General features: G+C 70.0%; 48 protein-coding genes and 6 pseudogenes (2 of these 54 only partly in view). 22 read left to right on the top strand and 32 right to left on the bottom strand.

Annotation, left to right across the window (positions count from 1 at the left end; all coding sequences use genetic code 11):
• From ACFC0Z_RS06155 to ACFC0Z_RS06140, 4 genes are all read left to right on the top strand, one after another.
• Positions 1-779 carry the 3' portion of a discoidin domain-containing protein gene (locus ACFC0Z_RS06155; RefSeq protein WP_376433493.1) on the top strand. 166 nt of this gene lie to the left of the window's left edge, so only the last 779 of its 945 coding nucleotides appear in the window; its start codon lies off the left edge, out of view; it ends in the stop codon at positions 777-779.
• 165 nt (positions 780-944) lie between these two features.
• Positions 945-1,718: a glycosyltransferase family 2 protein gene (locus tag ACFC0Z_RS06150; protein ID WP_376433204.1), complete on the top strand. Its 774-nt coding sequence runs from the start codon at positions 945-947 to the stop codon at positions 1,716-1,718.
• 195 nt (positions 1,719-1,913) lie between these two features.
• Positions 1,914-2,312 (top strand): hypothetical protein, encoded by a 399-nt coding sequence (locus ACFC0Z_RS06145; RefSeq protein ID WP_376433202.1) that lies wholly within the window; start codon positions 1,914-1,916, stop codon positions 2,310-2,312.
• Between the two features lie 69 nt (positions 2,313-2,381).
• Positions 2,382-2,786 (top strand): hypothetical protein, encoded by a 405-nt coding sequence (locus tag ACFC0Z_RS06140; protein ID WP_376433200.1) that lies wholly within the window; start codon positions 2,382-2,384, stop codon positions 2,784-2,786.
• On the opposite strand, the pseudogene ACFC0Z_RS06135 reads toward ACFC0Z_RS06140, so the two are convergent.
• Positions 2,751-2,978: pseudogene (locus ACFC0Z_RS06135) on the bottom strand (IS5/IS1182 family transposase); the annotation flags it as partial. The gene ACFC0Z_RS06140 and the pseudogene ACFC0Z_RS06135 sit on opposite strands and share 36 nt — an antisense overlap.
• Positions 2,979-4,336: 1,358 nt before the next feature.
• Between ACFC0Z_RS06135 and ACFC0Z_RS06130 the strand changes: the two are divergent.
• Together ACFC0Z_RS06130 and ACFC0Z_RS06125 are read left to right on the top strand one after the other, a co-directional pair.
• Positions 4,337-5,512 (top strand): NADH:flavin oxidoreductase, encoded by a 1,176-nt coding sequence (locus ACFC0Z_RS06130; RefSeq protein WP_376433198.1) that lies wholly within the window; start codon positions 4,337-4,339, stop codon positions 5,510-5,512.
• A 292-nt stretch (positions 5,513-5,804) separates the two neighbouring features.
• Positions 5,805-6,296: a nucleotidyltransferase domain-containing protein gene (locus ACFC0Z_RS06125; protein WP_376433491.1), complete on the top strand. Its 492-nt coding sequence runs from the start codon at positions 5,805-5,807 to the stop codon at positions 6,294-6,296.
• 28 nt (positions 6,297-6,324) lie between these two features.
• Here the strand turns inward: ACFC0Z_RS06125 and ACFC0Z_RS06120 are convergent.
• The 3 genes and pseudogenes from ACFC0Z_RS06120 to ACFC0Z_RS06110 form a co-directional block, all read right to left on the bottom strand.
• Positions 6,325-6,653, bottom strand: a pseudogene (locus ACFC0Z_RS06120) (transposase); the annotation flags it as partial.
• Positions 6,654-7,170: 517 nt separating this feature from the next.
• Positions 7,171-7,833 carry a hypothetical protein gene (locus ACFC0Z_RS06115; RefSeq protein ID WP_376433196.1) on the bottom strand — a complete coding sequence of 221 codons (663 nt, stop codon included), beginning with the start codon at positions 7,831-7,833 and terminating at the stop codon, positions 7,171-7,173.
• A 14-nt stretch (positions 7,834-7,847) separates the two neighbouring features.
• Positions 7,848-9,041: a 2-isopropylmalate synthase gene (locus ACFC0Z_RS06110; RefSeq protein ID WP_376433195.1), complete on the bottom strand. Its 1,194-nt coding sequence runs from the start codon at positions 9,039-9,041 to the stop codon at positions 7,848-7,850.
• Positions 9,042-9,384: 343 nt separating this feature from the next.
• Here ACFC0Z_RS06110 and ACFC0Z_RS06105 point away from each other — a divergent pair.
• From ACFC0Z_RS06105 to ACFC0Z_RS06095, 3 genes and pseudogenes are all read left to right on the top strand, one after another.
• Positions 9,385-9,844: pseudogene (locus ACFC0Z_RS06105) on the top strand (IS5 family transposase); the annotation flags it as partial.
• Positions 9,845-9,967: 123 nt separating this feature from the next.
• Positions 9,968-10,813 (top strand): hypothetical protein, encoded by an 846-nt coding sequence (locus tag ACFC0Z_RS06100; protein WP_376433193.1) that lies wholly within the window; start codon positions 9,968-9,970, stop codon positions 10,811-10,813.
• A 369-nt stretch (positions 10,814-11,182) separates the two neighbouring features.
• The gene (locus ACFC0Z_RS06095) at positions 11,183-11,689 is read left to right on the top strand and encodes a hypothetical protein (protein WP_376433191.1); all 507 of its coding nucleotides are present in this window, start codon (positions 11,183-11,185) and stop codon (positions 11,687-11,689) included.
• Between the two features lie 292 nt (positions 11,690-11,981).
• Here ACFC0Z_RS06095 and ACFC0Z_RS06090 read toward each other — a convergent pair whose 3' ends face one another.
• The 3 genes from ACFC0Z_RS06090 to ACFC0Z_RS06080 are packed head-to-tail and all read right to left on the bottom strand — an operon-like array spanning position 11,982 to position 13,732.
• The gene (locus ACFC0Z_RS06090; protein ID WP_376433189.1) at positions 11,982-12,614 is read right to left on the bottom strand and encodes a DUF6000 family protein; all 633 of its coding nucleotides are present in this window, start codon (positions 12,612-12,614) and stop codon (positions 11,982-11,984) included.
• A gap of 3 nt (positions 12,615-12,617) precedes the next feature.
• Positions 12,618-13,349: a HEAT repeat domain-containing protein gene (locus ACFC0Z_RS06085; RefSeq protein ID WP_376433187.1), complete on the bottom strand. Its 732-nt coding sequence runs from the start codon at positions 13,347-13,349 to the stop codon at positions 12,618-12,620.
• The gene (locus ACFC0Z_RS06080) at positions 13,346-13,732 is read right to left on the bottom strand and encodes a CPCC family cysteine-rich protein (RefSeq protein ID WP_376433185.1); all 387 of its coding nucleotides are present in this window, start codon (positions 13,730-13,732) and stop codon (positions 13,346-13,348) included. The genes ACFC0Z_RS06085 and ACFC0Z_RS06080 overlap by 4 nt, the downstream gene beginning before the upstream one ends.
• Before the next feature lie 188 nt (positions 13,733-13,920).
• Between ACFC0Z_RS06080 and ACFC0Z_RS06075 the strand changes: the two genes are divergently transcribed.
• Both ACFC0Z_RS06075 and ACFC0Z_RS06070 read left to right on the top strand, forming a co-directional pair.
• The gene (locus ACFC0Z_RS06075; RefSeq protein WP_376433183.1) at positions 13,921-15,768 is read left to right on the top strand and encodes a TerD family protein; all 1,848 of its coding nucleotides are present in this window, start codon (positions 13,921-13,923) and stop codon (positions 15,766-15,768) included.
• A gap of 150 nt (positions 15,769-15,918) precedes the next feature.
• Entirely contained in the window at positions 15,919-17,097 is a 1,179-nt protein-coding gene (locus ACFC0Z_RS06070; RefSeq protein WP_376433181.1) for a P1 family peptidase, read from the top strand.
• Between the two features lie 65 nt (positions 17,098-17,162).
• Here ACFC0Z_RS06070 and ACFC0Z_RS06065 read toward each other — a convergent pair whose 3' ends face one another.
• The 6 genes and pseudogenes from ACFC0Z_RS06065 to ACFC0Z_RS06040 form a co-directional block, all read right to left on the bottom strand.
• Positions 17,163-18,011 carry a hypothetical protein gene (locus ACFC0Z_RS06065; RefSeq protein ID WP_376433179.1) on the bottom strand — a complete coding sequence of 283 codons (849 nt, stop codon included), beginning with the start codon at positions 18,009-18,011 and terminating at the stop codon, positions 17,163-17,165.
• A gap of 18 nt (positions 18,012-18,029) precedes the next feature.
• Complete coding sequence (locus ACFC0Z_RS06060; protein WP_376433177.1) at positions 18,030-19,814, bottom strand: substrate-binding domain-containing protein; 1,785 nt, start codon at positions 19,812-19,814, stop codon at positions 18,030-18,032.
• Between the two features lie 40 nt (positions 19,815-19,854).
• Positions 19,855-20,373, bottom strand: a pseudogene (locus ACFC0Z_RS06055) (transposase); the annotation flags it as partial.
• 392 nt (positions 20,374-20,765) lie between these two features.
• A complete protein-coding gene (locus ACFC0Z_RS06050) occupies positions 20,766-23,813 on the bottom strand; it encodes a hypothetical protein (RefSeq protein ID WP_376433175.1) in 3,048 nt (1,015 codons plus the stop codon).
• Positions 23,814-25,694 carry an HSP90 family protein gene (locus ACFC0Z_RS06045; RefSeq protein ID WP_376433173.1) on the bottom strand — a complete coding sequence of 627 codons (1,881 nt, stop codon included), beginning with the start codon at positions 25,692-25,694 and terminating at the stop codon, positions 23,814-23,816. It abuts the gene before it with no gap.
• Between the two features lie 158 nt (positions 25,695-25,852).
• Positions 25,853-26,830 carry a hypothetical protein gene (locus tag ACFC0Z_RS06040; protein ID WP_376433171.1) on the bottom strand — a complete coding sequence of 326 codons (978 nt, stop codon included), beginning with the start codon at positions 26,828-26,830 and terminating at the stop codon, positions 25,853-25,855.
• A 282-nt stretch (positions 26,831-27,112) separates the two neighbouring features.
• On the opposite strand from ACFC0Z_RS06040, the gene ACFC0Z_RS06035 reads away from it, so the two are divergent.
• Positions 27,113-28,225, top strand: a complete 1,113-nt coding sequence (locus ACFC0Z_RS06035; RefSeq protein WP_376433169.1) for a hypothetical protein — start codon at positions 27,113-27,115, stop codon at positions 28,223-28,225.
• A gap of 143 nt (positions 28,226-28,368) precedes the next feature.
• Here ACFC0Z_RS06035 and ACFC0Z_RS06030 read toward each other — a convergent pair whose 3' ends face one another.
• Together ACFC0Z_RS06030 and ACFC0Z_RS06025 are read right to left on the bottom strand one after the other, a co-directional pair.
• Positions 28,369-28,680: a hypothetical protein gene (locus tag ACFC0Z_RS06030; RefSeq protein WP_376433167.1), complete on the bottom strand. Its 312-nt coding sequence runs from the start codon at positions 28,678-28,680 to the stop codon at positions 28,369-28,371.
• Positions 28,681-28,772: 92 nt separating this feature from the next.
• A complete protein-coding gene (locus ACFC0Z_RS06025; protein WP_376433165.1) occupies positions 28,773-29,066 on the bottom strand; it encodes a DUF5713 family protein in 294 nt (97 codons plus the stop codon).
• Between the two features lie 203 nt (positions 29,067-29,269).
• Between ACFC0Z_RS06025 and ACFC0Z_RS06020 the strand changes: the two genes are divergently transcribed.
• Positions 29,270-30,370, top strand: a complete 1,101-nt coding sequence (locus ACFC0Z_RS06020; RefSeq protein ID WP_376433163.1) for an AI-2E family transporter — start codon at positions 29,270-29,272, stop codon at positions 30,368-30,370.
• Between the two features lie 83 nt (positions 30,371-30,453).
• Here the strand turns inward: ACFC0Z_RS06020 and ACFC0Z_RS06015 are convergent, their stop codons facing one another.
• The 8 genes and pseudogenes from ACFC0Z_RS06015 to ACFC0Z_RS05980 form a co-directional block, all read right to left on the bottom strand.
• Positions 30,454-34,266, bottom strand: coding sequence for an NACHT domain-containing protein (locus ACFC0Z_RS06015; RefSeq protein ID WP_376433161.1), 3,813 nt, complete (start codon positions 34,264-34,266; stop codon positions 30,454-30,456).
• Positions 34,267-34,281: 15 nt separating this feature from the next.
• Positions 34,282-34,995 (bottom strand): formylglycine-generating enzyme family protein, encoded by a 714-nt coding sequence (locus tag ACFC0Z_RS06010; protein ID WP_376433159.1) that lies wholly within the window; start codon positions 34,993-34,995, stop codon positions 34,282-34,284.
• Positions 34,996-35,031: 36 nt separating this feature from the next.
• On the bottom strand, positions 35,032-35,499 hold the full coding sequence (locus tag ACFC0Z_RS06005) for a CU044_2847 family protein (RefSeq protein ID WP_376433157.1): 468 nt from the start codon (positions 35,497-35,499) through the stop codon (positions 35,032-35,034).
• A 34-nt stretch (positions 35,500-35,533) separates the two neighbouring features.
• Positions 35,534-35,965 (bottom strand): DUF2000 domain-containing protein, encoded by a 432-nt coding sequence (locus ACFC0Z_RS06000; protein WP_376433155.1) that lies wholly within the window; start codon positions 35,963-35,965, stop codon positions 35,534-35,536.
• A gap of 72 nt (positions 35,966-36,037) precedes the next feature.
• Positions 36,038-37,306 carry a hypothetical protein gene (locus tag ACFC0Z_RS05995; protein WP_376433153.1) on the bottom strand — a complete coding sequence of 423 codons (1,269 nt, stop codon included), beginning with the start codon at positions 37,304-37,306 and terminating at the stop codon, positions 36,038-36,040.
• Positions 37,303-38,352, bottom strand: coding sequence for a DMT family transporter (locus ACFC0Z_RS05990; RefSeq protein WP_376433151.1), 1,050 nt, complete (start codon positions 38,350-38,352; stop codon positions 37,303-37,305). Before ACFC0Z_RS05990 ends, ACFC0Z_RS05995 begins: the two co-directional genes overlap by 4 nt.
• Positions 38,353-38,365: 13 nt before the next feature.
• Positions 38,366-39,094: an iron-containing redox enzyme family protein gene (locus ACFC0Z_RS05985; RefSeq protein ID WP_376433149.1), complete on the bottom strand. Its 729-nt coding sequence runs from the start codon at positions 39,092-39,094 to the stop codon at positions 38,366-38,368.
• Positions 39,095-39,354: 260 nt separating this feature from the next.
• A pseudogene (locus ACFC0Z_RS05980) lies at positions 39,355-39,453 on the bottom strand (transposase); the annotation flags it as partial.
• Between the two features lie 61 nt (positions 39,454-39,514).
• On the opposite strand from ACFC0Z_RS05980, the gene ACFC0Z_RS05975 reads away from it, so the two are divergent.
• From ACFC0Z_RS05975 to ACFC0Z_RS05960, 4 genes are all read left to right on the top strand, one after another.
• On the top strand, positions 39,515-39,853 hold the full coding sequence (locus ACFC0Z_RS05975; RefSeq protein WP_376433147.1) for a hypothetical protein: 339 nt from the start codon (positions 39,515-39,517) through the stop codon (positions 39,851-39,853).
• Positions 39,854-40,178: 325 nt separating this feature from the next.
• Entirely contained in the window at positions 40,179-40,985 is an 807-nt protein-coding gene (locus ACFC0Z_RS05970) for a hypothetical protein (protein WP_376433145.1), read from the top strand.
• A gap of 364 nt (positions 40,986-41,349) precedes the next feature.
• On the top strand, positions 41,350-41,754 hold the full coding sequence (locus ACFC0Z_RS05965) for a RidA family protein (protein ID WP_376433143.1): 405 nt from the start codon (positions 41,350-41,352) through the stop codon (positions 41,752-41,754).
• A gap of 396 nt (positions 41,755-42,150) precedes the next feature.
• Entirely contained in the window at positions 42,151-42,747 is a 597-nt protein-coding gene (locus tag ACFC0Z_RS05960; protein WP_376433141.1) for a hypothetical protein, read from the top strand.
• A 74-nt stretch (positions 42,748-42,821) separates the two neighbouring features.
• Here ACFC0Z_RS05960 and ACFC0Z_RS05955 read toward each other — a convergent pair whose 3' ends face one another.
• Positions 42,822-43,235, bottom strand: a complete 414-nt coding sequence (locus tag ACFC0Z_RS05955; RefSeq protein WP_376433139.1) for a hypothetical protein — start codon at positions 43,233-43,235, stop codon at positions 42,822-42,824.
• A gap of 22 nt (positions 43,236-43,257) precedes the next feature.
• Positions 43,258-43,830 (bottom strand): MarR family winged helix-turn-helix transcriptional regulator, encoded by a 573-nt coding sequence (locus ACFC0Z_RS05950; RefSeq protein WP_376433137.1) that lies wholly within the window; start codon positions 43,828-43,830, stop codon positions 43,258-43,260.
• A gap of 122 nt (positions 43,831-43,952) precedes the next feature.
• Between ACFC0Z_RS05950 and ACFC0Z_RS05945 the strand changes: the two are divergent.
• A pseudogene (locus tag ACFC0Z_RS05945) lies at positions 43,953-44,521 on the top strand (IS5 family transposase); the annotation flags it as partial.
• 211 nt (positions 44,522-44,732) lie between these two features.
• Here ACFC0Z_RS05945 and ACFC0Z_RS05940 read toward each other — a convergent pair.
• Together ACFC0Z_RS05940 and ACFC0Z_RS05935 are read right to left on the bottom strand one after the other, a co-directional pair.
• Entirely contained in the window at positions 44,733-45,107 is a 375-nt protein-coding gene (locus tag ACFC0Z_RS05940) for a hypothetical protein (RefSeq protein WP_376433135.1), read from the bottom strand.
• A gap of 209 nt (positions 45,108-45,316) precedes the next feature.
• Positions 45,317-45,499, bottom strand: a complete 183-nt coding sequence (locus tag ACFC0Z_RS05935; RefSeq protein WP_376433133.1) for a peroxidase family protein — start codon at positions 45,497-45,499, stop codon at positions 45,317-45,319.
• A gap of 69 nt (positions 45,500-45,568) precedes the next feature.
• Between ACFC0Z_RS05935 and ACFC0Z_RS05930 the strand changes: the two genes are divergently transcribed.
• The 3 genes from ACFC0Z_RS05930 to ACFC0Z_RS05920 all read left to right on the top strand — a co-directional run bounded on the left by ACFC0Z_RS05930 (position 45,569) and on the right by ACFC0Z_RS05920 (position 47,905).
• Entirely contained in the window at positions 45,569-45,703 is a 135-nt protein-coding gene (locus tag ACFC0Z_RS05930; RefSeq protein ID WP_376433506.1) for a hypothetical protein, read from the top strand.
• Between the two features lie 122 nt (positions 45,704-45,825).
• Complete coding sequence (locus ACFC0Z_RS05925) at positions 45,826-46,896, top strand: type III polyketide synthase (protein ID WP_376433131.1); 1,071 nt, start codon at positions 45,826-45,828, stop codon at positions 46,894-46,896.
• Between the two features lie 10 nt (positions 46,897-46,906).
• Positions 46,907-47,905, top strand: coding sequence for a class I SAM-dependent methyltransferase (locus tag ACFC0Z_RS05920; protein ID WP_376433129.1), 999 nt, complete (start codon positions 46,907-46,909; stop codon positions 47,903-47,905).
• A gap of 77 nt (positions 47,906-47,982) precedes the next feature.
• Here ACFC0Z_RS05920 and ACFC0Z_RS05915 read toward each other — a convergent pair whose 3' ends face one another.
• Together ACFC0Z_RS05915 and ACFC0Z_RS05910 are read right to left on the bottom strand one after the other, a co-directional pair.
• Positions 47,983-49,278 carry a phytase gene (locus ACFC0Z_RS05915; protein ID WP_376433489.1) on the bottom strand — a complete coding sequence of 432 codons (1,296 nt, stop codon included), beginning with the start codon at positions 49,276-49,278 and terminating at the stop codon, positions 47,983-47,985.
• 213 nt (positions 49,279-49,491) lie between these two features.
• Entirely contained in the window at positions 49,492-51,669 is a 2,178-nt protein-coding gene (locus ACFC0Z_RS05910) for a M4 family metallopeptidase (RefSeq protein WP_376433127.1), read from the bottom strand.
• Positions 51,670-51,847: 178 nt separating this feature from the next.
• Here ACFC0Z_RS05910 and ACFC0Z_RS05905 point away from each other — a divergent pair, with 178 nt between their 5' ends.
• Positions 51,848-54,628, top strand: a complete 2,781-nt coding sequence (locus ACFC0Z_RS05905) for an AAA family ATPase (RefSeq protein ID WP_376433125.1) — start codon at positions 51,848-51,850, stop codon at positions 54,626-54,628.
• A 1-nt stretch (position 54,629) separates the two neighbouring features.
• On the opposite strand, the gene ACFC0Z_RS05900 is transcribed toward ACFC0Z_RS05905, so the two are convergent.
• The 3 genes from ACFC0Z_RS05900 to ACFC0Z_RS05890 form a co-directional block, all read right to left on the bottom strand.
• The gene (locus ACFC0Z_RS05900; protein ID WP_376433123.1) at positions 54,630-55,058 is read right to left on the bottom strand and encodes an Lrp/AsnC family transcriptional regulator; all 429 of its coding nucleotides are present in this window, start codon (positions 55,056-55,058) and stop codon (positions 54,630-54,632) included.
• A 293-nt stretch (positions 55,059-55,351) separates the two neighbouring features.
• Positions 55,352-55,924 (bottom strand): GNAT family N-acetyltransferase, encoded by a 573-nt coding sequence (locus ACFC0Z_RS05895; protein ID WP_376433121.1) that lies wholly within the window; start codon positions 55,922-55,924, stop codon positions 55,352-55,354.
• 71 nt (positions 55,925-55,995) lie between these two features.
• A protein-coding gene (locus ACFC0Z_RS05890; protein ID WP_376433119.1) for a MerR family transcriptional regulator crosses the window boundary here: on the bottom strand, positions 55,996-56,657 show its 3' portion. The gene runs 277 nt beyond the window's last position; only the last 662 of its 939 coding nucleotides appear in the window; its start codon lies off the right edge, out of view; its stop codon occupies positions 55,996-55,998.

The raw sequence follows: 56,657 nt of genomic DNA, 5'->3' as shown, positions 1-56,657 counted from the left end.
CCCTCGTCGGCACCGCCACCGGCACCACGTACACCGACACCGGTCTGACCGCCGCCACCCCGTACGCCTACACCGTCCGGGCCAAGGACGCCGCCGGCAACCGTTCCGCCGCCTCCGCGTCCCTCACCGTCACGACCGCGTCCGCGCCCGGCACCGAGACCCTGCTCTCCCAGGGCAAGCCGGTCACGGCCTCCTCCACGGAGGCCGCGGGCTTCGAGCCGGGCAAGGCGGTCGACGGCCAGAGCACCACTCGCTGGGCCTCCGTCGAGGGCGTCGACCCCCAGTGGCTCCGCGTCGACCTCGGCGCCACCGCGACGCTCTCCCGCGTACGGCTCGACTGGGAGGCGGCCCACGCCTCGGCGTACCGTATCCAGTCCTCGGCCGACGGGACGACCTGGACTGACCTGGCCACCGTCACGGGCGGCGACGGCGGCACCGACGACGTGACGGTGAACGGCACCGGGCGCTACGTACGGGTGTACGGGACGCAGCGGGCGACGCCGTACGGCTACTCGCTCTACGAGTTCAAGGTCTACGGCACGTCGACGTCGCCGTCCCCGACGCCGACGCCGACGTCCTCCCCCACCCCCACCCCCACCCAGAGCCCCGCCCCGACATCGAGCCCCACTCCGTCGGGCAGCTGGCAGACGGGCGTGGCGTACGTCGTGGGAGACCAGGTCACCTACGACGGGGCGGGTTACCACTGCCTGCAGAACCACACCTCGCAGGCGGGCTGGGAACCCTCCACGACTCCCGCGCTCTGGGAGCGCTCGGCGTGACGTGACGAGGACGAAGGCCGCCGGTCCGGGCTTCCGGGATGGCGGCCTTCGCTGTGGTCAGCCCGGCGCCAGCCGCGCGGGAACGTGCGGGAACGCGCGGGAGCGTACCCTTGCCCGGCGACAGCTCTCTGCACAATCTTCCCGACCTCAGTAAGGACCGACGCCGTGCCCTTGGTCTCCGTGGTGATGCCGGTCCACAACGCGGCAGCCACTCTCGGCCCTTCCGTCCGGTCCGTGCTGGCGCAGACCCACGCCGACGTGGAACTGCTCATCACGGATGACGGATCCACGGACGGTTCGGCCGACCTCCTCCGGGAGTTCGCCCGCCAGGACGAGCGGGTCCTGGCCGAGTCGGCGAAGGAGCAGGGAGGTGCCGCTCGTGCGCGAAACCGCGCGATCGCGCGGGCCCGCGGCGACTACGTCGCGTTCCTCGACTCCGACGACCTGTGGCTGCCGGCCAAGCTGGAGAAGCAGCTCGCCTTCGCGGCGACGGCCTCGACGCCACTGACGTTCACTTCGTACTACAAGATGGACGCCGACCACCAAGGGGAGGCCGTCGACTTCGTCGGCGGCGAGCGGGTGGTGTGGGCACCGCCCCGGGTCGACTACCGCGCGATGCTGGTCCACGACCACATCGGGGCCCTGACCGCCATGTACGACCGCACCATCCTGGGCACGAGGCTGATGCCGGACATGCCCAAGCGACAGGACTACGCCCTCTGGCTGTCGATCATGCGCGACGGCGTGGACGCCGCCGCCCTGCGGGAACCCCTCGCGGTCTACCGGGCCGGCCGGCCCGGCTCCCTGTCGTCGAACAAGATGGCCTTGATCCCGCACAACTGGTCCCTGTACCGCGAGCACGAGCACCTCTCGGTCCCCCGCTCCGCGCGTGCGCTGGCGGGAGCGGCGTGGCACTCACTGCGGAAGTCCCGCATCTAGCCTCGCGCTTTCACGAAGCGCGGATGGAGATCGCAGAGGTTCTGGTCCCGTACGAGGCGGCGACACGTTCCAGGTGAAGCGGTGCATCGCCCCGGCAGCTGCTCGCCATCCTCGACGCCGAAGCCACGTCTCTGTGCAGGGCGGGCTGGAACAACGCCCTGGCCGAACTCCACTCATCACTCGTACGATCCCGGCATGACGAATACGGCGTGGCGCGTCGTTCTCGGCGTGGTGGCGTCCAGCGCGTTCTTCTGGGCAGTCGCCGGGGCCGTTGACCTGGGACTGGAGCGAAACCATAAGGGCTACGCCCTCCCTGACGGCGGAGGATGGTACACACTCGCCCCGTTTGCCGGATTCATCGTCGCCTACTTCAGCGTGGCCTCCCTCACCGATACGACCGCCGGTCGGCACGCGGCCCTGGTCCCGGCGGCGGGTGCCTGCTTCGGTGTCGTCTCGTGCCTGCTCATGGGCCAGCAGACGCGGCACTGGGTCGGCGCCGTCGTCATGGCACTGATCGGATCTGCCCTGCCGCTCATCACTCACCGACGGAATCGCACACGGCGCGCCCGGCTTGGTGCAGACGCACCGGCCTAAGAACTCCTAAGGGAATGCCACTTTGAGGTCGGCTCCTCGTCGTGGGGCGCCGTCCGGCAGCATGGGACGATGGACTTCGATCAACTGCTGCCTCGCGAGCTGAAAGCCATCGATTCGGCCTCGTTGCTCGGGCTGGAGGAGCGGGCGTGTGACCTCGGCCTGAGTCAGCGGTTGGACCCGGCTTGGGTACGAGCGAATGCGGCGCCTGATGGGACTCACTACTTGTGGCCGGCCTTGTGGCACAGCCTGTCCCACCGCCCGGACGCTCCGCGTCAGCTGCGCTGCGAGCTGTTGATCACCCTGCATGCGGGAGACCGCGTGAGGAGTCTGCTGGACGTGCTTCCGGACGACTTCACCCCGCTGCCGAGGGTGACCTCACGCGAAGAAGGTATGCAGGCCAGCCAGCTCTTCGACCATGCTCCTTCGGTCCGGGAGTGGCTACTGCGGGAGGGCGAGAGCTCGGACCGACTGTGACAGACGACGCCAGCAGATGAGCGCGCATCCCAGGGTGAGGAAGGCTTCGTGGATATCGTCGCGGATCTCCCAGCGGATCCGCAGGCGGCGGAACCAGTACCGGTGGGCGAAGGCGCGCTCGACGACCCAGCGTTGGATGCCAAGTCCGGATCCGTGTTCGATGCCGCGTCGCGCGATCAGTGGCTTCACGCCGAGCGCGCACCACCTGCGCGCTGAGCTGGGTGCGCAGATCCGGTTCGGTGTCGATCTCCCTGACCAGAACCGTCTCGGCCTCCGTGCGCGCGCCCGTGTCGCCGGGGTCGGCCTCCAGTGCTGTCAGCGCTGTCGACCCCCGTGGAGCTTCTGGCCAGCCCGCCGCGGACCAGCGCGGCCAGCGCCGTACTCCCACCATTGACGACTGCCGCCGTCGACGCACCGGCCAAGGCTGTCACCAGACTCGTGTCGGCCGCGGCCGCCAGCTCCGAACTGTCCATCCATCTCGCCCTGATGTCTGTCTGCGGAGCCATCATCACCACACCATCAGCATTTCTGAACCCGCATCACACCGGCTGGCGCGATGCGGGTCCCAGGTCGTCTCTCTCGGAGCTTGTCTGCCGAGTCCCCGACACCCGGCAAGATCCAAACGAAACGCCCTAGCCCCGGGCTGCAGCCACCCGTACCGCCGCCCCCTCTCGCGCCACGCGTGAGCGCCGCGCGCTCACCCGCCGCCGGACTCGACGATCCAGCTGCCACGGACCGCCCACGTCCTGCCGTCCGCCGTCGCCCCGCGCATCCCGTCCAGGACGTCCGCACGGCGGCCGGGAGCCGCGCGTCTCCCAGGGCCGCGAAACCGAAAGTACGGCGCGGATCCCAGGCGGTGCTGTGCCGCAGCCGACGGCTCATCTGGGCCCAGCCGACCGGCCCCGCGGCCACCACCCAGAGGTCCGGCTCGGGTTCCGTCAGTCGACGGGCCTGGCGCAGCCAGGAGGCGGCGTCCTCCGGCCAGTCGACCACGGCGGCCAGACTCCCGCCGGCCCCCTGCCAGGCGGCGGCGAAGGCGGCGGCGTTGTCCTGCGAGGCAGGATCCCGGCCGTGCCCCAGCGCTACGCTGCCGCCGCGGTACCCGTCTTCCTCCAACAGGGCGAGCAGGCAGAAGAGTTCGCATTCTGTGTGCGGGCGGGGCGCAGGCCAGGGGGCGGCGTCGGCGAAGTCGGAGGGAAACAGCCGGGGAGAGGGTTCGTTCATGACGGCGCCCCATCACCGATCAGCGCGCGTCCGCGCGGCGCCGTCGCGGAGCTCGTACCGTCCATCCGTTCTCTGTCCACCTGGCCATCGTCCCTCGTCCGGGGCGGTCGAACCGGCGCTATCCGGACATCGACGTCGCTCCCGCCCGGAGGTACGGACTCAGATGTCCGAGGCGGATGCCTTCCGCCCTCCGGCGCCCTTGGGTACCTTCGGCGCTCCGAAAGGCCTCACGTCCCGGATCCGGTCCACCGGCTACTCCGCCCGACGACGCACCTCACCCGGACACACAGGACTCCACCGGCACCGCCGAACAGGAGACGCACCCCATGACCGCCGTTCCCGCCGTCTTCCAGCCCGCCAGGCTCGGCCCGCTGACGCTGCGCAACCGTGTCATCAAGGCCGCGACCTTCGAGGGCATGACCAGGGGCGCCCTGGCAGGCGACGACCTCGTCGCCTTCCACCGCGCCCACGCCGCCGGCGGTGTCGGCATGACCACCCTCGCCTACTGCGCCGTCGCGCCCGAGGGCCGCACCGAGCGGAACCAGATCTGGATGCGCCCCGAGGCGGTGCCCGGTCTGCGCCGGCTGACCGACGCCGTGCATGCCGAGGGTGCCGCCGCCTGCGCGCAGATCGGGCATGCCGGTCCGGTGGCCAACAGCCGGTCCAACCGGGTTCCCGCCCTCGCCCCGTGCCGCGCCTTCAACGCGCAGGCCGGAGGGATGACCCGGGCCGCCACCCGCGAGGACATCGCCCGCATCACCACGGCCCACGCGGACGCCGCCCGGTACGCGAGGGAGGCGGGGTTCGACGCGGTGGAGATCCACCTCGGCCACAACTACTTCTCCAGCTCGTTCCTGAGCCCGAGGATCAACCAGCGCAAGGACGAGTACGGCGGCTCCCTCGCCCACCGCGCCAGGGTCGCCCGGGACGTCTGCCGGGCGGTCAGGGACGAGGTCGGCGACCGGATCGCGGTGACGGCGAAGTTCAACATGGACGACGGCGTCCGGGGCGGCTTCCGGCTCGACGAGAGCCTTCAGGTCGCCTCCTGGCTGCAGGAGGACGGCACCGTAGACGCGCTGGAGCTCACCGCCGGCAGCTCGCTCCTCAACCCCATGTACCTCTTCCGCGGTGACGCGCCCCTGCGGGAGTTCGCCGCCGCGATGCCCCGACACCTCCGCCTGGGAATCCGACTGGCCGGCGGCCGCTTCCTGCGCAGCTACCCCTACGAAGAGGCCTACCTCCTCGACAGCGCCAGGCAGTTCCGCGCCGCACTCACCCTTCCGCTGATCCTGCTCGGCGGGATCAGCACCCGCCCCACGATGGACCTGGCCATGGCGGAGGGCTTCGAGTTCGTGGCGATGGCCCGCGCGCTGCTCCGCGAACCCGACCTCCCGAACCGCCTCCGTAAGGACCCCGCCACCCCGTCCCTGTGCACCCACTGCAACAAATGCATGCCGACGATCTTCAGCGGCACCCACTGCGTCCTGGCCCCCCGCGCCTGACTGTCTTCGCCGTGGCGCCCGGTCATCCTTCCGAGGACGAAACGAGGAGCGATCGCGACCATCGCCCCCGAGCCTCGCGACCCACACCCCAGCGGATCGAAGTCCGTGACCATCTCAGGGCTGTCCGGTAAATGATCTTCGAATCGCCCGGGCGTGGATGATCACGGTGAATCCCGTTGACCTATCCGGTGAAGGCGAGGCTGTCCTGTGCTGCCGGGCAGCCCGCTACCGGTGAGCCTGGTCAGGAAACCGTTCGCGGCCATGAGCGGACGCTTCTAGCCTCCGTCAGATGATGACAGCTGAAGATGTGTTGTTCGTCCTGGTGCTGCTACGACGAGAGAAGGCGGACGTCTGGATCGGTGGGGGATGGGGGATCGACGCGCTGGTCGGCGAACAGACGCGAGACCACCGGGACCTGGACCTCATGTACCGGCAGGAACAGGAAGACGTCGTGATGGCGGCCCTCCGCGCGGACGGTTTTATGGAGACCTTGGACTGGAGGCCGATCCGATTTGTCATGGCGGCGCCGGATGGCCGAGAGATCGACCTTCACCCGCTGGTCTTCGCCGATGACGGCTCAGCAATCCAGGCGTCACCCCAACCCGAGCAGCCCTTCTCCTACCCGTCCTCATGCTTCGTGACGGGCACCATCCATGGGACGCCTGTCCCGTGCTTGTCCGCCGAACAGCAGGTCTACTTCCACCAGGGCTACGAGCCCCGGGAACGCGATCGCCACGATATGGAACAACTCCGCCGCACCTTCGGCATCGCAACGCACTTTTGATCAACGTTGGCGGGCGAGACTGTCTGGTGAGGATGTGGAGTCGGGCGATGCCGAGCATGGGGTGATGAACACCCTCGCCCTTGAGGCGGCAGTCGCGGAGGATCTTCCACGCCTTCATGCGCGCGAAGGCGTGCTCGACGCGGGCGCGGACCTTGCGGTGGGAGCGTTGCGCTCCTCTTTCCAGGCCGGCAGTTCGAGCTGGCCGCGTTCACGGCGGTGCGGAATGATCAGGCTTGTGCCGCGGTAGGCGCCGTCAGCGATCACCGTCGTCCTGCCGACGGCGGCCTTCGCGCCGGACAGCTCCCATCCCTTGCAGTCGTTGCGGTTACCGGTGAGCGGTCGGCCAACCACGACGACGAAGTTCAACTCCTTGATCTCCGCCACGAGGATGTCCCAGGCGACGGGGGAGGTCCAGAAGTCCGGCGTGAAGATGGAGCCCACCTGCCAACCCTCGCTGGAGCTCACGATGCGGATCAGCCCTTCCTCCGTCTGCATCGAGTCGAGCTTGAAACCCTCACGGCCAGCAGCCGGGCTCTGAAGCCAGAGCGCCAGGTGGTACGCCAGCTCGACCACGGGGAACGTTTCCTCCGACCACACCATTCCCCCCTGCTCCCAGATGGACAGCTCTGCCTCGATCTCCAGGAGCAGCACTTCCAGAGACGCCTCTGCGGGGTGAGACCGCGCCACGACATGTCCGACAGCCCAAAGTTCCGGCATCAGCTCAAATGCGGACAACCCTACCAACCGATACAGGCGCCCCGCCGAGCTCCCGGTTCACGGGACAGCCCGTAGAAGTCATCTCATTTGGTGAGCCTTCACCAGCATCACCGCCGCCGTCATCTGCTACCGCCGACTCACCAGATGAGATGACTTCTCAGTGGGCTGTCGCCTCGCGGAGTCGCTCCAGGTAGCGGTTCGGGTCGCTGCCGTGGGCCTGGTCCTGGGCTCCCTGGCGGATGTGGGCCAGGTCCCCGTCGGGGGTGATGCGCAGCATGGTGGTGGCGGCGTGGGGCGTGTCGGTGTTGCGCAGGGTGTCGGCATCGGTGACGGGGGTGTCGGGTCCGAACATGACGGTTGCCTGGGAGGCGGTGGCGGCCGGGGGGTGTCCGGTGCGGTTGGCGCTGCTGACGTACAGGCGCGGGAAGCGGTTGAGCAGCGGAGTGAGGGGCTGCCAGCGGGCGCCGAAGAGGAGGAGGTGTCCGTCGCGCAGGGCGGGGGTGGTCCAGGCCGGTGGCGGTGTGTGGTCGCGCACGGGAACGAGGAGGGTGACCAGGTGGTCGCGCAGCAGGGTGGTCGCGGTGCGCCGGGCGGTCGGTGTCAGGTCCAGGTGGGTGGTGAGGTCGGTCCAGGTGGTGTCGTCGTGGACCCACAGGGCGACTTCCTGGTGGATGGGGCGGCCTTTGGCGTTGTTGACGGCCTGGGGGGTGGTGGCGGTGACGACGTAGGTGAGGGGACTGGGGTTGGGCAGGATGGCGGCCCGTCCGGCGGTCAGGGCGTGTGCGGCGGCGCTGGTGTCGAGCGGGGCGGTGGCCGGCATGGAGATGGGTCCGTTCAGGATCGGGACGTAGCGGCGGTCAGGCCGTCCAGGTAGGCGGCAAAGTCGGTATCGCCGATGACGGCTTGGTTCAGGCGGTAGGCGCGGTCCTTGACCCAGGACAGGGCGACGCCGGTCTGGACCGGGTCGAGTCGGTGGCCCAGTCGTTCGGCGACAGCGCTCAGCACGCGCCGGCTGGCGAGGTGGGTGAGGACCACGGCCGGTGACAGCCCGAGATGCTGCTGAGGGTCGTAGGGCTGGAAGGTCTGCGGGTGGGTGAAGGGGGTTCCGGTAGAGATGGTGGCGACGCCGCTGCCCACGATGGGGGTGGTGACGGTGAGCGGGACTCCGGTCTCGTCGGACACCATCCGTGCGATCGCCGGAAGCCGGGTCAGGTCCGGTTGCGTCCACCATGGTTCGCAGTCGGCACCGAGGACTTGCTCGGCCTTGCTCCGGTCGTGGGCAAGCAGGAAGAGCAGCTGCTCGGTGGCGGTCATGCCGCTGCGTTCGGCCATGCCCAGCCACGAGCACGCCGCCACCCGCACTCCGCTCTCCAGGGCGGCCAGGGTGTTGGCCAGGCCCAGGCCGAGGTCGTTGTGCAGGTGCGAGACCAGGACCGCCTCGGGCCCCGCGTCGGCCGCGACCCGCTGGAACAGAGTCCGGGTCTGGCCGGGCAGCAGGTCTCCGACCGTGTCGGCCAGCACAATCGTGCCCGCCCCCTGGGCCGTCATCGCCCCGGCGTACTCGGCGACCAGGCCGTGGTCCGCGCGGGGTGCGTCGACCAGGCACACGTCCACCGCGATCCCGTCCGCCAGGGCCACCGCCTCCTTGACCACGTCCAGACCCTGGCGCAGGGCATCTCGGGCGCCGCTGTGCACCAGGGCGCGGGCGGTCGCCTCGGAGGCCGCCACGATCACCATGACCCGCGCGTGCGCCGCACCCCGCACCGCACCGAGCGCCAGCCGCACATCCGCCACCGTGCCCCGGCAGATCGCGGACGGGCTTACCGAGCCCTGCGCCTCCAACGTGACCTGCCGCGTCGCCTCGAACTCCTGCCCGCACACTGAGGGGAAACCGGCCGCGAACACCACGTGCCGGGGCCCGTCCGCCCCGAACACCGCACCTTGCTCGCGGGCCAACCGGACCCGGAAACCGGCACTCATCAAGGTCTTGGCCTGCGCACCGTCCCGCGCGGATTCCTCGAACAGCACGACCCGACCGGCCCTGGCCGACTCCCTCACCACATCCACCGATGACAACGCCCCAACCCCTGTCTGGCACTCCTGGGCCGCTGAACTCCTGGTGGGACCCAGCCTCTTTGTTGCCAGTAGTAGCGCACCGGGCGCCCCGTTAAGGGATCTTGTCGAGAATCGATCAGTTCTCGACAAGATCCCTTAACGGAGCGGAATGTCTGCTCCCGAACATCCCTGGACGCGACAGCCCGGCCCGCTACGGCCTGCGAAGGGCCCATCTGCGCGGTGATCTTCACCCACTCCCGCATCGACCACTACGGCGGCGTGCTGGGCCTGTGGAACGACAACGCCGTACCCGACGGGGGAACTGACAGGTCCGAATCCTGTCGACCGCGGTAAGTACGGGTCGGAGATCCACCTGATCACCGAGGGGCCCGGTCTGCCCATCTCCGTCGGAATTTCGGATGCCAATCTCCACGACAGTCAGGCCCTGATCCCGCTAGTGAAGGGCATACCCCCCGATCCGCTCACGCCGCGGGCGACGTAGACGCAAGCCCGGCAAGCTCCACGCCGACGCGGGCTACGCCTACCGCCACCTGCGGCAATGACTCTCCGACCGCGGCATCCGACACCGCATCGCCCGTAAAGGCATCGAGTCCCCTCAGCGGCTCCGACGGCACCGGTGGACCATCGAGCACACCATGGCCTGGCTCGCCGTCTGCCGACGACTCCACCGACGCTACGAACGCGAGGCTGACCGTTTCCTTACCTTCACCAGCATCGCCTGCACCCTCATCTGCTACCGCGGACCAACCAAATGAGATGGCGTCTCAGTTCGGGTGCCCAGGGCGGACCGAGCGGAAACGACGGGGACGGGGGCTGTCGGAGACCTCGCGTAGGTTGAGCACTGTCGCAGTCGAACGGAATGAACAACGAGGAACACGATGAAGGCATACGACCTGGGATTCGGAGAGTCCGTGGACGCGCTGTCGGTCCGGCCCGGCAAGCCCGTCGAGATCGATCTTCCCGGGGCCCGCGTCGCCGGGTGGTGCGGCGGTCGTGCGCCCGGCATCGGAACGACCTCCTGGCCCCGGAGCCCTGTCACGGGACTGCCGATGACTCATGTCATCACCCTCGAACTGCCGGAGGACTACCGGCGCAAGGGCCAGGACTTGGTAGCCGTCTCCTTCTTCCACGCCGACGACCACGTCGCCGACGACATCGAGGGCGTGGACGAGCTGCTGGCGGGCACCGTGCCCACCCCGGAGCAGGCTGCCGATCCGTTCCTCGCCGCGGTGGCCGCGACGGCCGCAGCCCGCCACCCCCGGCAGCAGGACCTGGAGGACCTGATCGGCGGCGCGCACGCGCTCATCTGGCTCACCGCCGCCGAGTTCGCCGCGCCCCGCATGGATCCCCCGGCCGACATCCGGCCGGACGGCCTCGGCGACAAGTACAGCCGCGGCCAGAACGCCTGGGACGACAGCGCCCCCGAAATCACGGTCTGGATCGGGGAGCGCACCGGCGACCCCAACACCGGCATCGCCCCGGCGGAGGGCGGCGAGGGCGGCTACGTGGAGGCCTGGTCATCGGACGACAAGGATCTCGACGCGTTCTGGTCGTCCGTCGAGGGCATCTCGCACCTCGGCGGAACGGTGATGCCCTGCCAGACGTTGCCGGAGGGGCTGACGCCGTACGTATTCGAGCTGGAGGACGGCGTCGGCGGGGTCAACTTCGGCGGTGGCAACGCCCAGATCGACCTGGAGTCGGGTGTCTTCGACTGGGCGCAATAGGCCTTCTTCCGCCGCTGACGTGAGCACCGGCTGATCACCGAGTTCCACGACCGGGCGGCATCAAGGATGCCGCCGACAAAGGCATGATCAGCGCGAACGGGCCCCAGACCGAGCAATACGCTGTGGAAGACGGGGCCTTACCGGATTCGAATCGGAGACCCCCGACCCAGGTGAGCGGCCATGGCGGCTGCATTTCCAGGGCCAGAGCAACACGGGGACGATGTACCTGTTCGACTTCGAGTCCGGGAGGTTCGAGGGACTCCCTCACAGCATCGAAAGGGCCGTGGGCAACAGCCCTGGCTTCATCGCGGGCATCAGGAAAGGTCTCGCCGCACTCGGCGAAGGATGAATGTGCGTACCAACCCCTGGATGAGGCAGCTCCTGGCGGACGCCGACCTGTCCCGACTGTCCGACGCGGACATTCCACCCGCGTTTCAGGAGGTCGTCGAGCAGGGCTGGTCGGTCACCGGGAGCGGTGCGAGGGTCCTTACCGATCTATGCCTCGAACCTGCCCCGTCGGCCTTCGACCGCCTGGCTGAAGAGACCACGGTCAACGGCCGCGCCATGACCGACTACGACCTTCCCGCCGACTCCGCCGCTGCGGACGAACGGGCGAGCATCCTGCTGCGCCGATGCCTCGCCTACGCTGAAGCCTGCCTGACGTCGGCGCGGGATCGCTTCGGCGACGACGAGGTCCGGGCGTACGTCTCATTGTCCCTGGGCGGGCTTGACGACGACCTCCTGACCGCCCAGGTCACGTTCTGCACTCCTCTTCCGGACGCGCCTCCTTACATCGCCGGCCTCGAAGACGTACAGGACGCCGCCGTGGCTGAGCTTTCCGTGCAGGACTGCGCAGGCGGGGTTCGCCCGAGTTGAAGGCAGTGAGGGCATACCCGTAGACCCGCTCAGATCGCCCGCACGGTGCCTGCCCAGCCCGGTGTCGGGACCGTGGTCCTCTACGAGCGGGCACGGGCGCGTTGCGCTCCTGTGGTGCTCCGCTCTCGTACACCGATCGCCGGCCCTGTAGCCCGCCTCGCGGCGGCCTATGCGCATGAGGCACAGTGAGCACCCTGATACCCGACGGGCACTGCGACAGCATGGCGACGAGGGACTCGTCGACGTCGCCCCACAGAGCCACGGGTCCGTCACCCTGGCACGAACGAGCTGCCTACAGACGTCGCCAGCCGTTGGCGGACTCGCATACGAGGTCCGCCCAGCGGTGCTGTTCGGCGGAGATGTAGCTGGGGTAGCCGAGGCGTGCCACGCCCTTCACCCACTCGTCCCAGAGGCCATCAGGCTCCGTGAAACGGTCGGCGTGGTGGGTGCCTAGGAGGGCGTCGAGGTGGAGTAGGGCACCCAGGGCTGCGGGCTGGTCGTAGTGGAGATCGGTGCAACGGATGAGATAGCGGTCGAGGTATGCGGTGAGGATCTCGGTGTCGGCGTGTGTGCCGAAGCGAGCCAGAGCGAAGCAGGAGGCACTGCCGGAGTAGCAGACCTCGCTGGCCAGGAACAGGTCGCCGATGCGCGCCCGGAACCGTTCGCGGCGGTCGACGCCGATCAGCCAGGCGGCGGTGACGCGCGAGCGCCATTCGAATCCCAGGAGGGCTTCCAGTTCCCCGTCGTCGATCGCCGCGGCATCAGCGATCATGTGCCGGATGAACCGGGTGGTGTGCCACCATCGGGGGCTCAGGAAGCGCCCACTGTTCAGGACGAGATAGCGCGGGAGCCCCCCATACGTCCTCGTCACGTAGCGCTCGACCACATAGCCGTAGCCGATCTCCTCAGGGTGCTGGGACGGCATGGGTCACCTCTCCGGGTACAGGTCCGTACGGTCGATCCAGGCGGGGACGACGTAGACACCGTCGCCGACGGGGGCTTCGGAGGCTTCCAGCAGGGACCAGGAGCGGGACTCCTCGACCAGGTGCTCCCACGGCGCGGTCCAGTCCAGTTCCCAGTCCAGGCCGGGGCCGGAAATGCCGTACGTGACGCCGGCGTCCACGCGCCGGAACTGGGAGTAGAGGATCACCTGGGCGTGGTCGGCGAGGTCGTTCACGATCTCGGTGAAGTGAGCCGAAGGCCAGCCCGGGGCGTCACCCCCGGTGGCTGCCCGCAGGCGTGCGGTCAGCGAGGGAACGACAGGAGTGCGCGCGCCGAGTTCGGTCAGGGCCCAGCGGATGCCGCCCGGCTCACTCCAGTCCGGCGGGGTCGCCTGGTCCAGACAAGCACGATAGGCGCGGCGCAAGGGCTCGATGGCGCCCTCGATCCCCAGGCCCGCCAGGGCCATCGCCGCCCACTCACGGACGGTCGGCTTGTCGCTTGCCAACAGCCCGATGAGAGCGGGGCCGCAACGAGGATCGCCCACCTCCTCGAAGACCTCGATGGCAGTCAGCTGACCGAAACCACTGAGAGAGGGCAGGCCGTCGATGACGGCGGGTATGGCGTCGGCGCCGATCCAGATCAGCTCCGCGCGCGCGTCGTAGGACTCTTCGGCCTTGCCGTCGAGCTGCTGGACGAGTGTCTCGATGCGGGAGGTCATGACGCGGAGTGGTCCCGGCGCCAGAAGGTGGGCAGCCACCAGCAGAGCACCGAGCGGTCGTCGGGCCACGGGGCGCGGTCCTGGGATGCCCAGTCCTCGAAGGAGTCCCGCGCCAGGTCGATGGGGCGCCAGGCGGGGTCGAGCGGCTCGTCCTCGGCCGGCGGGCGCACGTAGCGCCGCCCGTGCTGGTCGCAGGCACCGAAGTCCTCGTAGTTCCGCTGGGCCTCGATGAGCGAGACCTTGTTCGCGCCGCCGCTCATGGTGGGCCAGCGCAACTGGACCCCGTCGTCCTCCCAGAAGCAGACGGGGCAGATCTCGTACGAGCCGGGCATCGCGTCCAGCACGCGGTGCCCGCAGCAGGGGCAGGGGTAGATCTCGCGCACCTGCGCAGTCTCCTTGCAGACCCAGCCGGTGCGCCAGGGATTTCGCCGCCCCGGCTTCCGCCCCCTCCCCCTCCCCCAGCCCCGCCCTGTCTCGCTCCACAGACAGCCGATGTCACATTTCGTAAAGAAAAGGACTAAAAGGACCTTCCGCTTGAATCAATCACCGCATCGGGATCATCCTTACGGTCATGCCTCCGGAAGCCGCCGCCCTCGATGTGTCCCGCCTGCCCGACTACGCCCACGACTGGGCGCTGGTGGACGTCGAGACCTCCGGACTGGTCGCCCGGCGCGACCGGGTCCTGTCGATCGCCGTGCTGACCTTCGGGCCCGACGGGACACAGACCGGTGAGTTCAGCACCCTCCTGAACCCCGAGTGCGACCCCGGTCCGGTGCACATCCACGGCCTCACCCCGGAGCGTCTGGCGGGCGCCCCGACCTTCGACCAGGTCGCGGATCGGATCAGCGCACTGCTCCAGGACCGCGTCCTGGTGGCGCACAACGCGCAGTTCGACTACGACTTCCTGGCCCACGAGTTCACGCGCGCCCGGTCGTACCTGCCGGTGGCGCAGCGGCTGTGCACCCTGGCCCTGAACCGGCGGGTGGAGCCGCCCACCGGTGACCTGAGCCTGGCTTCGCTGGCCGCGCATTACGGTGTGCCGCAGACCAGGGCCCACGACGCGCTCGACGACACCCGCGTCCTCGCGGGGATCTTCCGCGCCTCCCTCGCCGAGGCCGTCCGGCTCGACCTGCCCCTCCCGCTGGTGTCCTGCCCGCCCCGGCAGAACCCGCAGTTCGCCCCCAACCCGCCGAAGACTCCGTGCGCCTACCGCAACCCCGGCCGTCTGGAGCCAGGCGGGCCGCTGGTCCAGGGGATGAAGATCGCCATCACCGGCGAGACAGCCATCGCGCGCGCGGAGCTCGTGGCGCGGTCCGTGGCAGCCGGACTCAACATCATGTCGTCGGTCAGCCGGCACACGAGCGCCCTCGTCACGAACGAGGCCGCGTCCGGTTCGGCGAAAGCCCGGCGGGCGGCGGCCGAAGGCGTCCAGGTCCTGGACGAGCGCACGTTCCTCGGGCTCCTGGCCGACGTGCGCCCCGGTACGCCCCACGTGAAGCCGGCACCCGAGACCGCCACGGCGGCGCCTCCGCCGTCGGCCGTCACCGAGCCGCTGCCCGTACCGGCACCCCGGTCGGCGGAGCCGGCCCCTTCCCCCGCGCCGTCCGGCAGGCGACGGGTCCTGGTCCTCGGCGGGACCCACGAGGAAGCGTCCACGGCACGGGCCCGGGTCGTGGAGCGGGGCTGGGCCGCCGCGCTGAACCTCTCGGCGAGCGTCACCGACGTCGTCGTCCTCCCCGGCGGCGAGGGCGATCGTCGCATGGCGCGCGTCACCTCCATGGAACTCGCTGTCCACGCGCCGGACTGGCTCGGAGCGCCCGCCCCGGATCAGGCCGGACCGGAGCACGCTTGCCCGGAGCATGCCGGCCCGCCCACCCCGAGCGGCTCCGCGGCGACGCTCCTCCCCCGCGGCGGCGTCCTCGACGTCCCCGGGCTCCCGGCCGGCGGCCGCTGGCACATCAGCGCCTCCTGGGCACGGCAGACGGCGTGCGAGATCGACGTCGTGGCGTTCGTCCTGGACGAGGACGAACAGGTCTCCTCCGACGGCGACTTCGTCTTCTACGGTGCCCCTGAGAGCCCCGACGGCACCGTCCGGCTCCTCTGCGACGGCCCGACCGAACAGAGCATGACCGTCGATCTCGCCTCGATCCCGCCGTCCGTGCGCCGCGTCGCGGTCGCCGCGGCCACCGACGGCACCGCCACCTTCGGTGACATCGGAGCCGTACAGCTCACCCTCGCACCGGGCCCCGACGCACCGACCACGGCTCAGGCCACCCTCGACGCGGCCACCAGCGAACGCACCCTGCTCCTCGCCGAGCTGTACCGCCGAGGGCCGCTGTGGCGCTTCCGCGCCGTCGGGCAGGGGTACGACCACGGCCTGGAACCGCTGGTACGCGGCTACGGGGTGGACGTGGAGTAGCCCCGATACGTCAGGGCGGCGGACTCACACGGTGCTCGCGCCGAGGATCGCGCCGCGCGTGGCGTCGGGCTGGATCGCGTGGCTTCCCATGACTGTGCGCCACGCGAGACACACATGGGTGACGCTTCCCGCGTCGGCTACGTTGCGCGCATGAGCCAAGCACTGAACGCCTCCGCCCATCTGCGTACCCCGTCCGGAAAGCCGCGGGCCCGTGCCCTCGGTATCCCTTTCGACGGGTCGCCCGGCGCCGACAACGCGATCACCGACGTACCAGGGGTGCAGGTCGGCGCCGTCACCCTGATCGAGGGCGAAGCCGTACGCACAGGTGTCACCGCGATTCTGCCGCGCGGCCGCGACGGGGTCGGCGTTCCCGTGGCCGCCGGATACCACTCCATGAACGGCAACGGCGAACTGACCGGCTCCCACTGGATCGAGGAGGCCGGACAGTTCCACACGCCACTGCTGATCACCAACACCCATGCCGTCGGCGCCGCCCACCGAGGCGCGATCGACTGGATGGTCTCCAACAAGCCGGAGTTGCGCGAGGGTTGGCTGCTTCCCGTCGTCGGCGAGACGTACGACGGCTACTTGAACGACATCGCGGGCTCGCACATCAGGCCCGAGCACGCCGTCGCGGCGATCGACAGCGCGGCGGCAGGAGCCGTCGAGGAGGGATCCGTGGGCGGCGGCACCGGCATGAACTGCTACGCGTTCAAGGGCGGAAACGGCACCGCTTCGCGCGTGGTGGCCTACGGCGAGACCGAGTTCACCGTGGCCGCCTTCGTGCAGGCCAACTTCGGATCCCGACCCGAACTCACTGTCGCGGGAAGGCCGGTGGGGCGATCACTCCTGGCCGACAACCCGATGCAGGACAGCCACGAGGCGAACGCCGCCGTGGCTTCGCCGCCGGCCGGATCCGGTTCGATCATCGTGGTCCTCGCAACGGACGCACCGCTGCTCCCGCACCAGTGCAAGGCGCTCGCGCGTCGCGTACCCTTGGGCCTCGCCCGCACCGGCACCACCGGCTCCCACTTCTCCGGTGACATCTTCCTCGCCTTCTCCACCGCCAACGAAGGCGCGCTGGCCTCGTCTTTCGACACCGACCCTCCCGGCCCCGGAACCTTCGACACGATGAGGTCGATCCCGGCGGGGCGCATCAACCCGTTCTACGACGCCGTCGTCCAGTCTGTCGAAGAGGCGGTGCTCAACGCCCTCGTCGCCAATGCCGAGATGATCGGCCGCGCGGGTCACCGCAGCCCTGCCCTGCCCCACGCCGAACTGGTGACATTGCTGCGCGAGCAGGGTGTGACGGAGGCACGCATGCCGTGACCGCGCGGCGCAGCACCTGGCCCCCTCGCGTACGTGCGCACGCGAGGTCACTCCTCTCCAGGTCTTCACGGAGCGGGGTCTCCGTCGTCGAGGACGCGGGAGATCTCGTCGAGTTTGTCCAGGCCTGCCTGGACGGCTTCGAGTTCGTCGTCGAGGGCCGAGAGGTCGAGCGGGCGGGTGCCCGCCTCGTCGGCGGCCCTGAGGGAGAGGAGCATGGAGCCGCGTTCGACGGCCGCTTCCAGGCGCAGGGTGGTGGCCTCGATCGCCGCCGTCATGTGATCCCTCAGGTCCGCGAGGCGGGTCAGGGAGTCCCGCCGTTCGGAGACCGCGCGGACGGAGGCGAGTTTGGCTTCCCGGACCGGGCCGGTGTCATGGGCGGCGGCTTCCTTCCGCAGTCGCTCCTCGTCGCGGCGCAGCGCCTCGCGGTCGGTTCCGGCGGTGGTGGTGTCGATGAGGGCCACGGCCGCCGCGCGGGCACGCAGCCGCTCCACTGCGGCGTAACCGCGCTCGGAGGCGTTCGCGAAGGCCTGCGTGAGGGTCGGGTCGGTGGCGTCCCGTAGGTGGCGGTCCATTTTGGCCACCGCCACGGATGCACGTACCAGCCAGGGTCGTATGTCGGCCGGCGCCGACCGGTGTTCTGCGGGCGGCAGATCGGTCCGGGACGTCGACGCCGTGTTCCGGCCGGTGGAAGGGGCGCGCGGGGACGGAGGCCGGGACGGGGATGGCTCCGAGGCGCCGGTGAGATGGTCCACCGCCGTGTGGGTGCTCCAGGTCAGGACGGCGACGGCGAGGCCGATCAGGGGTACGGTCCAGGACTGGGCTCCTGCCAGGGCGGCCGTCCCGGCTCCCGTCGCGCCGAGGACGGCACCCGCGACGGCTGCGGTGACCCGGGCCTTCCGGCCGGGTGAGGTCATGAGTTCGCTCCGCTCGGGTCAGAAGTTGCTGATGACGGAGAGCATCACCTTGTCGATGACGGCCGGGTCCCGGGCGTCGTACGCGTCCGCCTTGGACGCCTCGGCGATCTTCTCCAAGGCCTCGAAATCGGCCTGCTCGCTGAAAGCGACGGTGAAGACGCGGACGGAACGCTCCATGTTCCTCGCGTCGATGTCGCTCAGCAGCGAGTCGAGGTCGTTGTCGGCCGGGTACTCGTTCCTGCCGTCGGTGAGCAGGACGACGGCGTTGATGCGGTCGGTGTCGAGTTCGCCGAGGACCGCACGCTGCGCGGCGCGGACGGTCGAGTAGAGCGCCGTACCGCCCTCCGCGTGCAGCTCTTCGATGGCACCGGTGAGTGCCTTCTTGCCGTCGGCGATGCGGCGGGGCGGAAGGATCTCGTAGTACGGCTTCTTCCGTCCCTCCGTCTCAGTGGAGAAGGCCCACAGACCGACCTCGTCGTCGGGGTGGTACAGGTCGAGTGCCTTGATCGCTGCGGCCTTCGCCGCCTCCAGGCGGCTGCGGCCGTCCCCGGCGGGCTGGTTCATGGACCCGGACACATCCATGATCATGACGACGCGGGCCTTCTTCCGCAGGTCGTCCCAGCCGTCGAGGATCCGGCCCAGGACGTCGGGGGCCGGAGGGTCGATGAGGGTCAGCTTCTCCCCCGCCCGCAGCCCGACCGACTCCGTCAGCTCCTGGCCCGCCGCGCCCTGGTGGTCGCGGAACCCGAGCTCCTGGAAGCGCCGCTGCTGTTCCTTCTGCAGCAGGAAGTCCTGGAAGTCGGCGGCCGCCGCCTTCTGCTGGTCCGTGGCGGTGGGGAGGACGACGAGCGGGTGGTCCATCATGAGCGTGCCGTCGGCCGGATGGACGGCCACCAGCGGGACGGTCGGCTTCCTGTCCTTGCCGATGCGCTGCGGGTCGCCCGTGGGGCTGCCCTGGTTGTAGAGGTGGATCAGCTGTTCCTGGACGGGGATGGCGCTGGTGTACGAGAGCGCCGTACCGGCGGCGTCGGCCTCGGCGAGGTTGGCCATGTAGACGGTCGCGTCGGAGGCGTAGTGCAGGACCCCGGACTCCACGCCGGCGACGAACTCCCGGACTTTACGGTCCATGACGTCGGCCTCCGTCAGATCACCCGAGCGTCCGGTCGCGGCGTAGAACGCGGCGACGGTGGAAGCCAGTCCGGAGCTGGAGGTGCGGGGGTTGTCCTTGCCCAGGTGGAAGGCGCCCCATTCCGGGTGCCCGAAGGCTCCCCAGCCCTTCTGCGTGAGGGAGAGCACGTCCTTCCAGCCGACCTCCTTGTCCGGCCATCCGAGCGCCTGCGCCATCGGCCGCGGCATCCCGATGGCGAGCGGGCTGGTGGCCAGGGAGACGGGCTTGGCCACCGTGACCGTGCGGTCGAGTTCCGTGGTCCTGCGGGTGAGGAGCGTCAGCCACAGGGACGAGCTCGGCGTCCACACCTGCGGCTCGGGCATGCCCTCGCGCTTCTCGTCCCACCCGGTGGCCAGCGCCTCCATCGCCCTGCCCGAGCTGAGCTCCTGGACCCGCACCTCGGCGCACGCGCCGTCGCCGAACTCGCGCCCCGAGTCGCCATATTCCTGGGCGAGTTCGGCAAGCAGCTCCGCCTTCTCGGTGGACGAGTTCACGGTGAGCCGCACCGCGCAGTCGCGGCCCCCGTCCCCCGTCACGGCCCGCACTCCGAAGAACGTGGCCAGGATCGCCAGCACCCCCACACCGGCCGTCCACCACAATGCCCTGCTCCGCGAGCCGCGCGGATGTCCGCTCATGACCGCCCCCCGTCCCCTCGTCCGCCGTGACGCGCCCTCGTCACGCGCTCGCCACACGACCCAGCGGAGCAACTCCCTTATAGATGAGGATTGTTGAACGATCCCTCCTGATACGCAAGCCCCCTTCGAAGACCAGCAACACTCCGATCGAGCGAGCTGGTGAAAGGTCGCGATTCGCCTGCGCGGTCGGCTGGAAGCAGCGTTCCACGGTGTTGCGCTGCCGGTACTGGTCCAGGTCAAAGGTGACGGGGCGGCCGCCGGCCGAGCCTTTCCTCCGCCGGTTGGTGGCCTGGTCGGCCTTCTCCGGGATGACGGCGCCGATCTCGCGTCTACGCAGGTAGGCGCGGTTCACCTCGGATGAGTAGGCCTTGTCCGCGGCCACCGCCGTGAGTCGGGTGCGTGGCACGCCGAGCGGGCCGGGGACCCGGATTCGGCCCAGTGCCATCTGGAACTGCGGGCTGTCCGCTGCTTGCCCGGGGGTCAGGACGAACACCAGGGGTAGTCCCGCTGTGTCGACCGCGGCGTGGATCTTGCTGCTCAGTCCGCCTCTGGACCGGCCGGGTCCGGCCGCCTCCGCCCGTGACCGGCGACACCGACGCGTCGCGGCGCGGTTCCCGTCCGCCTCCTGTGCAAAGCCCGCACCGGGGCGGGCCTGCGATGCGTCACCCGCAGAACCGGCCCCTGCTCCGGCAGCGGAACCCCCTTTTCCTCATTCCTCGGTCAGAGCCTGTTCGAGATTCCTCGGTCAGAGCCTGTTCGAGGGCGTCTAGGGTCTCTCCGGCGATCGCCAGGCCGGAGGATGCGTGATGGGCGCGTACGACCGTGGAATCCGCACTGACCGATTCCAGGCCGACGCGCCCACGCGACGCTTCACGAAGATCCGAACTCCATACAGCTCCCAGGAGGCCGACCCGTCAAGCGCGAGAGGGCACGTCCGGTACGCCGCCGGTGTCAGCGAGCGCGGAAGTCCTGGCGGAGGGTGTCCAGGACCTGAGCCGCTTCGGGATGGCCCGCCTCGCGGCAGCGGTCCGCGGCCTCGGTGAGGCGGGTGATGGCCTCGGCGGTGCGCTCCAGGCCGTTGCCCTCGATCAGGGCCGTGATGCGGACCGCCTCGGCGCGGGCGAGTTCGCCGTGCTCGCCGCCCTGCTCATGCGCGGCGATCGCGGACTCGGCCTCCGGGAGGGCCTCGTCGAAGCGGCTCGCCCCGGCGAGGACCATCGCGCGGCGGAGGTGGTTCTCGCCCCGCTCGTGGCAGAGGGCGAAGCCCTCCTCGCCGGAGTTCCGGGCGTCGAGCACCGCGTCGGCGCGGGCCAGGTGTTCCAGCGCCGCGTCGACGTCCTCGTCGTCGCGGGTCCGGAGCGTGAGGCGCGCGAACTCCCGCATCATGAGGGCGATGTGCGGGAGGTTGGGCGACTCGGCGTGCGCGGCGACAGCGCGCTCGTAGGCCGTGTCCGCCGCCTCCCAACGCTCCGCCAGGGCGAGCGTGACCGCCGCCTCGGCCGCCACCATCGTGAGCACGCCCTCGCGCTCCTCCTCGGGCCAGCCGCCGACGGTGTCGGCGAGCCGGACCAGTTCCTCCGCCGCGGGCAGATACTCCTCCAGGTCGCGCAGACCACGGCCGAGCGTGAGCCGACCCTGGGCGAGCATGCGTGCGTCGACGCCGGGCGGCGCGTCGGCGAGGGCGTTCTCCAGGACCGCGACGGCATCGGCCTGCCGGCCTGACCGGTTCAGGACGTCGGCGAGTTCGAGGCGCGCTTGGACGGCACTCGTGGGGGCCTCCGCCCTGTCGAAGCGGACGGCGGCCTCGGAGAGGTGGCGTACGGCACCGTGGACGTCGTCGAGGTGGACGGCGGCGTGAGCGAGCATCAGATGGACCGGGCCCAGCGGCAGGGTGGGATCGTCGTGGGCGACGACATCGGCGATCACGGAGCGGAGGAGATCCGTCGCCTCCTCCGGACGGTCCTGTGCCATGAGGATCTGCGCCAGGTGGACGGACGGGCGGGGCCGTCGCCAGTGCCGGCCGGCGGATTCGATCTCCTCCAGCGCGGCGCGGAGTTCCCGTTCGGCCTCGGCCAGGTCGCCGCGGCGCGCCAACAGGTCGGCACGGAACTGGCGGGCGGTGGCTGCCTGGTGGGGGTGGCCCAGGCGGGACGCCTCGGTGTGGAGGGCGTCGACGCTGCTCGTGAACCGCTCGGTGAGGGCGTCGACGCCGATGCCGTGCGCCTCCTCGACGCGGTCCGGATCCTCCTGGTGCTCCTCGGCGTCGGCCAGTGCCTCGTGCAGCTCCAGATGCGCGGCGTAGGCCACCGAGTAACGGAGGGAGAGGTACGCGAGGACGCGCTCGGCGTGCAGGTCGGCGCCGTAGGCGGCCTCCCCTTCCCCGAGGGGCTCCCCGTCGAAGGGGGTCTCGACGAGCAGTTCGTCCGCCTCACGGGCCATGGAGTCGAGGGCGTCCCGGATCGCCGCGTGGTCGGGTGCGGACCCGTCGCTCTCTCCCTCGCTCGGCGCGGCGACCCACGCACGGGCGCGAGCCCTGGCGGAGAGCGCGTGCCACGGCATGGAGAGTCGGTCGAAGTGCCTGGCTGCCGTTTCGAGTTCGGCCGATCCTCGCGCGTGGAGATCCTTGAACCAGAGCTCGAACGCCCGGTGCTCGGCGAGTTCCGCGGCCAGGAGGTCGCCAGGGCCGAGGACGTCCTCGTACGACTCGGTCACGTCGCCGAACCGTTCGGCGACGCGCGTCCAGAGCTTCTGCGCGCTCGGGTGGCCGTCCCGTGTCAGGCGTCGGGCCTCGCGCACCAGGGCGACGAAGTCCTCGGGTATGTCGATCCTCGTCGCCCCCGTGGCAGGGTTCGGGGTCGCGGGCGGGCCCTCGGGCGGCGTCACGGCGCGGACCGTGGCCGCGCGCAGGCCGAGCGGCAGGGGCTCACCGAGCAGGGGCGCCAGGGCGAGGCGGGACCGCCGTCGGTCGCCGACGTGCGAGGTGCCGTTGCGGGTGTCGAAGGCGACGGCAAGGCTGTCGGCCTCGCCACCGACCCACGCGAGGAGACCGGCCACGGTCCACGAGCGGCCGGGCGGTCCCGCGACGGCGATGCCCTCGTGACCGGCTTCCACGAGGCGGGAGAGAAGGACCTCCGTGCCGGTGAGGAAGTCCAGGTGGTCGAGTGGGGCGCCCTTCGCCTCGAAGAGGGGACGGTTCTCCGCGAGGATCTCCAGCCCCCGGCCCTCGTTGCGGGAGTGGGCGCAGAACTCCAGGTGGTAGCCGACCTCGGCCTGGCCGCCGGTCCTGCCGCGCACCTTGCGGTAGCCGGTGAGGTGGTGGGAGCGGGCCTCGTCGGCGCGCCCCGAACGCAGCAGCGGGAGCAGCGCGCGCGCCTGGCTGGTCTGCGGTTCCTCGTCACAGCCCTGCTCACCGACGAGGACGGGCCGCCAGACGGCGAGGGCGGCGGCGTCGTCGCCCGAGGCGAGGTGGTGCCAGGCACGTTGCCGGGTCTCGCATGCCACGCAGTCGCTGAACTCGGACCGGGAGCGGGTGGCCCAGAGGTCGTACGCGTCGGCGAGGCCGATTCCGGAGTGGCCCGCCAGCTGGTGGCGCATGGCCGCCACAGGCTGCAGGTCGTGGCCGGCGGCCTCGTACCGCTTGCGCATCTCGTCGATCCAGCCGCCGATCGACGCCAGGGGCACCTCGGGCACCTGGAGGAGCGAGGTGGTCACCCACTTGAAGCGCCAGAAGACCTGACGGGCCTCATGGTCGCTGAAGGACGTGGGCGTGGTGTCCCACAGCTTGAGGATGCGGGCGAAGGCGACGGGGGACTTGCGGTGCTCGCCGGTGTACTCGTACGCCGTCATCAGTTCGAGGAGCGCGGTGACCAGCAGATCGGGCTTGTCGAGGACCTCGGCGGCGTCGACGAGTTCCTCGGCGGTGACGGTGCGCGCCAGTCCGTGGGGTCGTTCGTGGTTCTCGCGGAGCGCTTCGAAGACCGCTTCGGGGGTGTCCAGCATTTACCGTTCCTTCCGGGATTCGGAACCGGGGGCCGCCTCGCCGGGCTGGTGCATGGCGTGGGTGAGCAGGCCGATGAAGGCCCGGTTGAGCAGGGCGCTCTCGCTGGCGCGGAGCGGGCGTCGGCTGAGCAGCAGCGCCTGGCCGTACAGGGCTTCGGCGGTGGTGACCGCGAGGCCGCGCTCGCCGATCGTGAGGGCCTGGCGGACCAGCGGGTTGAGATGGTTCAGGACGAGCTGGGCACGAGGGGTCTCGTCGCGCAGCGAGCCGAGGATGTCCCCCCACAGGCCGTCGCTTTCGGCGGCGAGGCCGGACCTGGTGCGTTCGTGCCGGGCCTCGCGGTTGTCGAGCAGCAGGGCCGGCGCGGTGACGGGCTGGAAGTCGCGCAGGACGACGTCGCAGTCGTGGACGCCGATCGTCTCGCGCGCGACCGACAGGAAGGCGGCGGCCCGCAGCTCGGCGCCGGGCTCCACGGGGTCGAGGTGGGCGGTGACCGTGGCCGGGTCGAGGTCGACGACCGTGGTGCCGGGCCTGACCTCGGGCAGCCGGTGGACGAGGTCACGGTCGTATGTGTAGCCGCCGTTCACGACGCCGAGCCCGGCGGCCGAGGCGATCGGCGCGACCTGCCGGAACTCCTCGACGCTACGGGTCACGAGGAGCGTGCGGTGGGTCCGCGCGAACTCCTCCAGGGTGATGTTCCCGTCGGTCGTCTCGAACGGCAGCCAGGGCAGCACGATGCGCAGCAGCTCGTCGTCGTGGCGGGCGAGCGCCTTGACCGCGAGGTGGTGGGTGTCGACGAAGCGGTGCAGGAGGTCCGCGTCGCGGGCGGCGAGTCCGGTGAGCCAGTCGCGGATCCGGTCGCCGAGGGCGTCCCGTACGGCGGAGAGCGTGCCGTCCTCGTACAGCGACTCGCGGGAGGCGGTCGGCCGCAGGCTCGTGGTGTCGACGACACAGCGGACGAAGAACGCCCATTCGGGAAGCAGTTCGGGGGCCTGGTCGGTGAGGAGCATGCCTTTGAGGTGGACCCGGTGTCCGGCGCGCTGGGCCGGGCTGACCGCCGTCGGCAGGACGTAGGCGACCCCGCGCAGTCCGGCGGCGGGCAGGTCGAGCTCGATGGTGTCGAGCGGGGCGAAGTCGAAGACTTCGCGGCAGTACGCGGTGTACGCCTCCCGCTTGGCGAGGGGAGAGCCGTACGCGCGCTCCCACGGCGGCGCCGCGTTGATGCGGTGGCTCTCGCCGCGCGCGTCGACGACGGTCACGTCGTGACGGAGGAGTCCGCCGTAGTGCCGAGCGAGGGAGACGACCTGCTGGGGGCTGGTCCAGGACGCGTTGTCGGCGCGGGGGACGAGCGTGACCGTGGTGCCGGGCTCGGGGAGCGTCGCGGACGGCAGGGTCCGGATCGTGTAGCGGCCGTCCGAATGGCCGCGCCACTCGACGGTGGGCGCGGCCGGGTCGGCGGCGGACCGGGTCAGCACGGTGATCTCGTCGGCGACGACGAAGCAGGCGAGGAGCCCGATGCCGAACTGGCCGATGAACTCGCCGCGCGCCGCGTCGAGCCCCGCGCCGTCCAGCGCGCCGCCGGCGGTCCGCTTGGAGCTGCGCCCGATCGTGGCGAGGAACTGGTGGACATCCGCCTCGGACAGACCGATGCCGGTGTCCGTGACGGTCAGCGTCTCACCGGTGCGTACGGTGATCGCGCCGGTCGCGCCGGGCGTGAGGGCCTGGCGGGCGGTGATGGCGTCGACGGCGTTCTGGAGCAGCTCGCGCAGGTAGACGCGGGGGCTGGAGTAGAGGTGGTGCGAGAGCAGGTCGACCAGGCCGCGCAGGTCCACTTGGAAGGTGTGGGCGGTTGGGGACGTCTCGGGAGTGTGGGACGGGGACACCTGGAATGGTCCTTCGGTGTGTGCCGGCGCGTGCCACGGCACGACAAGCTTGGTCGGGCATAGTCGGGCGTGGTCGGGCAGGGATGAGGTGTGGTCGGGCGGGAGGAGGTGTGGTGGTGCGATACGGAGACGGGACGTTCGTACGCGTCCCGCCCCACTCATCCTCCGCAGAAGGCGCGGTGCTCCTTGTACGCCTTGGCCGGATCGGAACCGTCCAGGTACTGCCAGGGGAACTCGGTGACGCGTCCGGCGGAGGCCCGGAAGCACTCCCTCGCGGACGCGGTGTCGCCCGCCAGCGAGAACGCCATGGCGAAGGAGTTGTGGACCTGGAGCCAGCCGGGTGTCCCCACGAAGTCCGGATGGCGGATCGAGTGGTCGGCGGCCTCGCCCAGCGAGGCGATCACCTCGGGGCTCCTGATGTAGCGGGCGTCGGGGCCGGAGTCGAGGGCCAGCCAGTGCTCCAGGTGCGCGACAGCGACGAGCTGGCCGAGAACGGTCCCGCGGGGCGCGCCGAAGGCAGAGCTCCGGGCGAACGCGTGCATCTCCTCGTGGGAACCGCCCCACTTCTCGCAGAGCTGCTGCAACTGCTGCTGGTGCGCGCCCAGGTGGTGAGGGTCGCGCCGCACGGCCGCCTCGAAGCGGCGCCGCGCCACGTCCCCGTCGACCTGGAGCCCCCGGCCGGTGACCTGGAGGGCGTACCAGGGCGAGGTCCAGCCGGGTTCCCGCTCGGCCACCTCGTAGAGCCACGTCTCGGCGGTGGCCAGTCGGTCGTGGAAGATCTTGAACTGCTCCTGGGACACCTGCGCAGCCCGAGCGCTGGTCCTGGCCTCCCAGGCCCAGCTGATGTGACGAACGGCGGCCACCAGCCGGGGCAGGGGGGCCTGGGGCTCCGCCGCCATGGCGTCGGCGAGCCACCGTTCCGCTCCGGCGACGTCGGCGACGGCCCACAGGAGGCCCGTACGGTCCTCGCTCTCGGGCCGTGCCTCGAGCAGGTCCCGCACGGTCGCCCAGTCCCCCGCCTCGGCGGCCTCGCGGACGCGTCGCGCGTCGGGATCACCGCCGTCCTGATCGACCTGCGCGGCGGTCCGGCCCCGCCATCGTCCCAGCGTGTTCCCCAAGTCCCGGAGCAACGCCATGTCCCCACCCCTTGCTGTAGTGCACCGTGGTCGATGATCGACTCACCCGTGGGGGTAGTGACTATCACGCACGACCGACAATCACACACTTGTTTCAACGGGCCTGGGATTGTGCGGGGTAGTCCGTCAGGTTCCGGCCGCAGACGGGCGGCATCCGCTGGCGCAGAGTCACCGAGGACTCGGCGATGGCGGGGAGTGTTCCGCCGCAAGGGCTCTGACCTGATCTTTTTCATTGGCCTGGACTATTGCGGAGAGTGATCGAGTCAGGGAGGATCTCCCGCCGTGACACTTTTCCTCGCCGCGCTCCTTGTGGTGCTCCTCTTCGGCCTCTACCGCGTCATCGGCCGCCCGCGAGGCTCCTCCACCTGGGGTGCGGAGACCTTCGAGGCTGCGGATTACGGGCTTCCGCCGCGTGCGGCGCTCGACTCCCGACGCGCCGGCCCGCCCCCGGCGGCCTCCCTCCGCGAGGAGCGCCAGGCCGTCGCCGACGCCGCCTGGCGGGGGCACTGGCAGGCCGCCGCGCGGTACGTCGACGAGGCGGGCGAGGACTGGGACGAGCGCTGGACCCGGATCGAGCTCCTCCAGCAGATCGCCGAGGAGGACGACGCCTGGCTCGACAGCTGGCGCGCCGCCCGGCCGCAGGACTGCGACGCCGCGACGCTCCGCGCGAGCCTGATGGTCCACCAGGCCTGGGCGATCCGGGGCAGCGGATACGCGAACGAGGTCGGCACCTCGAAGATGGAGAGCTTCAAGGCGCTGCTCCCGGCCGCGATCGAGGAGGCCCGGAAGGCGGCACTGCTCGATCCCGCGAACCCGGGTCCGTGGGTCGTCATGGTCACGGCGGCACGGGGTGCCGAATACCGCCGCGCGGATTTCCGGCCGCTCTGGGAGGGGCTCGTCGCCCGTGCGCCGTACCACTACGAGGGCCACTGGCAGGCACTCCAGTACTGGTGCGCCAAGTGGTTCGGCAGCGACCGGATCATGATGCGCTTCGCCCGCCGGGCGGTCCGGAAGGCGCCGCCGGGCAGTCCGCTCGCCGGTATCCACCTGCACGCGCTCGACGAGTACGCCGACCGGCACCCCTACGAAGCCGTGCGCGTCACCCCGCTATCCAGGAGCCTGCTCAAGCAGGTCGCCGCCTCGCTCGACGAGGTGGCGCCCGAGAACGAGCGACTGCCGATGCTCCGGCACCTCCTCGCCCATCACATGGTGCGGGCGAGGCTGTACGCGGGCGCGCTGGAGCAGTTCCGCCGGATCGGCCCGTGGTGCGGCGCTCCGATGTGGCGCAAGGACGGCGATGCGGTCCAGGCCTTCGAGAGCGCCCGCGCGCAGGCCGTGAGGCTCTCGCGCGCCCGCCCCGTCGCGACTCCCCGGAGCCACGGCATCGTGCGCTGAACCGACGGGTCTCGCCTTGCCGGTGATCACGCCACCTTCCCCTTCGGCGGGGAGTCCGGTCCGGCAACAGGGGCTCGATCCTGGACCACTGGGCGTCGGTCAACACGCTCAGGACAACGAGCGGTCGCCTGTGCCACAACGCCTCAGAACCCAGCCATGGACTTGTCGAGCACTCCGCCCAGCGCACCGTAGACGCTGCAGCGGACCGAGTGCTTCGCCCTGCGACGCAGCGCGAAACCCACGATGAACGACAACGCGAAGAGCCCGCCCAGGACCGTCGCTACGCGCGGGCTGTAGACGAAGTACACGAGGCACGCGACTCCAGCCCAGACAAGGATCGGCAGGAGTGAGCCGCGCAGCACCGTCTCGAACCTGATCCGTTCCGGCCCGGACGGCAGCACGCGTTCTTGCCACACCTCGATGTGATTCCTGGTCACACAGTGCTCAGGTCGCATGAAGCCATCACACCACCCACAGCTCGGGTCTCGCGCAGTGATCCGCAAGAAGCTGCCTAGCCGTGGCCAGAGAAGGCCTCCCCCTTGCCAGTTCACCAGTCCCGGCCGGCGGTCAGCTCATCCGCTTCCGCGTCGGTGAACCCGTACGCCGACGCGATGAAGCTGAACTCGTCGCAGATGGCCTCGCGGGCCACTGTCTCGATCTCGCTCCCGGCCTCGTCGAAGACGCTCTCCAGCAGATTGAACTCTTCCGTCGTGGCCTGGGTCAGTGCGTACAAGCTCTCCAGGTCGGCCGGCCGCTCGGCCTCGACGCGTTCGCACAGGCGCAGCAGGATCGCCTTCGCCTGGTCGACCACGTGATCGGGAAAGTACGCGTCGTCGTACATCGGCCGCAGGAACGTGTGCCCGGCTATCCGGTGACAAGTGATCGGCATCGTGCGTCCCTACCTCCCTGGAAGCTGACGTGCCGATCATGCACCACGCCACTGACAGCCCTTCCGCTCCCCGGTGGAGGGCGAAGTCCGCGCCTTCCCGCACGCCGCCGGGCCTCGAAGCGACTCAGGCCCTGGTGCCGTGGTCCCATGGACGGATGCAGACCAGTCGAGCGCCGCTCCTCCCAGAACCCGCCCGCAAGCTCGCCGCCTGGTGCGTCGTCATGTTGCTCGTCACCGGCGTCGCCGCCGTGCTCGTCTGGCTGTGCGTCGTCTTCCAGTCGGTCGTGACGCCGGTGCTGCTCGCGATCCTGGGGGCAGCGCTGCTGGGGCCGCTCTACCGGTGGTTGCTCCGGATGCGGGTGCGGAAGTCGCTCGCGGCCGGCGTCACGGTCCTCGCGATCCTCGTGGTCGTCGGCGGAGCCGCGTACATCGTCGTCGCGGCGCTCATCAAGACCGGTGACCAGATCATCACCTCGCTCCGCAAGGCCGCCGACGACATCACCGAACACCTCGGTGCGATCGGGACCTCCCTCGACGACGTCGCCAAGAACGCCGAGCCCCTCCTGAAGGAGTTCGGCGGTACGGCCGCGTCAGGGGTGATCAGCGGACTCGGTGTCGTCAGCCAGATGATGGCCACCACCGTGCTCGCCCTCATCCTCGTCTTCTTCTTCCTCAAGGACTCCGACCGCGCCGTGGGCACCCTGCGCTCCCTCGCGCCCCGCGCGAGCGGTGACCTCGTCGAGGCCATGGCCCGCCGGGCCTACGAGGCCGTCGAGGGGTACATGCGCGGGACGACCTTCGTCGCCCTCGTCGACGCCGTCATCATCGGCCTCGGCCTGATCGTCCTCGACGTCCCCGGCGCGGTCGGGCTCGCCGCGCTCGTCTTCGTCACCGCCTACATCCCGTACCTCGGCGCCTTCCTCTCCGGCGCCGTCGCCGTCCTCGTCGCCCTCGCCGACCGGGGCCTCGTGATCGCGCTGTGGGTCTTCGGCATCGTCCTCGCCGTCCAGATGCTGGAGGGCAACGTCCTCCAGCCGCTGGTCCAGAGCAAGACCGTCCACATGCACCCCGCGGTCGTCCTGCTTGCCCTCACCGCAGGCGGGACCGTGGCGGGCATCCTCGGCATGCTCCTCGCCATCCCGCTGACCGCCGCCGCCACCTCCATCCTGAACGAGCTCCGTAAGCGATACGGCTCCGACAGGCCGTCACCGGCCGGGGAGGAGGGGACGGGGGCGGAGGCTGCGGCGGGGGTGTAGAGCCTCGTGTGCCTGCTCGTACGAGGCCGGGCTTCGGTGGGCGAGCGTGTGTCCAGCCGCGTACAAGCGACAGGCGCCCGACGTCATGGGCCGGTTTGGGGTGTGTCCGGATCGTCGTCGGTCGCGTAGTAGCGGATCGTCCGGACCGCCTCGTAGGCCATGCGGCGCACGCCCGCAGGTTCCGATGGGCGGCTGCTGAGCTCCTGGAGGGGAGCGATCGCCCGTGTGGTGCCCGAGCGGGCCAGGGCGACGACGGCCGCCAGGACGCGCTGGTCGGAGGGGCGCTGATCGCCCTGGCCGGGGTCGGGGGCGCGGGCCGGCCAGGCCGGGGGCCAGTGGGCGGGGTCGAGGCAGGTCAGCAGGGCGTTCTCCGCCACGGGGGTGCGCAGCGTGCCCAGGGCCTCGATGCCGTGGACGGTGGCCATGGCGTCGTCCTCGTCGTACAGGGCTCTCAGGAGCATGTTCTCCGATCGGGGGTTCTCCAGTCGGGCGAGTGCCCGGTAGGCCGTGACACGGTCCGCCAGTCCGGCAGGGCCGGAATGTCGCAGCAGGTCGTCGAGGGCGGGGAAGACGGAGGGGTCGCGCAGCGCGGAGGAGCACAGCAGGGCGAGCCGGAGTCGTTCGCTGTCGGCGGGAGCGCAGCGAGTGGTGCGGACCGTCCTGAGCCAGGCGCGGCAGCTGGGGGCGGACACCTGGAGGAACAGGCGCAGGCACAGGTCGATCAGCCAGTCCTGTCCGGGGCGCAGCGCGTGCTCGCGCAGCAGGGCGTGTGCCTGGGTGTTGCCGGTACGGGCCAGGGCCGCGGTGGCGGCTCTCACCAGGGTGCGGTCGCCCTCGTCGAGAAGTCCGGCGACGAGGCGTTCGGTGTGCTTGGGACGGCCGCGCAGGACGAAGGAGACGGCCGCGACGCGCAGTCGCTGCGCTGCCTGGGCATCCAGGGCGGTGGACAGTACCTGTTCGGTGTTCTCCGCGTACACGTTGAGCGAGGTGAGGCCCAGCAGGTTGGCGCGTGCCCGGTCGTCCGCCGCCTCGGCGTACAGGCGGCTGTGGAACCGCCCGTCGCCCTCCACCCATTCGGGGTCGACGGCGTGCCGGATCGCGAGCTGGCCGAGCGGGTCGGGCGCGTCGACGAACAGGCTGCGCATCGTGCCCCGTACGAACTCCGGCGAGGTGACGCGCATGGCGAGGGGTGGCCATACCCGGTCCGGTGCCCCGTGAGCGGCGGCCATCAGCGTTCCGGCGGCGGCGGGGGTGAGGGGGAGCTCCGTGAGTGCCTGGGCCGAGGCCCCGGCCACCGCGCTCATCGGGTGGGACAGGAGGACCGAGAGGAGCGGTACGGAGTCGGCGCGCCCGCAGCGGCCCAGTGCTTCGACGGTCTCGACGGTGGACAGGACGAAGTCCTCCAGGTCGTGGGCGCCCTCTGGATCCGGTCCCATGGTCGAGAGGCCCGGTCCCCGGGTCGACGGACCCTGTCCTCGGGTCGATGGGTCCGCCGACTGGAGTCTGTCGAGGATGCCTGTGAGCACCTGCACGGCGGCCTCGCTGGCCACCAGGCCCAGGAAGTCCACGTATCGCGGGAACGAGGCGGGTTGCCCGTGAGGGTCGTGGAAGAGGAGTTCGGTGACGGTGTCGACGTACTCGGGGAAGGCGGCGGCGAGCCCGGCCAGGGCGTGTGTGGCTTCCACGCCGAGGGGTGAGCCGGGCCCGAAGGCCACGGGGGTCAGTTCGTCGACGAGTGCGTCGCAGACCGGCCCGGCCAGGGACAGGCCGTCCGAGGCGCAGCGGGCCGCGAGGGCCAGTTCCTCGACGGAACGCGGCTCGCCGGTGTCGGAGAACGCGACCCGGTGGGTGAACCACTCGGCGTCTCTCTGCTCCAGCAGGCCGGTGAACAGCCGCAGCACCTCCTCCCAGCGAGGGTCGGCGCGGTGCCGCAGCGCCGTCTGCGGGCCGTCCGGGCGCAGGCTCAGCGCCCGTGCGGCGAGGTATTCCTGGAGGGTGAGGTGGAGGAAGGCGTAGCGGCCGTCCGGGCCCCGGTGCAGTACGGCGTCCTGCTCGGTGAGGGTGCTCAGCATGCGGTACGGGGTGTCGGTGGGCGCGGCGCGGCCGGGGTTGTGCGTGACGAAGCGGTCCCACAGGGCGTAGAACTCCTCTTCCCCGAACGACTCCCGGCGCAGGTTCATCAGCTCAAGCGCAAGCCAGCCGAGGAAGGACCGCTTCAGGAGGAGCAGGCCGGTCCCTTCGCGGTCGTCGCGGCGACCGGTCAGCAGGACGTCGAGCAGGATGGTGTACAGCTCCGTGCGCTGCCGCGGTACGCGGCTCTCGTCGTGCTCCCCCTGGGCGGCCGACAGCAGGGACAGCATGAGCGGGTTCTGCCCGAACTTGGCCAGGGCCGGGCTCGCGTCGATCTGGCGCTCTATGTCGTGCGCCAGGCCGGGTCGGTCATCGAACCACCGGGCCAGGAACCGTCCCCGCTGGCTGCGGCTGAAGCCGACGCATTCGAAGACGCGGAAGGTGCCCGGCAGCAGTCCGCGCGGGTAGGCCACGGTACGGCAGGTGATGAAGAAGCGGTTCTGCGCGGCGAGCAGACGGCGGACCTCCTCGGTGACCCTGCGCTGCAGCGCCGCCGGCGCCTCGTCCAGCCCGTCGAGGAAGAACACGGCGCGGCCGGTGTCGCAGGCGCGCAGCAGTTCATCGGCGACCTGCGGGTGGACACGCCGCACGTGCGCCCGCAGACAGTCCGGCTCGTCCGTCAGCGACGCGATCCGCACGAACACCGGCAGATCGCCGGGGAACAGCTCGTCACGGCAGGTTCTGACGAGGAGATGGCGCAGCAGCGTCGTCTTGCCCGCGCCCGGTTCACCGAGGACCGTCGCGCACGGGGAGGCGAGGAGTTCGCCCAGACTGGCGTCGGGCCTGCGCACTCTGGCCTGGGGACTGCCACGGTCGCGCCGGGCACCCCGCTTCTCGGGGACGCCGTCGGACATGGACTCGATGCCGCCGCCGGAGCGCCGGGAGAAGGCGCTGCCGTCGAGGGTGTCCGAGGCCAGGGTCAGCGTGACGTAGACCTCGTCGAGCCGTACGTCCCGCTCCAGGTTGGCGAACGCCACGTAGGAGTGCTCGCGCTGGAGGTTCATCAGGTACGCGCTGACCGCCCCGGAGCGACGGCCGGCGTCGTCGTGGCCGGTCCCGGCGGCGGCTCGGGCGACCGCCGCCGCGTTCTCGGCCAGTAGCCCCGGGCGCAGCTTCTCGGCCTCCTCGACGGGAACCGCGTACCCGCCCCCGTCCGGGTTCGAGCGCTTCACCACGCCCACGACGCGGTCGTCGGCGAGTGAGTGAACCGGACCGCCGCTGATCCCCGGCCTGATGGTGGCGCCGGTCAGCACCAGCAACCGCTGCTGTTCCTCGGGGAAACCGGGGCGGCCCCGGTAGGGCGCGGTACCGCTCACCCGGCCGGTCGCCGGGTAGCCGCGGTAGCCACGCTCCTCCCATTGATGGCCGTACGCGAAGAAGCCGAAGATGCCGTACCCGCTCGGGCCGATGGGGAGCAGCGGGTGATCCGTACGGTCCACGCGCAGGAGGCAGAGGTCCGGAGCGCCTCCGGCAGCCGGGCGTACTGCCTCCCTTACGGGAAGCACCTCGCCCTGCCAGTGCACGGTCAGGGGGTGGGGGCTGTCCGGGTCGTGGACGTGCGCGCAGGTCAGCAGCCAGCCCGGCAGGACGAAGAAGCCGGTACCGACCGCGTCGGCGCCCTGGGTGATCCGTGCGACCGCTTCCACGACGGAGTTCACCGTCTGCGCGGGGACCGCGCTGCCCTGCACCTTGTGACCGTTTACCGCGTCGCCGTTCATCACGCCCTCGCTCACCGCGTCGCCGTCGGCGCTTGAGAAGCGGCGCACCGGGCCTGAGCGGGCCTAGCGCCAGGACCGTACGCATACGCGGAAGCCGTCATCGCCACCTCCCTGGTTGTACGAGTTCGTCCAGTCCCGGCACGCGGGGCGCACGATCTCCTTGGTGCAGTAGGCCGATCCGCCCTTGACGACCCGGCGCGAGGCGGGTCGGGAGGCGACCGGGTCGAGGAACTCGGCCTCCTGGTGCGCATGGCCGTGGTAGTAGTCCTCGCACCACTCCCATACGCCTCCGGCCATGTGCATGCACCCGTAGGGTGACTGCCCTTCCTCCAGCTCGTACACCGAGCGGAAGGCGAACCGTCCGTCCTCGGCGGAGCTGCACAGTTCCGGCCGGAACTCGTTGCCCCAGGGCCAGATCCGGCTGTCTCCCCCGCGAGCCGCCTTCTCCCACTCCGCTTCGGTGGGCAGTCCGACGGAGAGGCCCGAGGCCTCGCCCAGCCATGCGCAGTAGGCCCGGGCTGTCTCCCAGGAGACGTTCACCGCTGGGAGGTCGGCGGTAGCTGCGGCGTCGGACCCGGAGCCGCGAGCCCAGCCGACCGCCTGTCGGAACACGCCCAACTGTCGGCGGGTCGTGGGGTGGCGCGCGATGAGGAAGTCCGACACGTACACCTCACGCATCGGGAACTCCAGCTCACCCGCGTACGGGTCAAGCTCCGAACTGCCGAGGCACGACATGCCTGCGGGGATGTGCACGAGGTCGTGGCCGTTGAGAAACACCGTCGTCGTTCCCGTCGGATCCGGTCGCCGCGGTCTTCAGGCGGTGGCGGGGTTCGCGGGCGGGTCCGCGGGCGCGTCGGCCGATGCGGAGGCGTCGGCGGGTGCGTTGGTGGGTACGTCGGTGGGCTGATCGCTGTCCGCGCCCGCGCCCGGGAGGGCGGTACTCGTGCCGGCGCTGGTGTCCGTGGCCGGGTCGTCGGCGGTGTCGCGGGACCACTCCAGAGTGACCACGAAGTTGGCCTCGACCCCGCCCTTGGCTATCAGCGCCGAAAGACCCGTGCTCTCCGCCTTGAACGCGACCCCGAACTGCACCTGCGTGCGCTGCGGGGCGAGCGACTTCAGGGCGCCGCCAAGGTCCTGGCACAACGACACCACCGACGGCAGGACTTCGGCGAAGGCCGTTCCGCCTCGTCGCCGGAACGCCACCTCCTCCTCCAGATCGCCCGCGACGGCGTCCACCCACACAACCGACCCGTCCGACAATGTCAGCCGCTGACTCGTCATCTTCCGCTCCTCATCTTCCGCGCCTTTGCCCTCGTCACTGCCAGAGACTGAAGCGCCCGGTCAGGGCGGTGACGGCATCGGTGTCGCCGTACACGATCACCCCGAGGTAGCGGACGCCGTCCTCGGGAACGGCCGCCACGGCTTCTGCGAGCTCGTCGTCGTGCCCGGTCGTGAGCATCTGCTCGGGGTAGTCCGCCCAGAACACGTCCCCGCGCTCCCTCGCCTCCGCGACCAGCCGGCGCAGCCTGCCCTGCTTCACCTTGGTCACGATGACCGGGTACCTCGAGATGCCGGTGTGCGGAAGACCGGAAGCGTCCTCCAGGACCTTGCGCCCCATCAGGTCGCCGTCGTCGCCATGGGCGCCGAGAGCGACGGACAGGTGCCCGGCGACGTTGAGCGCCACGCCCTGCTCCAGGTGGGAGGCCAGGGCGAGCACGGTCTTCTTGGCCCGGTAGTCGTAGGTCACGTGTTTCCTTGCTTTCCGACGCTCTTGGTTCTGTTTTCGTGGTTCCGCGTACGTGGCTCTCGGGCCCTGTCGTCACCCGGCGGCGGTGGACGTGGGCGAGAGTCGCCGCGGGATGGGCGCGTCGAAGAGGCCGTCCGTCTCCAGGGCACGCAGCCGGTGGTAGTCCTCCTCCAGCTGGGAGCGATCGGTCGATGTGAGGTAGACGTATCCGGCGGACGTCACCAGGTCGACCGTTTCGGGCGCCGGGTCGCCCACGGGAATCGTCAGCACCATGTCCGTGTAGGACGAAAGAGCGCGCACCGGCGCCCAGGCCTCATGGTCGGGGACGACGCCGTCGCGTGGGGTGATCAGGTTCACGTACCGCAGGTACCGCTCGATGCGGCTGGTACGCAGGGTCCCGTCGAGGACGCGCTCGGGGTGGGCGATCGACTGCGCCAGGCAGTCGAGCTGGTCCGTGCCCAGGCAGCTCCGTACGACGTCGGGCAGCTGGGCCCCGCCGGGGCGCGCCGCGGACTCGACCAGAACGGGTCCGGAGGCCGTGAGCATCACCTCGGTGTGGGCGCAGCCGTTGCGGACCTCCAGCGCGTCCAGCACCTGCCAGGTGTACGCGGACAGGGCCTCGTAGTCCGGGCTGCCGGGCACGAGGGGCTCGTCGAAGTCGTTGATGGAGCGACCCCCGGGCGCCGGGCGCTTGTTGTACCGCCAGATCTCGACGGTGCGGTGCACGCCGTCGACGCTCACCGTGTTGACGAAGTGTTCGGCACCGACCAGGCATTCCTGCACCAGTACGGCGGTGTCGGGGGCGCGGTAGCGGTTCTCCCCGGACATGATGAGCCCGTGCGCACGACGGATCTCGTCGTCCGTGTCGCAGAAGAACACCCGGTCCGTGCCCGCGCTCGCCACGGGCTTGAGAACGACCGGCCGCGCCGTGACCTGCGCCGCCCAGGCCACCGCCTCGTCCGCGTCGGCGGTCAGCAGCGTGCGCGCGGTGGCCAGGCCGGCGGCGGCCACCGCCGCGTTCATCTCGTACTTGTCCCGTCGTACGGCCGGGCGCGTCATGCCGTTGCCGCGGGTGCCCAGAGCGGCGGAAAGGGCGTCGGCCAGCAGGACGCCCGACTCCGTGCCCGCGGTCACGATGTCGACGCCGGCCTTCCGCAGCGCTCGGGCCGTTTCGCCGACGTCACCGAAGTGCTCGATCTCGACGTCGAAGTCCTCAGGACGGTAGGTGAGATGGACGTCCGGGTTCTGGGACCGTACGTGAACGTACTCGACGCCGTACCGGCGCAGTGCCTCCGGGAGGTAGCGGGCGATGCCGTAGGCGTCGACGATGGCGCAGATCACAGCGGGCGAGCCCCTTCGCGGTGTGGGGGTGGGTCGGACTGGGTGGGGTGGTGGTCGCCGGGCGCTCCGGGTGGGTGGGGCGGCAGGGCGATGCGGCGTTCGTGGCGCTGTCGGGCGAGGACGCCCACGCCGATCAGCAACGTGATCGACACGACGCACGCCAGGCTGAGCGGGGCGACCGACAGGCGCGAGTCGGTCAGCTGGAGCAGGACGGCAAGCGGCGGTGACAGCGCCGAGAACAGCGAGGCGGTGATGGGCTCGGTGTGGCGGATGCCCACCTGGATCAGATAGAGGGGCAGGCCGACGCCCACCACGGCCAGCACGGCGGCCGACGGCAGGGCGTCGCCGAGCTCGCCGGCCCGTCCGCCGAGCAGGACCGCGGCCCACGAGACCAGGAGCGTGACCGGGAAGCGGACCGACATCACCGCGTTCGGGCCGAACCCGGCGTCGCTCAGGCGCTTCGAGAAGATGACGTTGCCGGTCGACGCGATGCCCGAGACCAGGGTCAGCGTCAGCCCGACGACGGCGTCCTGGGTGTCGAGTCGGCCCACGGCGCTGCGTCCGGCGAGACTCCCCCACACCAGGACCGCGAGGAAGGCGGTGATGGCGAAGGACACCACGGCCTCGGCGCGCAACGGGCGCGCCCCGCGACGGAGCAGGGGTTCGAGCAGCACGGTCAGGACCGGGCCGACGGCGAGGCCGACGACGTTGACGACGGCGGGCTCCAGATAGATCAGGGCATAGAGCATGGTCAGCCAGCCGACGGCGGTGGTGACGTTCAGGGCCAGCACGTCCCCTCGCCGGGCGCGTACCGGTCGGAGCACCTCGCCGGGCCCCCGCCGTGCGAGGTCCCAGCCGAGGAACAGCGTGGTGACGAGTCCGAACGACAGAGCGGCCAGCACCATGGGGCTGTACTGCTGGACGCGTTCGGCCGCGTACACGTCGAAGGCCGCGCTGAGCGCTGCGTACGCGCCCAGCGCGGTCATCCCGCGAGTCACCGCGTTCCGGCGAGGGGCCGGAACGTCGGTGCCGTCGGTGTGGGGCATGGGACGGGGACTCTCAGTTCTCCGGGGTGACGGCGGACAGCGGGTTCCAGCGCTCGGCGGTTATGTGGATGTCCTCGTCGACGCTGTCGAAGATTCCGTACGCCTCGTCGAGGAGGATCTCCATGCCGCGCTGCCCCAGGGCGATGCCGTACTGGAGGTCCGCGCGGTCGGCCTCGGGCAGCGCGTCGACGGCCTCGTACAAGGCGGCCACGTGGTGGTCGTCGACCTCGATGTGCAGGTCGAAGAAGTTGGTGCCGAGGTCGGGGTGGTACTTGGTGAGGGCCTGCTTGGCCGCCGTGTAGGTGATGGGCGTCATGGCCTCGTTGACCAGCATGTACCCGATCGACCGACCGAGGTTCCGTCCTCGGGCGATGCTGAAGGCCAGCTGCAGCGCCAGCTTGATGCCGGCGCGCTCACCGTACTCGTCGAACCTGCTTCGCGGGACACCCAGTTCGTCCAGCAAGTGCAGGTAGTGGAGGAAGTGCGCGTGGGTGGGGTCGCCGGAACCCAGTTCGTCGTCCAGGTTCTCCTGGAGGATGCGACGGACCTTCTCGTCCTTGGTCCAGCTCAGCAGATCCTTGAGGATCCACGGGAAGCTTCGGCTTTCACGCCCCGCGCAGAAGACCCAGCGGGTGGCGTTCTCCAGCGGCAGACTGCCGTCGGCGGCGGAGCGTACGAGCGAGTGGGCGCGGACCGCATCCAGGGCGGTTTCGACCTGCTCGCGGATGTCATCAGTGAACACTTCATTACCTTTCGGGACTTCGGGGCATGCGTCTTCGAAGTCCCTGTGTTTTCCCTCGAAGCACTGCTCCCCCGTGCCAACAACAAGGCGGTTCTCTGTGCAGCAGCACCCTGCACGCGCCACCTCGGGCCCAACAATCCGACTCGCCGCGAACGGCCGGATGCGGTGCCAGTTTGACCGGAACCCATGCCGCGGAGTCTGGAGTTCGTCGCCCGCCGGCAGCTCGCAGGAGCAGCAGGCCGATGCCGTCTACGACGTCTCCGGTCGATCACGCCATGGACGGCCACGCCCGTCCACCTGCGGCAACAAGGGCCCATCCGCTCCCACTCCGCTTCCGTCGGCTCACCCCCGGCTGCCACAAGATCAATTCTCAGGGCAGGCCTGAAGGAGGCTGGCTAAGCTGCCACCGAGGAGGCGACCATGGGGATTGAGCTCGAACTGCATTCCGCCCGACCGGCGCGGTTCGACCGGAACATGTCCAGGGCCACGCTCGTTCGAGGCTCGTATCACCACGGCGAGGCATTGGCTCAGGTGCTGGCCAAGCTCAAGGCCGACGGCCCGGACAAGCTCTCGTGGGTGGATCCGTACGACAACACGCTGTTCAACGAGCAGGAGGCGGAAGTCGCGCTCCGGGAGGTCGACGGTCTGCTGCAGCAGTGCGCCGATGAGTCCCAGGTGGCCGCCGTGCACGATCTCGCGACGCTGTTGAAGTCCTGCGCCGCGACGAACGGCGGCTACCTGTGGTTCATCGGAGATTAGCTGCTGCTTCCGGGCCATGCAGTCGAGCGAGCTTCAACCGTCTCAAGAGGGTCCGCGCTAGCCTCCCGCCTTGAGGAGCTTAGACAAGCATGTGAAGCCTATGGTGGAGCCGGTTCTCTTGCTCGAAAACCCATCTACCAGGGGTTTTACCCTGCTGTCAGCCCAACGGGGTACTGCTGATGCAGGTCGAGAAGGCTCAATGTCACTGCCGTGCTGTTCACTTGTCCACATGGACGCCCCAGCTCTGCGCACCCGTCTGAACGACGCCTGGCGCGCGCCCGAATTGCACTGCCCACTGCCCACTCATGGGGAAGGGCATGTCTGTGTGCCCAGCGACGTGGAGGATCTGGCCGAGCTGGAGCGCGTCGCTGCGGACGTGATCGACGGCGCGAGTCTGCCCGTACGCGCGTGGGTCGTCGGGGGTAGGGGGGCAGATGTGCCCGACGGTCCGCCGGTGGGCGGGCAGGGCGGACTCCCCATCGGCGGGGAGGGCGGGCTGCTGGAGCTGCGCGGGTGGGTGCTGGCCGAGCACTGGTTCGGATACGGCGTGACGGCCACCGCCGATGGCCCGCGCCGCATCGTGATCCTCGCCCGGCGCGCGTTCACCCCTCCGCCCGGTGTCGGGTGGGTGGCGTTGCTGCGTGAGATTACTGGGTGGACGGAGCCCGATCGGTGCGGCGTCGACTGGGCCGCCACGGAGGCCGCGCTGGGCACCGCACTGCCCGGTGACTACAAGGACATCGTCGACACCTTCGGCCGGGGCAGCTTCGACGAGTACCTGGACCTGCTGGTGCCGGGTGCGCTGGGCACGGATCTGGTCTCCTGGGGCCAGGACATGGCGCGGTACGCCGACCTGTACCGGCCATACCCGGTCCACCCCGCGCCCGGCGGCGTGCTCACATGGGGGATCTCCGAGCAGGAGCTGACCTTCCACTGGCTGACCGGACCGGCCGATCCCGACGACTGGCCGGTTCTCGTGCAGTACGTGGGCGGTGAGTGGCAGCGCTTCGACTGCGGCGCCGGTGAATTCGTGCTGCGCCTGCTCACCGACCGCACCCCGCCGTTCGGCTTCCCGCCCTCCGCCGGACCGTTCCCCCACTGGTTCGCTTCATGGGAGCTGCCGGAACGCTGAGCCCTTCTCACCCGGCTCCCAGCGCCGCTGTCCACGCTCGGCGAAGGGTCTGGGCCGCGGGGACCGACTGCAGATCTGCTCGTCATGGCCTCTCTACAGATCGATGCGTTCAGCCGTCAGCAGGCCGATGAGCAGCACAGGTATGAGATTGGAAAAGACTCAGTGGCCTCTCGTCGTCGGCGTAGTGGTCCACACTCATCTCACCGGCGCACGGAAGAGCCCAGTGCAGCCAATTCTGTGCGCACAGAGAACACTGGAACGGCGCCACCGGACAAGCATCGTGCGTACGAACCCGTAACTTCAGCATGCAAGGGGCCTGCCTGTGACCGACGGCCCCCACACAATGCATCGAGGGAGATGAACCATGGGTTCTCAGGTGAAGACGTTCGGGTTCGGCATGCCGTGGGAGTCGTTGTACGGCTACAGCCAGGCCACCCAGGTCAGTGAAACGGTCTACGTGTCGGGGCAGCTGTCTCATGACCGTCACGGCGACTTCGTGGGCGCCGGTGACTTCGAACTGCAGGTCCGCACCACTCTGGAGAATCTGGACCTGGTGCTGGAGCAGTTCGGGGCCGCGCGTGGCCAGATAGTGGAGACCACGGTTCTGGTGAGGAACCTGCGTGAGAACTTCGACACGACAGCGCGCCTCCACGCGGAGTACTTCGGGGAGCACCGGCCCGCCAGCACGGTCATGGGCGTTTCCGACTTGGCGCTGCCGGACCAGCTCGTGGAAATCGGCGCGCTCGTGCGTCTCGACGTGAAGGCGTAGCGGAGGAGGTCGGCCTGCTCGCCGGAGCAGCCGCCAGGATTTCCATTGAGCGAAGGCGCGTTCTCCGGGCGCGGGTGGCGCCGGCGCCCGGGTAGGCGCGGTCCGCGAGGAGGATCTGGTGGGTCAGGGCAGGCCTGAACAATGCTTCGACGAGCTCATGCCGGACGTCGAGCTTGGAGGGGTGCGAAACCAACAGGCCCCCCGCCGATCACCGGTCTGATGACGGGAATCACAGAGCCACCGACGAACGGACCTGCCTCGTCCCCAAAGCCGCTGACCAGCTCATTTCATCCTTCGGCACAGGATGACAGGGAAGGCCGAGCATTGGCGCCGGAGGTTGATGGCCACTAGGTTCGCCTCGTCAAAGGTTGAACGGTTGGAGCTTGGGAGCAGTACTTGTCCGCGTTTGATGAATTGCAGGCGCTGCTTGGCGAGCCAGGCCGTCGGCAATCCGCCCCAGATGACTGGTACGAAGTAGAGCAGCACATAGGCTCCGCTCTGCCCAGTGACTTCAAGGCGTTCCTCAACGCCTACGGCAGCGGGGTCATCTCCGATGAACTCGTGGTCTATCACCCGCGTGGATCGAGCCCATTGCTGGAACGCATGCGCAAGACCCACCAGATCTTCAGCGAGCGCCGAGCCAGAGCCCTCGACCGTGGTGACTCCGAGTACGTCCCGTACCCCATCCACCCCGAGGCCGGTGGGCTGATCTCATGGGGTTACGACTACAGCGGCGACGAGCACTTCTTCCTGCCATGCGATGCGGATCCGGATCGGTGGAAGATCGTCACGATGGTCCACGAAGAAGGTTGCGAGACGTTCGACGGCCCGTTCACAAGTTTCGCCCTCAGGTTCGTGCGACGGCTGCTCGATGTCGATCGCTACGACGGCATCGACCCGGAAGCTCTGGAGTTCCTGGATCAGGAAGACCTGGAGGAAATGGTTGCCGCCGGAGAGATCGGTCCCGTTCAGCCGAGCTTCGAACGGTTCTGATGAGGCGAACTACTCAGGAGCAGTGACTTCACTCTGCCGATGACGGGTTCCGATGCCGTGATCGGCGCGATCGGTCACTTCGTGGTGGCGACCTCGTCGCGTGTCGGGCCGGCCGCGGACATGATGGCCTGCCAGGGGGCGGAGTCGAAGAGGAGCCTGATCGAGGTGATCCGGCCTTCGTGGAGCCGGAAGTGCTCGGCCGTGTGCTGAGTGATGCCGACAGCAGGGGCGGTGTGGACGTCGTAGACCAAAGTGGCTTCGTTCTCGCCGTACAGCTCGCTGATCAGTTCCACCCCGGTCACGATGCTCAAAAGCCCGTCCAGGCCTTCGAGGTGGCCCGTCGGACTGTCGGAGGTGATGAACGGGCTGCGGAAGCCGAAGCTCTCGCCGATCTGGGCCGCGGCGGTGGTGATGTCTCCACGGAACCGGGCTTCGTGGTAGTCCCTGACGGTACGTCGGGTGGCTTCGGTTGCTGAGTCGTACGTCATGTGATGCTCGGTCGCTTTCGGTTCAGGGAGCCGACTGGTCGCTCTGGGACTCGCCCAGGTACTGCTCGATGCGTTGCTGGTTCTCGACCACGCGCAGGCACAGGTCACGGAACCGCGCGAGCTCGTCCTCGGTGAAGCCCTGGAAGACGGCGGACATGGCCCGCTGCGTCGGCTGCCGAAAGGCGTCCAGCCACTCGCGGCCGGCCGGTGTGATCGTGACTCGGACCGACCTGCGGTCGTGCTGGTCCTGGACGCGCTGCGCCAGACCGTCACGCTCAAGCGTGTCGACCAGGCCCGTGACGTTGCGAGAGCTCACCCCCGCCGCGCGGGCCAGTTCGCCGATGCTCAGCCCCTCCCCCGTGGCCGTACCCAGCCGCGCGAGGACGTCGAGAGCCCCCGCGCTCAGTCCACGCCCTCCCGCTCCGCGCGAGCGCAACCGGTCGACCGCCTGCGATGCGGACCGGACGGCTGCGGCCACCTCCAGCGCGAGGGTGTCGTCGCCTGCCGCGAACGCCTGCATGGAGTCCCGCACACCGGGGTCGTAGAGGAAGCCATCGGGGTCGCGGGCCAGACCAGATTTATGTACCTGCTTCATAATGAAGCAGCACCCTACTCCGTACGCGGCGACACCACCACCCGGCTGAGCAGCCGCAAGCGGACCCGCACCGTCCCATCACGGCAGCGCACCCCGCGGGTTCGACGAAGGCGGTGGCGGAACGCCCTCCAGGAGGCGGCCGTCGGCGGGCCGGGGATCGTGAGTGTCTGGCCGCGATCGTGTTCGTGGCGACGTCGGGCTGCACCTGGCGGCAGGTGCAGCCGTTGTTCGAGCCGGCCTGGCCGACGGTCTACCGGAGGTTCGCCCGCTGGAGCAAGGACTGGGTCTGGGCCCGTCTGCACCAGGTCGTCCTGGATGAACTCGGCGCCCAGGGAGAGCCGGACTGGTCGCGTTTCGCTATCGACTCGCTGAGTGTCCGAGCCCTCAAAGGGCGCTTTTGACCGGACCGAATCCGACCGATCGCGGCAAGAAGGGATCGAAGATCCACCTCGTCACCGCCCGGTCCGGTCTGCCGGTCGTGTTCGCCATCTCCGCGGCGAACACCCACGACAGTCTCGCTCTGCAGCCGCTCGTCGCATCGATACCGCCGATCCGCAGCCGTCGAGGCCCCCGCCGCCGACGGCCCGGCAAGCTCCACGGAGACAAGGGCTACGACTACCCCCATCTGCGGCGATGGCTCCGCGGCCGGAGCATCACACCTCGCATTGCCCCTCCGGGGATCGAGACATCGCCTTCACGGCCATCGCCACCAGCCTCATCAACTACCGCCGACTCACCAAGTAAAGCGAGGCCTTGTCCCCTCCCTCTGCGAAGCCCCAGGTCGGAGACCTGGGGCTTCGTTGCTGCCGGGCCCCTACGGGGCCGTAAGCCCTGCGCGTGCCCGGCCGCGTCTCACCTCGCCGCGCCCCTCACCCGGAGCACGCGAGGAGCGGCGGCCTCCCTCACGGGGTGGTGAGGGTCGGGTTCTTGACGACCTTCGCGCAGATCGCGTACGCCTTCAGCTTGCCCGGGTTGTTGGGGTCGGTGTTCGTGGCGAACGCCCACCAGCCTTCGCCGGCGATCGGGATGCTCGCGCCGACTGCGTAACGGTCGGCGTACGAGTTTCCGGCGACCACCATGGCACCACCGCCGGTGCGCGTCTCGCCCGCGGGACACTCGGCCTTCGCCACCGCACGGCCCGGGTACCCGCCGCTGGCGACCGGGATGGTCACTTCCGCGCTCTCGACCACACGCACCACATCGTCAGCAGCCGCGACATCAGCCGCCGAGAACACCATCGCCGCGGCCGCAGCCGCGACGAGAGACTTCTTCAGCACAGAGATCTGCTTTCACTCGGTCAGGAAGGGGAGGCCCACGAATGATCCGGGCCGCCCCAAGACCTACCGCTGCGCATCTCCCCGACAGGCTCGACAGCGCCCACCAGGTCTCCGGGTTCACCAAAGAAACGATCTTGCTTAGCGCAACCGGCCCCCTCTCGCCGCCCACCGGAGCACCATCAATCGTCGGCCCTCTCGCTTCCCCCACCTCAAGAACCGAGCGACGCCTGGTCACCCTCCAGCAGGATCACCCCGTCGCAGCCGTGGACGAAGCAGTCGTGGAAATGGAGACGAGACTCGGTGACGCAGTCATCGGCGTGAGCCGCCGGCACCGGGGACAGGGCGAATGCAGAAGCCGCGAACAGCAGGCCAGCGAAGATGCGCTTGATCATGCCCGGGGAACGACTCCGTAGGGAAAAGGTGTCGACGGCCTTGAAGCGCGCTCCGTGACTCCCTCGTCGATGGTGAGCCGCAGAGAACTCGACCACCGCTACGAACGCTATCCCCGCAACTACCTGGCCTTTCTCGGCCTCGCCGCAGCCATGTGCTGCTACAAGCGACTCGTCCGCCTCACCACATGGGACACGGTCCAATAGCGGACGGATCTCAAGTTGACGACAAGTCGGCGGCAAGCGTGCTCGGTGAAAGTGCGAGGGCGCCCATCACTCATGCCCATGCTCATGCCCTGCTGACTTCTCAGAAGGTGGACTGACCGGACATGCCCACGTTATGCAAACCGTCGGTGAACGTGCCCGAGTACATCATCACGATGGAAGAGACCCTCGCCTTCGCCGAGGAAGCCCACCGAGGAAAGCCCCAACTCCCCCTCGCACTCCGCCTCATCCGCAACACCGGAGTCCAAAAGCGGCACATCGTGCAGCCCATCGAGAAGACGCTTCAGCATCCCGGCCTTGAGGAACGCAACCTCATCTTCGAAGCCGAGGCGAAGAAGCGCTGCCCCGCCGTCATCGAGGAAGCCCTCGCCAACGCCGACCTCACGGCCTCCGACATCGACGCGATCATCTTCGTGTCCTGCACCGGATTCATGATGCCGTCGATGACCGCCTGGCTCATCAACAGCATGGGCTTTCGCACCGACACCCGGCAGATCCCCATCGCCCAGCTCGGCTGCGCCGCCGGCGGTGCCGCGATCAACCGGGCCCACGACTTCACCACCGCCTACCCCCAGGCGAACGTCCTGATCGTCTCCTGCGAGTTGTGCTCGCTGTGCTACCAGCCCGAGGACGACAACATCGGATCGCTGCTCTCCGACGGCCTCTTCGGCGACGCCGTCGCCGCCGCCGTCGTCCGCGGACAGGGCGGGGAAGGAATCCGGCTGGAACGTAACGCCGCCTACCTCATCCCCCACACCGAGGACTGGATCTCCTACGCCGTCCGCTCCACCGGATTCCACTTCCAGCTCGACCGCCGCGTCCCCGGCACCATGGAACCCCTCGCCCCCGTCCTCACCGACCTCGCCACCAGCCACGGCTGGAACATCGGCGACCTCAACTTCTACATCATCCACGCCGGCGGCCCCCGCATCCTCGCCGACCTCTCCAAATACCTCGGCGTCGACCTCCACACCTTCCGCCACTCCACCGCCACCCTCACCGAATACGGCAACATCGCCAGCGCCGTCGTCCTCGACGCCGCCCGCCGCCTCTTCGAAGAAAACACCCTCACCACCGGCGCCACCGGAATCATCGCCGGATTCGGCCCCGGCATCACCGCCGAAATGGCCCTCGGCACCTGGAACACCGACATCACCGCGCCCGCGTCCCGGTAAGGAAACCCCGATGACCAGTAACCACCCCTCGCCCGGCCGCATCCTCGAAATCGCCAGCGGCTACTGGGCCACCGGCCTCCTCGCCGTCGCCACCCAGAACTCCCTCTTCACCCACATCCACCACGGGCTGACCACCCCCGACGAACTCGCCACCAAGACCGGCCTGGCGCTTCGCGGGACGCAGACCCTCCTCGACGGACTCGTCGGCCTCGGGCTGCTCACCACTCACGACGGCACCTACCACAACACCGACGAAACCGATCACTACCTCGTCGAAGGCAAACCCACCGACATCAGCGGCTTCGCCCAGCTCAAACTCGGCGAAATGGACAAACTCGTCAGCCGCCTCGACGTCTTCACCACCGGCGGACCCGAACACCACCCCATGGTCGAAGTCGCCGACAACCCCCACTGGGAAAACGTCGTCACCGCCATCGCCGGCATCTCCGTCCCCGCCGCCCACACCGCATCAGACATCCTCGAGATGACCAAGCGAGACAACCTCAACATCCTCGACATCGGCGGCGGATCCGGAATCTTCTCCCAGGTCTGGCTCCAGCAGAACCCCACCACCCACGTCACCCAACTCGACTGGGAACCCATCAACAACATCGCCCGCCGACGCCTCGCCCAAAACCACCTCGACGACCGATTCACCACCCTCAACGGCGACTTCCACACCACCCCCCTCCCCACCCACACCTACGACATCGCCCTCTACTCCCACATCGCCCACCAGGAAAGCCCCGAGAACAACACCACCGTCTTCGCGAAAATCCGCGAAACGCTCAAGCCCGGCGGCGCCCTCATCATCTGCGACTACACCGTCGACAACGACCGCAGCGGACCGTCGTTCCCCCTCCTCTTCGCCTCCGAAATGCTCGCCAAAAGCAACACCGGCGGCACCTGGACACAGAACGACTACACCACCTGGCTCACCAACGCCGGATACACCACCATCACCCACCACCCCACCGGCACCCCCGCCACCCTCACCATCGCCCGATAAACCGCCACGGCTCACGGCATACAGCACGACAGGACGGACGCACGGTGTGTCAGCCGTGCGTCCGCGGCGTTCGTTGGTCAGTCGATGGCGTCGAGGACGTCCCCCAGGTCGACGAACTTGAAGCCGGTGGCTTCGCGGTCGCCGTCGCCGTCGCCGTCGCCGGGGGTCTCCTCGCCGTCCTGGACGACGAGCAGGCCGTTGGGATAGCGGGTGCCGAGCGGGGCGTTCAAGGCGGCGGCGCCGTCGCAGACCTCGGAGCCGTCGAGGGTGGCGGAAGCCGCGGCGATGCGGAAGGTGTTCTCGTACTCGTTGTCCTCGTCGCGCTCGCGGTCGTACGCGGCGAAGGTGTTGTCGCCCTGGCTGGAGGCGAGCAGGTAGCCGTCGCCGTCCGGCTCGTTGACCAGGGTCAGGCCCTCGACGTCGGCCGTCAGGTGCGTACCGCCGAAGCCGGGGTCGACTCCGGGCGTGCACTCCTCGGTCTGCTCGTCGTACGTGCCGGGGACGCCGTACTCGCGGACCTTGTCGATCAGGGTCGGCGTGCCGCTGAGTCCGGCGTCGATGCGCCAGATGCCGACGTCCTCCTGACCGGCGTACAGGGTGCCGTCCGCGGGGTCGACGACCATGCCCTCGACCTGCGGCAGTTCGTCCGGCTCGGCGCACGGCGTCCAGGTGGCGCCGTTGGGCAGGCGGAAGGAGGAGGGCAGGTCCAGGGTGCGGACCAGGCGGTAGCCGACGGTACGGGCGGCGGTGGGGAGCAGTTCCAGCAGGGCGATCCGGGTGCGGTTGCGCTGGCTGACCAGGGCGTAGGAGCGGCCAGTGGCGCGGTCGGTCCACGTTGCCAGGCCGTAGGCGGTCCGCTGTTCGTTGATCTCGGCCTGGTCGGCGGAGAACACGGGGCGCGCTGCCGGGTCGGTGACGTCGGTGAGCGGGCCGCCGGGCTTGTCCCGGTCGATGCGGTAGATGCGCAGCCGGTCGTTGCCGCGGTCGCTGACCACCGCGACGTCCGTGCGGACGCCGCCCAGGCGCAGGCCCTGCACCAGGTCGACGTTGTTGAAGCGGCCGGGCTTGTCGTCGGCGCTCGGGCCGGCCGGGGCGGGGATCGACTGCACCTGACGCGCGTCCAGGTCGTAGGCCCGCAGACCGCCCTGCTTGGCGGTGGCGATCACCAGGCTGCGGCCCGGGTCGGCGGGGTTGCGCCAGATCGCCGGGTCGTCCGCGTTGGCGTTGCCGCCGGCCTCGTCGTCGAACAGGGGCGCGGTCTCGGCCTTCGGCCGGACGCTGTCGATCCCGGAGGCCTGCGCCGGGAGGGCGAGCGAGGTGGCCAGTGTGGTGCAGAGAACGAGCGTTGAGGCGCGAGCGGTCAGACGTATCATCACGGTTCTTCCTTGTATGAGGGTGTTTGCCCTGCCAGGAAGACACTCGCGATCCAACCTGTCATGTACGCGAAAGAATGGTGGACGGTGGTTGAACGCACCGCGAAACCAGCGGAGTGAGAACCGGGCCGGCCTCGCGCATGCGGTGACTCCTGTGGCCGGAGCACCCGAGGGGGCTCCGGCCGCAGGAGCACCGGCGGCGAGCGGGAACGGTCAGCCGATGGCGATCTGGTCGACCAGGAAGACGGTCGACAGGTAGGTGTCTTCGGTGCCGGCGAACTCCAGCTTCACCGTCTGACCCTTGTAGGCGGAAAGGTCGACGGTCTTCTGGACGTATCCGGAGCTCGCGTTGGCGTTGGAGTAGGTGGCCAACGTGGTGCCGTTGACGTTGACCTTCAGGGTGTCGTAGGCGGTGGAGCCGGACTCCTGGGTGGAGACCTTCAGCCAGAAGGTGAGCTTCGGAGTGCCGGTGGAGGGCACAGCGACGCCCGACTGGGAGAGGGACTCGACGGCGTCGGCGCCGTAGCCCATCATCCAGGCGTACCAGGATCCGTCACGCGCGGTCTGCACGGACGAGTTGGTGATGATGCTGTCGCTCTGGACCCAGCCGCTGGTGCCCTGCTCGAAGCCGCCGTTGATCAGCGCGTTCCCGCTGGGAGGCGTGGTCGGCGAGGGAGTGGGGGTAGTCGGCGTGGGGGTGGGGGTGGGGGTGCCGGTGCCGGGGTCGGGCAGGGCGATGCCGACGCTGACGGCCGCCCAGGCCTTGGAGACGAGGTACCGCTCCTGGGAGTTGGTGCCGTACAGGTCGGCGGCGGCCTGCAGGGTGGCGGTGCGGGCACCGGCGTAGTTGGTGGTGGAGGTCATGTAGGTGGACAGCGCCCGGTACCAGACGGCTGCGGCCTTGTCCTTGCCGATGCCGGCGAAGGTGTCGTTGTTGCAGGTGGTGCCGGTGTGCGAGCGTCCGCCGATGGTCTTGGCGCCGGTGCCTTCGGCGGCCAGGTAGAAGAAGTGGTTGCCGATGCCGGAGGAGTAGTGGACGTCGACCGATCCGGCGCCGGAGTTCCAGCAGGACAGCGAGTTGCCGTCGGCTGAGGGGTTGTCCATCCGGCGCATGTATCCGGCCGACATGTTGAGCTTCTCGCCGATGTAGTAGTCACCGGGGTCGCCGGTGTTGCCGGCGGAGAACTCGACCATGGAGCCGAAGATGTCGCTGGTGGCCTCGTTCAGTCCGCCGGACTCGCCGGAGTAGGTGAGGTTGGCGGTGGCGGCGGTGACGCCGTGGCTCATCTCATGGCCGGCCACGTCGAGCGCGGTGACCGGGGTGTTGCTGTTCTGCGAAGAGCCGTCGCCGAAGAACATGCAGAAGCAACTGTCGTCGTAGAAGGCGTTCAGCACGTTGGTGTCCATGTGCACGTACGCCGGGGCGCCGCGGCCGTCGTTGCGGATGCCGGAGCGGTTGAAGGTGTTCTTGTAGTAGTCCCAGGTCTTGGCCAGGCCGTAGGAGGCGTCCACCGCGGCGCTCTCACGGCTGGACGTGGTGCCGCTGCCCCAGGAGTTGGTGGTCTTGGAGAAGGTCCGGGCGTTCTGCTTCGGGTTCGACTGCGGGCTGTTGTACGAGTCGTAGACGATCGTGCCGCCGTGCGCGGCGTCGGTGAGGGTGTAGCCGGCGGCGGTCTGCGTGGTCTCGATGGAGACCTGGCCGACGGTGACGCCGTTGCCGGTGCCGGTGATGTTCTGGTGCAGCTCGTACTGGTCCAGCGCCGCGCCGCTGGTGGCGTCGACGATCACCGCCTCCCGCGAGGTCGGGCCCGTCTCGCCCTCGCCGGTGACGGTCGAGCGGTAGGCGAGGACGGGGATCTTGCCGACCGCGTACACGACCAGGGTGCTGTCCTTGCTCCCGGCCTTGGCGCGCTTCACGTGCTTGGCATGCTTCACGGCCTTGGCGGAGGCGTCGGCCGCCGTCAGCTTCGGGGTGGTACCGGCGATCCGGATCGCGCCCTGGTGCGCCAGGTCGGAGCCGGTGATCGTGCCGTCCTTGGCCAAGTGCACCACCAGGTCGCCGCCGATCACCGGCAGGCCCCTGTAGGTACGGTCGTAGCGCACGTGCCGCGAGCCGTCGGCGTCGATGAGCACGTCCTTGGCCACCAGGCGCTCGTCGGGGCCCAGGCCGAGCTCGCGGGCGGTCGCGGCCGCGTTCCGGCCCGCCGCGCGTATCGCTTCGTCGCGCGCGTCGGCCGTCATCGCCTTGAACCCTGCACCGGGTTGGGGAACGGAGGTACCGGCGGCCGCGGTGGGCCGGGGAGCCGCGGTGGACTGGGTGGCCACCATGGTCACGGAGCCCAGGGCGAGGGCTGCCGCGACACCGGCTGCCAGGGCGTTCTTGCCGTTCATCGCAATCCTTCCGCCGGGCCTTGTCAGGGATGTGCCGCAGAACGTCATCTGTGGTGCGGGGGGCGTTCGGCAGCGGTTGGCCCGGCTGTGGCCCTGAGGTTAGGGACGCGGGAGGCAGCCGACATCGGGGCAATCCCTTGACCTGGACGGGGAGGCCCGGCGGGCGCACCATGGCCCGATGCCAGACTCTGCGATGTGGATGAGCCCGTTCCCCGAGGCCGATCCCGTGATGCCGGTGACTCCGGAGACGACGGTGCTGCCTGTGCTGCCGGTGCTGCCCGGCATGGTGGAAGAGGGGCACGGCACCCGCCGGGTGGTCCTGTACGGGCCGCCCGGGAGCGGCAAGACCACCGCAGCCGGGGCCTTGGGCCGACGGCTGGGCCTGCCCGTCGTGCGGCTGGCCCCGCGTCCGCAGGACGCCCGGGTTCCCTGCTCCGGGCTGCTCGAACTCGCGCTCGCCCTACCGGCACTGCCCGCCGCGCGGGAACTGACGGCCGCACTCGACGCCGCCGCCGGCCGGCCGGGTTTTCCGGACGATGCCGGTCAGGCCCTGCGGCTGCGCCGGCAGACCGCCGCTGCGCTGCGGGAGGCACCCTCCATGACCCTGGTGGTGGACAACGCCCACTGGCTGGACCCGGCCAGCGCGGCCGTACTGGACTGGGCGCTCCGCCTGACCCCGGATCTTCCGGTCATCGCGGCCGAGCGCACCTGGCGTCCGGAGGCAGGAGGCCACTGGTGCGGGGAGGACACGCGCGCGGTACGCATTCCGCCCTTGACGGCCTCTCAGGTCGCGACGCTGCTGTCCCCGCACCGGCTCGCCCTCCACAAGGTCACACGCATCCACGCCCGCAGCGGCGGGAACCCGGCCCTGGCGCTGGCCATGGCCCAGGCCTTGGCCGACGCCTCGCCCCCATTCCCAGGTCGGGACGGTGAAAGCGAGCCGGCCCTGCCGCCGACGGCCCGTCGACTGGTGGGCGAATGGCTGGACGAGGTACCGGCCCAAGTACAAGATCTGCTGACGTTGGCCGCACTCGACGACCGGCCCGACCTCGACCTGCTCGGCCGCCTCGTCGGCCCGGAGACAGAGGCCTTCCTCGCCCAGGCCGAGGCAGTGGGGCTTCTCGGCATCGGACAGCCCGACGGTACGGTGCGGTTCACCGCCTCCGCGATCGGCACCGAACTCGTGGCCCGGCTGTCGGGTCACGCGCGCAGGCTCCTGCACGCCCGCCTCGCCGAGGCCAGCCGTGACAGTGTCCGCCGCGACCGGCACATCGCCCTGTCGGCCGATGCCGCCGACCCGCGGTCGGCTCTCCACGCCGCCCGCGCCGCCGCACGCGCCCGGCAGCGCGGCGACCACGCGCTCGCGGCCGAGCTTTCCCTCCTAGCCGCCCAGCGAACCCCGCACGAGGACGGCGACCTGCTCACCGAACGGGCCCTGACCGCCGTACGCGACGCCGCCCACTACGGCGACCTCCCCCGCGCCCGGGCCGCCGCCCGTCTCGTCCTCGGCCACGACACCACCCCGGACCAGCGCGTCGACGCCCTCGTCGCCCTGATCGACGCGAGCGGCCAGCACCTGCACGGCGCGGACGAACTGTTCGCCGACGCACTCCACGCCGCGGCCGGACGCCCCGACCTCACGGCCCAGCTCCTCATCCGCCAGTCCCTCTGGGCCAACGTCAACGAGGGCGATCCGCGACGAGCGTGCGACCTGGCCGGTCGGGCCACCGCCCTTGCCGAGGCCGCCGGCGACACCAGCAGCACCACCATGGCCCTCACGATGCAGGCCCGCCTCCAACGCGTCCTCGGCCACTCCGACGCCGAGACCACGCTCAGCCGCGCCCTCTCCCTGCCGCGCGCCGTCTCCATCCCGGTCAACGGCTCGCCCCAGCATCTCGCTGCCCGGCACGCCCTCTTCGACGACCACCCCGACCAGGCCCGCGCCGCGCTGCTTCCCCTGCTCGTCGAAGCCGAGCAGACGGGAGACGCCGAGGCAACGGTGGACATCCTGCGCGGCCTCGCGGAGGCCGAACTCCGCGCCGGACGGTGCGCCAGGGCGCTCGATCACGCCCACCGCGCCCAGGCGCTCACCGACGCGACCTCCCTGTCACCCGCGCCGGCGTGCTACACCTCCGCCCTCGTCGAGGGCGCCGCCCGGCGCACCGACCTCGGCCTCGTCCACGCGCGCCGCGGAGTGGACACGGCCCGGCAGGAGGACAACAAGGTCTTCCTCTCCCGCAACCTCTTCGCCCTCGGCCACCTCCTCCTGGTCACCGGCCGCCCCAAGGAAGCCCTGGAGGCCCTGGAGGAGGTGCGGGACCTGGAGGGACTCCAGCAGGTCCGCGACCCGTCCGTCCTGCGCTGGCATCCCGAACTCGCCGAGACCCTCGTCGCCCTCGGCCAGCTGAGTCAGGCACAGGGTCTCTTGGACGACACCCGCCGCACAGCGATCGAGCTGGGCAGGCACACGGTCCTTCCTGCGCTCGAACGCACCCAGGCACTTCTGGACGCCGCCCGCGGCGACCACGACACCGCGGCCCGGCGCCTCAACGACGCGGCCGACCAGCTTCGGCACCTCCCCCTCGAACACGGCAGGACCCTGCTGGCGCTCAGCCACACCGAACGGCGCGGACGCCGACGCGCCAGCGCACGCATCGCCGCGCAGAGCGCCGCCGACCTCTTCACCGCCCACCAGGCACGCCCCTGGGCCGAAGCCGCCGCGCACGCCCTCGGGCGGCTGGACGCAGCCCCGGCAGACAGCAACGTCCACCCCGGCCTCACCTCCGCCGAGCAGCGCTGCGCCGAGCTCGCCGCCGCCGGAACGAGTAACCGCGACATCGCCACCGCTCTCACCGTCAGTGTCAAGACGGTCGAAGCGACCCTCACTCGCGTCTACCGGAAACTCGGCCTGCACTCACGCTTCCAGCTCGCGCACACCATCACCCCGGCACGCGACTGACTCACCCGGCCCGCGTCCAGGTGTTCATGATGATGAAGGTCTTGGTGCCCTCCACCATGCCGGTCCGGCGTACGGCGTTGATCACCTGCTGCAGATGATTCACGTCCCGGACCCGGAGCTTGAGCAGGGCGTCGGAAGTGCCGGCGATGCTGTGGCTCTCCTCGATCTCCGGGATGCTCTCGGAGATGCCCTGGATCTCGTCGCTGTCGGTCGCGCCGAGCAGGCGGATCTCGATGAACGCCTGAAGCATGCCCGCCCGGCTGTCCTCGATGACCGCGGTGTAGCCGCGGATCACACCCTCCCTCTCCATGCGCTCAATGCGACGCGCGCACGGCGCCGCCGAGAGTCCCACAGCACGTGCGATCTCCGACACGGGCGCCCGCCCGCCCTTGCGGAGGATGTCCAGTATGTGACGATCGATCGTGTCCACGGCCAACTCCCCGAATCATGCGCGCCACGCACGAGTCGCGCGCCGAGATCTTCACTGTCCCGTACAGATCGAGTGAATCACGCTCGACATGTGCGTGATGACGCCCGGCCTATCGCCTGGTGAACGTCGTCCTGCCATCGTCATCGTGTCCGGGTGACCCCCGGCAGGAGGCTCGCACCGGCCAACCCCTACGGCGCGAACTCCGACCAGGTGACAGGTGCGCGGGTATCCCCGGCACTCCGCGGCCGGCCCCACATCCTGGGGCCGGCCGGGCACCGGACCCCCGGGAGGAATCAGCCGCGCACGCGCCGTACGTGCAGGTGGCCATCGCGGGGGAAATGGGGCGGCGCCGCGGGCAGGATGCTGTCGAAGGCGTACCCGCTCTTCTGGGCAACCCTGCACGATGCCAGGTTGTCCACCTGGTGCAGGAGTTCGAGACACTCCAGCCCGTCGGCTTCGAAGGTGTAGAAGGCCCAGCTGGTGAGTGCCTCCAGAGCACGGGGGGCCACTCCCCGTCCTCGAGCGTGCGCCGCGGTCCAGTAGCCCACCTCAGCGGTCGTTTTGCCGGGGGTGACTTCCTTGAGGACCACGTTTCCCACCAACTGTTCGCGTGTCGGCACGGGGCGCGCCTCAAACACGGCGAAGCCGAACCGGTCGCCCGCTGCCCAGCCCCGCTGCTGGGCCTGCACCCACCAGGCCCCGTCAGCATCGTTGTCCACGGCAGAGCTCGCCGCCCACGGGGGTGAACCGGGCTCCCTGCTCACCTCGATCAATGCGGCGACGTCCTCCATGCGCCAGGGGCGAAGAACGAGAGCGGGTGAGGCCGGCGTCGCGGCGGCATGAAGTACGACGGGGGTGTTCGCCAACCGATCATGTGCGGCGGCGTTCTCACCCGACGCCGGCCGCGTCCGGCCCACGCCGCCCTGTGACCGCGCCGTCACTGCTGCGTCCGGACGCGCAGAGCCTGGAGGGACCAGTCGAACACCGGGGCCAGACTCTCCGGGGCCGGCCAGCCGTTGACCACGGCGAGAAGCTGGAGGTACCGCTCCCTTCGGGGGTCGTTCACGCTCTCCAGACGGGTCGCCAGCCGGCGGCGAAGCTCGGCGTCGTCGGGGCGGCCGAGGAGGTGCGCGTAGTGCGCCGTGAACGCCGCGACGATCGGATCCGCCTGGGGCGAGGCCGGGTCGATGCCGGCGGTCAGGGCCGGGCCGGCCTGGTCACGGACGATTGCGGTGATGTCGCGGCGCGGGGGCATCGTGTCGCTTCGAGCCTGTTCGGCTGCCTGGTCCTCGGCCATCCGCCGCATGACGGCGCGGAAATCCGGTTCCAGGGACATTTCCGCCAACTCCACCCACGCCTGGACCTGCTCCGGCTCCGGGTTGTCGGGCAGTTCGGGGGTCATCGAGCGCATGACCCCCGCGAACGTGGGGGTGGCGTCAAGACCGCCGAAGGCGGCGTCGAGGAAATCGCCGATCAGACGTTGGCGTTCGTGCTCGGAGAGCTGGGCCAACCGGTGCATGAGTTCCGTCTCCTCAGGTGTGGACCCGCGCTCGGCCACCGCCGTCAGCACCGCGCGCCGCAGACGCAGGACGCGGATCT

Source organism: Streptomyces sp. NPDC056144 (assembly GCF_042264145.1).
GTDB lineage: Bacteria > Actinomycetota > Actinomycetes > Streptomycetales > Streptomycetaceae > Streptomyces.
This window is presented reverse-complemented; position numbering and strand designations above follow the sequence as displayed.

What these genes read in the sequence shown, in the direction of transcription:
- ACFC0Z_RS06145 (WP_376433202.1), top strand. Translation starts at nt 1,914, where the DNA reads ATGACGAATACGGCGTGGCGCGTCGTTCTCGGCGTGGTGGCGTCCAGC.
- ACFC0Z_RS06140 (WP_376433200.1), top strand. Translation starts at nt 2,382, where the DNA reads ATGGACTTCGATCAACTGCTGCCTCGCGAGCTGAAAGCCATCGATTCG.
- ACFC0Z_RS06130 (WP_376433198.1), top strand. Translation starts at nt 4,337, where the DNA reads ATGACCGCCGTTCCCGCCGTCTTCCAGCCCGCCAGGCTCGGCCCGCTG.
- ACFC0Z_RS06125 (WP_376433491.1), top strand. Translation starts at nt 5,805, where the DNA reads ATGACAGCTGAAGATGTGTTGTTCGTCCTGGTGCTGCTACGACGAGAG.
- ACFC0Z_RS06115 (WP_376433196.1), bottom strand. Translation starts at nt 7,833, where the DNA reads ATGCCGGCCACCGCCCCGCTCGACACCAGCGCCGCCGCACACGCCCTG.
- ACFC0Z_RS06100 (WP_376433193.1), top strand. Translation starts at nt 9,968, where the DNA reads ATGAAGGCATACGACCTGGGATTCGGAGAGTCCGTGGACGCGCTGTCG.
- ACFC0Z_RS06095 (WP_376433191.1), top strand. Translation starts at nt 11,183, where the DNA reads ATGAGGCAGCTCCTGGCGGACGCCGACCTGTCCCGACTGTCCGACGCG.
- ACFC0Z_RS06090 (WP_376433189.1), bottom strand. Translation starts at nt 12,614, where the DNA reads ATGCCGTCCCAGCACCCTGAGGAGATCGGCTACGGCTATGTGGTCGAG.
- ACFC0Z_RS06085 (WP_376433187.1), bottom strand. Translation starts at nt 13,349, where the DNA reads ATGACCTCCCGCATCGAGACACTCGTCCAGCAGCTCGACGGCAAGGCC.
- ACFC0Z_RS06075 (WP_376433183.1), top strand. Translation starts at nt 13,921, where the DNA reads ATGCCTCCGGAAGCCGCCGCCCTCGATGTGTCCCGCCTGCCCGACTAC.
- ACFC0Z_RS06070 (WP_376433181.1), top strand. Translation starts at nt 15,919, where the DNA reads ATGAGCCAAGCACTGAACGCCTCCGCCCATCTGCGTACCCCGTCCGGA.
- ACFC0Z_RS06065 (WP_376433179.1), bottom strand. Translation starts at nt 18,011, where the DNA reads ATGACCTCACCCGGCCGGAAGGCCCGGGTCACCGCAGCCGTCGCGGGT.
- ACFC0Z_RS06060 (WP_376433177.1), bottom strand. Translation starts at nt 19,814, where the DNA reads ATGAGCGGACATCCGCGCGGCTCGCGGAGCAGGGCATTGTGGTGGACG.
- ACFC0Z_RS06050 (WP_376433175.1), bottom strand. Translation starts at nt 23,813, where the DNA reads ATGCTGGACACCCCCGAAGCGGTCTTCGAAGCGCTCCGCGAGAACCAC.
- ACFC0Z_RS06040 (WP_376433171.1), bottom strand. Translation starts at nt 26,830, where the DNA reads ATGGCGTTGCTCCGGGACTTGGGGAACACGCTGGGACGATGGCGGGGC.
- ACFC0Z_RS06030 (WP_376433167.1), bottom strand. Translation starts at nt 28,680, where the DNA reads ATGCGACCTGAGCACTGTGTGACCAGGAATCACATCGAGGTGTGGCAA.
- ACFC0Z_RS06025 (WP_376433165.1), bottom strand. Translation starts at nt 29,066, where the DNA reads ATGTACGACGACGCGTACTTTCCCGATCACGTGGTCGACCAGGCGAAG.
- ACFC0Z_RS06020 (WP_376433163.1), top strand. Translation starts at nt 29,270, where the DNA reads ATGCAGACCAGTCGAGCGCCGCTCCTCCCAGAACCCGCCCGCAAGCTC.
- ACFC0Z_RS06005 (WP_376433157.1), bottom strand. Translation starts at nt 35,499, where the DNA reads ATGACGAGTCAGCGGCTGACATTGTCGGACGGGTCGGTTGTGTGGGTG.
- ACFC0Z_RS05990 (WP_376433151.1), bottom strand. Translation starts at nt 38,352, where the DNA reads ATGCCCCACACCGACGGCACCGACGTTCCGGCCCCTCGCCGGAACGCG.
- ACFC0Z_RS05975 (WP_376433147.1), top strand. Translation starts at nt 39,515, where the DNA reads ATGGGGATTGAGCTCGAACTGCATTCCGCCCGACCGGCGCGGTTCGAC.
- ACFC0Z_RS05965 (WP_376433143.1), top strand. Translation starts at nt 41,350, where the DNA reads ATGGGTTCTCAGGTGAAGACGTTCGGGTTCGGCATGCCGTGGGAGTCG.
- ACFC0Z_RS05955 (WP_376433139.1), bottom strand. Translation starts at nt 43,235, where the DNA reads ATGACGTACGACTCAGCAACCGAAGCCACCCGACGTACCGTCAGGGAC.
- ACFC0Z_RS05950 (WP_376433137.1), bottom strand. Translation starts at nt 43,830, where the DNA reads ATGAAGCAGGTACATAAATCTGGTCTGGCCCGCGACCCCGATGGCTTC.
- ACFC0Z_RS05935 (WP_376433133.1), bottom strand. Translation starts at nt 45,499, where the DNA reads ATGATCAAGCGCATCTTCGCTGGCCTGCTGTTCGCGGCTTCTGCATTC.
- ACFC0Z_RS05930 (WP_376433506.1), top strand. Translation starts at nt 45,569, where the DNA reads ATGGTGAGCCGCAGAGAACTCGACCACCGCTACGAACGCTATCCCCGC.
- ACFC0Z_RS05925 (WP_376433131.1), top strand. Translation starts at nt 45,826, where the DNA reads ATGCCCACGTTATGCAAACCGTCGGTGAACGTGCCCGAGTACATCATC.
- ACFC0Z_RS05920 (WP_376433129.1), top strand. Translation starts at nt 46,907, where the DNA reads ATGACCAGTAACCACCCCTCGCCCGGCCGCATCCTCGAAATCGCCAGC.
- ACFC0Z_RS05915 (WP_376433489.1), bottom strand. Translation starts at nt 49,278, where the DNA reads ATGATACGTCTGACCGCTCGCGCCTCAACGCTCGTTCTCTGCACCACA.
- ACFC0Z_RS05910 (WP_376433127.1), bottom strand. Translation starts at nt 51,669, where the DNA reads ATGAACGGCAAGAACGCCCTGGCAGCCGGTGTCGCGGCAGCCCTCGCC.
- ACFC0Z_RS05905 (WP_376433125.1), top strand. Translation starts at nt 51,848, where the DNA reads ATGCCAGACTCTGCGATGTGGATGAGCCCGTTCCCCGAGGCCGATCCC.